Here is a 57,671-nt window from a genome sequence, read left to right on the forward strand (position 1 = left end):
AAATCTAAAGATATAATATAGCATATCAATTCAATGTATTCGTTATTTCATAATATCGTTGTCTCTTGGCTCGTCTTGCCGACTGTCTGCGTCAGTCTCGCGGAAGATCAGATGCCAAAGATTTCTCTCACCACCTCACGGTCGTCAAAATGGTGCTTCACGCCCTTCACCTCCTGGTAGTCCTCATGGCCCTTACCAGCTATCAGGATAACGTCGCCCTTTTCAGCCAGCATCACTGCGGTCTTGATGGCCTCCTTACGATCTACGATGCTCACCACCTTCTTCATCTGCTTCTGGTCAAGACCTGCCAGCATATCGTTGATGATATCCTGTGGTTCCTCAAAACGAGGGTTATCGCTGGTGATAATCACACGGTCGCTCTGCTTCACGGCTTCCTGCGCCATCAAGGGGCGCTTACCCTTGTCGCGGTTGCCACCGGCACCACACACGGTGATGATCTTACCTTCTTTGCCGTCCATCACCTCGTGAATGGCCTTCAGCACGTTCTCCAGGGCATCGGGCGTGTGGGCATAGTCAACCACTGCCGTAAATCCTTCGGGCGAGTGGATGGGCTCCAATCGGCCAGCCACGCTCTTCAGGGTGCTCAGCACCAGCAGGATATCCTCGGGCTTCTGACCCAGCATCACGGCAGCGCCATAGACAGCCAGGAGGTTGCTCACATTAAACTTACCGATGAACTGTACGCCCACCTCACGGCCATCTACCTCCAGGTACATGCCTTCGAAGTGGCATTCGATGATGCGACCACGGAAGTCGGCCATCTGTCGTGTAGAATAGGTCTTCACCTCAGCCTTGGTGTTCTGCACCATGAACATGCCGTTCTTATCGTCGGCATTGGTGATGGCGAAGGCATCCTTGGGCAACATGTCGAAGAACTGCTTCTTGGCGTTACGGTAGTTCTCCACCGTCTTATGATAGTCCAGGTGGTCGCGTGTCAGATTGGTGAACAGACCACCGGCAAACTTCAGTCCACCGATGCGCTGCTGGGCGATGGCATGACTCGAACACTCCATGAACACATACTGACAACCGGCATCCACCATGCGCTTCAGCAGGCGGTTCAGTTCGATGGGATCGGGCGTGGTATGACTGGCAGGCACTGCCTCGTCCTCGATATAGTTGCATACCGTTGACAGCAGACCGCACTTGTAACCCAGCTTGCGGAACATATTATATAATAAGGTGGCGATGGTTGTCTTACCATTGGTACCCGTCACGCCCACCAGTTTCAACTTCGACGTAGGGTCACCCTGAAACGTTGTGGCCACAGGTCCCACGGCAGCCTCGGTCGAAGCCACCTGTACGTAGCACACCTGTGGGTTCAGCTCTGCAGGCATGTCCTCGCAAAGCACAGCCGAAGCGCCCAGCTCAATGGCTTTGGGAATATACTGATGACCATCAGTTTGTGTACCCTTGATAGCCACAAACAGATGACCGGCAGCAGCTTTGCGCGAGTCGATATCGATATCCACGATGTCGATATCGGCATTGCCTTCCACCTTGATTACTGCAATACTCTTGATAATGTCTTTCAGTTTCATATCTTGTTCTTCTTTTTTTTCTTGTTAGTTCAGCTCCAGCGTGCAAATCATGCCATCCTTCAGATGACTGCCTGGCGCAATGCTCTGGCGCACCACGCGTCCCTTGCCTTTCACGCGAGCCTTGATGCCTTGCTTCTCCACGGCATAGACCGCATCGCGGGCACCCATTCCGATGGTGTTTGGCATCTGGTGAGGAGCGGTCTTCGCAGCCTCAAACTTCATCTCGCCCGTATGGATGCCCAAGTGCTCGAGCACATACTTCGCGTTCTTCGTGTTGCCGCCCTTCACGTCGGGGATAAACACCGACAGCGAGTCGCGGGCATCCTCCACTCTCAACTTCAGGCTCTTGGCCATCACGCCCTCAGAGATGTTATGGAACACCGCACCCGACATGGCACCACCCGAAGCAGGTAGTCCCGACTTCTTCAGACAGACGATACAGCTGTACTGAGGATTGTCGGATGGGAAGTAACCGCAGAACGACAACCAGTAGTCCACCACACCGCTCTTGTAGCCGCCAGCCTTAGCCACCTGTGCCGTACCGGTCTTTCCCGATACCTGGAACGAGTGCGAACCGGCTCTTTTGCCCAGTCCCTGACTGACCACATGGCGCAGCACCGTCTGCATCATCTTGACAGCCTGTGGCTTGGCGATGCGCTCCTTGATCACTTCAGGCTTTGTCTCGTAGATCACCTGACCGTCTTTCACGATCTTCTCGACGAAACGTGGGCGCATCATCTTACCATTGTTGGCAATGGCGTTGTAGAAGGTCACGGTGTTGATAGGTGCTATCTGTGTCTCATAACCGATACTCATCCATGGCAGCGTGGTCTTACTCCAGTAGTCCGAGCGCTTCGTGGTCTTGGTATTCGGCATACGTATCTTTGGCGGTGCATAACCCACGATGGGCAGTTTCAGATCCTGACCGATGCCCACGCGGTAGAGTCCCTCCACGTATTTAGTAGGATTCTTGCCGTAGAATTTGTCTATCACATAGCTCACACCGATGTTACTACTTACCTCCAGCGTGCGGGCAGCGTTGATCACACCATAGCCTCCACGGTGCCAGTTGTGGTCTTTCATCTTGGCACCATGCATCTGCATGATACCGCAACCGGTGTCTATCGTATAGGTAGTGTCTATCACACCATCGTCGAAGGCCACCAGGAACGAGGCCACCTTGAACACCGAACCAGGCTCACAGCGATAGCTGATGGCATCGTTGAAGCGCTCGTAATATTCGCCGTCGGCACCGCGACGCATGTTGACAATGGCCTTCACATTACCCGTCTTCACCTCCATCAGAATGACTACACCCATCGAGGCTTCCCATTTCTTCAGCTCTTCGATCAGTGCCTGTTCGGCCAAGTCCTGCATACCCACATCGATGGTTGTCACGATGTCGGCACCAGCCACGGGCGATTTCACGGTGAAAGGCACCATGCGGTTCAGCACCTTCTGCTTACGACGGATGCCCACCTGACCACGCAGGATAGAGTCGTAGGTCAGTTCGATACCGAAGCGGGCCGTATCCTTTCCACCCTCAAAACTGCGGATGTCGCCAATGGTACGTTCAGCCAGCGAACCGAAGGGGCGACGACGCGCCACGAAGGGCTCTGCATGGAAGCCATACTTGTTTTTGGGCAGGTTGAAATAGGGCAACTGCAACACCTCGCAATAGGTGTTATAGCTAATTCGCTTGGGATAGATCTTCCAGTGGCGTGCACCAGCAGTACCATCCTTCAACTGTTTCTTATGTCCTTCCTCCAGACGCTCCTTGAATTTCTCTGCCGTCCAGTCGGGGAAGATATCATGCAGTCCGTTGCACAGACTGTCCAGTTTGCTGTAGTACACCGAGTCGCGCTTATGGGTCCATGCCGTATCCTCGCGGTCGCCCGGCTGGAAGTCCATGAATATCATGTATTCAGGAATACTGCTGGCCAACAGCTGTCCATCGCTGCTCAGGATGTTACCGCGGTCAGGGCGCACACTGTCACTGTCGCTCTTCAGTCGATCGGCCACCACCTCCCAGTAGCTTCTGCCCACAGTCATGGTATAGCCGGCCTTGAAAACCACGGCCAGACCTATCAGCGTCAACACCACCGCAATGGCGAAATAACGCGGCATCACCTTTTCTTTGTTAAACCTGCTCACGACTCTGTCTTATTCTTCTGGGATGTTAATAATATAAGGGGGCTGGTCGCTGATTCTCAGCAGTGAGTCATTGTTCTCACGCAGCACCTTCAGCACATTACTCTGTCGGCACAGCTCAGTCAGATTGCTCGAACTGGCCAGTGCCTTATACTTAGCATCGGTCAGCACCTTCTCCAGGTCGCTGATCTCGATCACGTCTTTCTGACACTGATAGCGGAAACCCACATAGACCGTGGTCAACAGCATAATCAGCAGAATGAGCCACACATGATGACGCACGAAGACCAGCAGATGGTCGCCGCCCAGAATCTGGCGCAGCGTCAGCGTACCGGTCATATCATCATCGTCCTCGGTAGTGCTTTCTTTCAACTGCTCGTAGGCCGACGATGTTTTTTCATTTTCATCAGATGTTTCCTCGGTGGATGTCTCTTCAATGATGAGCTCCATGTCGGATAGTGTGGTTCCGTCGTTGTTAGTCATTCTGCATTATGTTATCTTTAAATTTTCTCGGCTATTCTCAATTTGGCGCTTCGGCTTCGAGGGTTGTTTTCCAGCTCCTCGGCAGAGGGTGTTGTCACTTTATTATTAATAAGGTGTAACGGACTCTTCACCCTTCCGAAGAAGTCTTGTTCCTGTCGCCCTTCGGCATTGCCGCTGCGCATCACGTTTTTCACGATTCTGTCTTCCAGCGAGTGATAGGTGATCACGCTCAGTCGGCCTCCAGGCTTCAGCATGTCGCAGGCGCCGAGCAACATCTCGCGCAGGGCATCCATCTCGTGGTTCACCTCTATGCGCAGGGCCTGAAACAGCTTGGTCATTTCCTTCTTCTCGCGCTCGCGCTGAAACAGTTTTTCGGTGACCTGCATCAGCTGTCCGGTGGTCTCTATGCGCTGCTGCTGGCGGGCCTTGGCCAGCACGGCAGCTATCTTGCGGGCGTTCTTCAGTTCTCCGTAGAGGTAGAACACGTCGGCCAGGCGCTGTTCGTCGTAGTCGTTCACCACGTCGGCAGCCGTCATGCCCGCACGCTTGTTCATACGCATGTCGAGCGGTGCATCGAAGCGGAACGAGAAACCGCGCTCTGCATCATCGAAGTGGTGCGACGACACGCCCAGGTCTGCCAGCAGACCGTCTATCTGTTCTACGCCATAATAGCGCATCCAGTTCTTGAGATATCTGAAATTGCTCCTCACGAAGGTGAATCGCTCGTCGGCCACGATGTTGTTTTCTGCATCGGCATCCTGGTCGAAACTGTACAGATGACCCTCGGCCGACAGGTGCTGCAGGATCTCACGCGAGTGACCGCCACCGCCGAACGTCACGTCCACATAGACGCCGTCAGGACGTATAGCCAACCCCTCTACGCTTTCTTTCAGCAATACAGACACATGATATGTTTCAGCCGTCTTGATCATCCTTCTTTCACCCCGCTATTCATGATTTGCTTCAGTTTCTGAGAGAACTCCTCCTGACTCAGGAATGGCTCGGAGGTCTTCTCGGTGGCCCATATCTCAATGGCATCGTTCATGCCAATGAAGCGCACCGACTGCTCGATCTCTGCCATTTGCAGATAGCGCTTAGGAATCAGAAAACGACCATTACCGTCGAGCGTCAGCACCTCGGCCTCTGAGACATATTGTCTCAACACCTGCTGACCCATGTCGTCCCACTCGCTGATTCGCTCCAGTAGCGCATCCATGCGGCGGTTCCACGTCGATTCCGGGTAAAGCACCAAGCATTTCTGATGCACATCCTTGCGCATCACCAGCACCTCATCGCCTGCTGCCTGCAGCACCTTTCGGAAGGTGGCCGGCAGAAAGACGCGTCCTTTGGCGTCGGTTTTTGCTTCTATGTTACCTAAAAATCGCATGCGAACAATAATTATAGAGTCTCGGATGCAAAAGTAATCATTTTCCTCCACAATCCCCCACATTTCCCCACAAATTTTCATCAAACAACTAAAAAAAATCATTTTTTCTTTTTTTAATACATAGCATTACACACTTGGTCATTTTTGTGCAATGTCACTAAATTATCTTAATTAATGTAAAATTGCACATTTTAAGGCAAAAATGTGCTGAAAATGAAAGTTTTTGAGTACTTTTGCATGCCGTTAAAATAAAGACACGCATGGAGAAGACCATCGATATAGACAAGGTACTGAAAGGCAAAATGGGCAGCAAAGCCCGTTGGGTGCCAAGACCTCTCGTCTGGTGGCTGAAGCACATCGTTCATGAAGACCAGATCAACACCTTCCTTTGGAGTGCACGCAATCTGCAAGGCACACCATGGCTAAAGGCTGCTATCGACTTCCTGAACGTGAAGATCGAGGTAAAAGGACTGGAGAACCTGCCCGCCAAGGACGACCCCAAGCGCTATACATTCGTGAGCAATCACCCACTGGGGGGCATCGACGGCATCGCTATCGGCTCTGTCATCGGCGAGCACTACGACGACAACTTCCGCTATCTGGTCAACGACCTGCTGATGAACCTGCCCGGCTTGGCGCCGCTGTGCATCCCCATCAACAAGACTGGCAAGCAGTCGCGCAACTTCCCCGCCATGATTGAGGCTGGTTTTCAGGCCGACACGCACATACTGATGTTTCCTGCAGGTCTCTGCTCGCGCAAGCGCAACGGCAAGATTTGCGACCTGGAGTGGAAGAAGACGTTCATTGCCAAGAGCATCGAGACCCACCGCGACGTGGTCCCCGTCTATTTCGAGGGACACAACAGCAACTTCTTCTACCGACTTTCGAACATCAGCGACCGCTACGTGAAGAAGGTGAACATTGCGATGCTCTTCCTGGCCGACGAGATGTTTAAGAACACGGGCAACACTTTTACAATCACATTTGGTAAACCCATACCCTGGGAGTCGTTCACCAACGACAAGACACCAGCAGAGTGGGCTAAAACAGTCAAAAAACAAGTTTACGAATTAGCACGATAAAGATACAAGCAAACGAAAACATGGAACAGCCGATTATTGATCCAATACCCGTCGAAGTGCTCAAGAGCGAACTCACACCTGAGCGACAGTTGCGCATGACCAACAAGAGCAACAACCTGATCTATGTTGTCACGGCACATAATGCCCCTAACGTGATGCGCGAAATAGGACGACTGCGCGAGATTGCCTTCCGCGAAGCGGGAGGTGGCACCGGCAAAGAGGTGGACATCGACGAGTTCGACACTTGCGAGAACTGTTACAAGCAACTCATCGTCTGGAACCCAGAGGCCGAGGAGATCATTGGCGGCTACCGCTATCTGGAGGGCAACAAATGGGACATAGACAGTAATGGTCAGCCCCACCTGGCCACCAGCCACATGTTCCACTTCTCGGAAAAGTTCCTCAAGGAGTATATGCCCTACACCATCGAGCTGGGCCGTTCGTTTGTAAGCCTGCCCTATCAGAGTTCGAAGATGGGAGCCAAGAGTTTGTTTGCGCTCGACAATCTGTGGGATGGACTGGGCGCCCTGACGGTCATCATGCCCAACGTGAAATATTTCTTCGGCAAGATGACCATGTATCCCTCATACATCCGTGAGGGACGCGACATGATTCTGTATTTCCTAAAGAAGCACTTCGACGACAAAGAAAAGCTTGTCATCCCGATGAAACCGCTAAAAATCGAGGCTAACGAGGAGGACATGAAACGCCTGTTCTGCGAGGATTCATTCAAAGAAGACTATAAGATACTGAACCGCGAGATTCGCAAGTTGGGCTATAACATTCCACCTTTGGTGAATGCCTACATGAGTCTCTCGCCCACCATGAAACTGTTCGGCACAGCTATCAACTATGGCTTCGGCGACGTGGAAGAGACTGGCATCCTGATTGCCATGGACGAGATACTTGAAGAGAAGCGCGTGCGCCACATCGACTCGTTCATCAAGGATCACCCCGAGGCGCTGAAGATCACGAGCGGTGCCAACAAGGTCATCTACAAGGAAAAGAACTAAATAATGATTGAGGCCAAAACGCATTCTGTTTTGGCCTCAATTGTATCCCCACATCAGCCCTTTTACAAACCAATACAGCCACTATTGTTTTGCAATAGTGCCACTTTTATCATGCAATAGTGCCACTTTTGGTCCTCATCTAGAGTCTAGAACGCATCATTCTAGACTCTAGACGCTGCCATTCTAGACCCTAGATTGACCCATTCTAGACTCTAGAAATGAACTTTCTAGCCCCTAGAACAAAAACGAAACGAAAAGTATAGGAAAACAAAAGGGGCACTAGCAGGTGCTAAAAGGGGCTGAATCAGTTGTTTATTCAGCCACAACAACAGCACCATTCATGTACCTTTTGGCTATGAAAAATCAAGTTTAAATGATAGGCAACGAGATACCACAGATCTTCTGATAGACATCGAGGGCATAGACATCGGTCATGCCACTGATGTAATCGATGACGGCCATGAGGCGAACTTCCAAGTCTTCGTGTTCAATCTCATACTGGCTCGACACACGTCCAATCAGCTGCTGAGAGTAATAGCGGTCGGGATGCTCGATAGCCTCGACCATCAGTTCCATGAGCGTGGCCATGATGCGATAACCCGACAACTCCACATCGAGCACCGGTTTACTGCGATAGATGCGACTCTTCGAGACCTCAGCACAATGGACATAGGCCTGACGCGGCACCTCAGAGATATGATTGATGAGCGAGCCTTGGAAGGTACCCTCCAAAATCTCGTCTTCGTGGGCCATAAATGTCTGGTAGCACTCGTGCTCCAGCAGTCCGATGACGCAGGCACGCAGGTACTGTATCTGCTCGTTGGGGTCGTAGAGCAGCTCCTCATCGATGCGCTGCATGATGTGTTTTTTTCCCATTTCATCGAAGAAAGAGAGCATCAGTTCCTTCGCCTCGGCGAGGTTCAGAATCTTCAACTTGTAGGCATCCTCGAGGTCCATAATCTCATAGCAGATATCGTCGGCAGCCTCCACCAGATAGACCAGCGGATAACGTGCCCAGCGCTCGACACCGTCTTCTGTCTTCAGACGGGGAATGCCCAGCATGTTGGCCACGGTGACATAGTCGTTGTGCTCGGGCGTGAAGAAACCGAACTTGTTTTTCTTGGCAGCATACGAAGGATAGGGATACTTCACGATGGAAGCCAGCGTGCTGTAGGTCATGGCAAAGCCACCCTTTCGACGCCCTTTGAAGCTATGGGTGAGCAGACGGAAGGCGTTGGCATTACCGTCAAAGCGGGTAATGTCCGACCAGAACTCTGGCGACACCTTCTCTTGCAGATAGGCACCTTTACCCTCGGTGAAGAATGTCTGGATGGCCTTCTCGCCGGAATGGCCGAAAGGCGGGTTGCCCAGGTCGTGCGCCAAACAGGCTGTGGCCACAATTTGACCGATTTCACCAACAAAAGGGCCCTTTTCTCCGCGTGCCGACAAGGCCGCAGCCACATCGTTGCCCAGCGACATGCCGACGCTGGCCACCTCGAGCGAGTGCGTCAGTCGGTTGTGCACAAAGATACTGCCAGGCAAGGGGAACACCTGGGTCTTGTTCTGCAACCGACGGAATGGAGCCGAAAAGATCAGTCGGTCGTAGTCGCGTTTAAACTCCGTACGGTCATCATGACGTTCCAGATGACGATGTTCTTGTCCGAGTCGACAATTAGAAATCAGTTTTTCCCAATTCATCTTCATGGCTACAAAAGTACAACATTTTCAGCATAAAAACACAATTTAGCAGAAAATTTATGGCTGATTCAATTGTTTTTACTAATTTTGCACCTTATATAACACACATACATGACGCGTATGAAGATTAAAGTCGTAAACAAAGGACACCAACAACTTCCGGCCTATGCCACCGCATTGAGCGCTGGCATGGACCTGCGTGCAAATATCGACGCTCCTATCGAACTGAAACCCATGGAGCGCAAGCTGATTCCCACGGGCCTGCACATCGCTCTGCCCGCCGGCTATGAGGCACAGGTGAGACCGCGCAGCGGACTGGCCTTGAAGAAGGGCATCACGGTATTGAACTCGCCCGGCACCATCGATGCCGACTATCGCGGCGAGGTGGGCGTGCTGCTCATCAACCTGTCGGCCGAGCCCTTTGTCATCAACGATGGCGAGCGCATTGCCCAAATGGTGATTGCACGTCACGAAACGGCCGAATTCATCGAGGTTGACGTGCTCGACGAGACCGAACGTGGCGAAGGTGGATATGGACATACCGGTGTGAAATGAGAAAGACTTTAGGCATACTGGCAGCTTTTCTGTGCTGTCTGGGCACCACAGCCCAGACCGACTCGCTGCGCAAGTATGATATCTACTTCCACGAAGCGATGCTGCAGCGCCAAAAGGGCCAACACGATGCGGCCTTCGACCTGCTGCAACGCAGTCTGGAACTGAACCCACAGGCTTCTGAGGCCTACTATTTCCTAGCGCAATACTACTCTGAGATCAAGGCGCCCGACAAGGCAATCGAGCACTTCAAGCATGCCACCGAACTGGAACCGGCCAACAAGACCTACATGGAGACGCTGGCACATGCCTACATCGCGAAGCAGAACTATGCCGAGGCCATCGACGTCTTGGAGCGGATGTATGCCACAGACAAGAGCCGACAGGATTTCCTGGAGATGCTGTACCGCCTGTACCTGCAGGAGAAGAACTTCGAGAAGGCCATCGATGTGCTGGACCGCATGGAGGCTATTGATGGCAAGTCGGAACGTATCTCGCTGGCTAAGAGCGGCCTGTACTTCCAGATGAGCGACCACGAGAAGGCGCTGGAGGAAATCAAGGCTTTGTCTGACCAATACCCCAACGACCTGAACTACCGCACCATCTATGCCAACACGCTGTTGGCCAACGGTGACAACGAACTGGCACACGACGTGCTGATGAAGATACTGGAGGAGGAGCCCGACCACGTCAAGGCTCAGCAGACGCTGCGTAACTACTTCATCAGCATGGAGGATGCCGAGGCGGTGGACTCACTGACACGCTGCATCCTGCTGAACCCCAAGGCTAACACCGAGGATAAGGTGATGCAGCTGCGCCAACTGATCAGCGAGAACGAACAGAGCGGCGGCGACAGCACGCAGATACTGACCCTCTTCGACTCGATGCTCAACGTGCCTCAGCCCGATGCTGACATCGCCGAGATGAAAGCGGCCTATATGGACCTGAAGCAGATGCCACGCGAAGACATCGCAAAGGCACTGGAACAGGTGCTGATGCTGGCCCCCGACCGTGCTTCGGCACGTCTGCATCTGGTGCAGTATGCCTGGGACGACGAGGACAAAGACCGCGTCATCAGCCTGTGTCAGGCAGCACGACAGTATAACCCCGAGGAGATGGCCTTCTACTACTATCAGGGCATTGCCTATTATAATAAGGGCGACACCGACCATGCGCTGGAGGCATTCCAGAACGGCATCAGCGTAATCAACGAAGAGAGCTCTACGGAGATCGTGTCAGACTTCTACGCCGTGATGGGCGACCTGCTCTTCCAGAAGATGCGCGAACGCGAGGCTTTCGCTGCCTACGACTCTTGCTTGCAGTGGAAACCCGACAACATTGGCTGTCTGAACAACTATGCCTACTACCTGAGTGTGAAGGGCACCCGACTGGACGAGGCCGAGCAGATGAGCTATAAGACCATCAAGGCCGAACCGAAGAACTCTACCTATCTGGACACCTACGCCTGGATCCTGTTCATGCAACAGCGCTATGCCGAGGCTCGCATCTACATTGACCAGGCCCTGCAGAACGATTCTGTGATTGGCGGTGTGCTGAAAGAGCATGCTGGCGACATCTACATCATGAACGGCGACACGGAGGGTGCGCTGAAAATGTGGAAAGAGGCATTGGAGCTAGACCCCAAGAACAAGATTCTTATTAGAAAAATAAAACGCAAAAAATACATCAAGCAATGAAACTATTCAACTACGCCAAAGCGGTCATCCTGGTAGCACCGCTGCTGCTGACTGCCTGTTTTTCGAAGAAGCAAGTGGTCACCCAGCCAACTCCTCAGGTCACCGAGAGCCTTGCTCAGGCCGAGATTTTGACAAAAGTAGCTGAGAACTCGCAAGCCCCACAGTTTGTCAGTTCTAAAGTGAAGTTCTCTATTGAGATAGGTCCGCAACAGGTGTCGCTGACGGGCAACCTGCGCATTAAGCGCGACGATGTCATCCGCCTGCAACTGATGGCCTTCGGCTTCGTAGAGGCTGGTCGCATCGAGTTCACCAAGGACTATGTGCTAATCATGGACCGCATCAACAAGATGTATATGCGTGCACCTTACAACTACATCGACTTCCTGCGCAACAGCGGCATGAACTACTACACGCTGCAGGCACTGTTCTACAACGAACTGTTCAAGCCCGGAGAGAAGAGCCTCAACCGCAAGAAGATGACGGGATTCCAGACCACGCTGAACGACGATGATGCCATCATCTCGCTGGAGAAAGACAGGATGAGCTACAGCTGGCTGACCAACCCCAACAGCGGTCAGATCAAGATTGCCAACATCATGTATCGCGACAGCTATAAGGGCAACTCGCAACTCACGTGGGAGTATCTGGGCTTCAAGCCTCTGGCACAGACACACTTCCCCAGCGACATGAAGATCACGCTGACAACACCCAGCAAACAGGTGAAGATGGGCATGAAGTTCAACAACCTGGAGACGAATAGCGACTGGGAGACGCGCACCACCATCAGCAATAAATACCGCGAGGTGGATGCCGAGGAGATACTGCGCCGCATCATGGCTCTATAATCAAGACACTATATAATAAGGATAACTGCGATATGAAGAAAATCTGTTTCCTGCTCATGGTACTCATGTGCTTCGGCATGTCTTCTGCCCAACAGCGAAAGACGCAGACACACCGTAAGCCTGCCACCACGCAGACTCAGGCCAAAAAGAAGAAGACAGCTGCCAAAAAGAAGACGACTACCAGGAAGGCTGCACCCAGGAAAAGCGAGAAGGAACAGCTACAGGACAGGAGAAAGAAGATTTCACAGAACATCGCAGCTCAGAAGAAACGTCAGGTGGAACTGGAGCGCAACGTGAAAAAGCGCATGCAGGACGTGCTGGTGCTGAACAATGAGATCAGCGAGAAGCGTCGCACCATCGACAGTATCAACTCTGACATCACCAACCTGAGTGCACACATCGAAGTGCTGGACTCACAACTGGTCATCCTGCACCAGGAACTGGTGGAGCGACAGGAGCGCTACGCCAAGTCGATGCGCTACATGTATCGCAACCGTAAGGTGGAGAACAAGCTGATGTTTGTGTTCAGCGCTAAGAACGTGAACCAGATGTATCGCCGCATGCGCTTCATGAAAGAGTATGCCACATACCAGAGGGCTCAGGGCGAGGCAGTGAAGCAGAAACAGGCGCAGATAGAAAACAAACAGGAGGAGCTGAGAAACACGAAGAGCGAGAAGACCACCCTGCTGAACCGTGGCGAACGCGAGAAGCAGACGCTGGAGAAACAACAGACCGAACAGAAGAAGATGGTGGCCTCGCTACAGAAGGAACAGAAGACGGTGGCTAGCATCATTGCCCAGCAACAGAAGGAGGAGGCAGAGCTGGATGCACGCATCGAACGACTGATACAGGAGGAGATAGCACGCGAGAAGGCACGCATCGAAGCCGAGAAGCGACGCCAGGAGGAACTGGCTCGCAAGAAGAAAGCCGAGGAGGAAGCACGCAAACGACGCATCGCCGAGGCAAAGGCACGCGAGGCGAAGGCACGCGAAGAGGCACGCATAGCCAGAAACGAGGCCGAGAAGAAGGCAGCACACGAACGTGCTAAGCGAGCTGAAGAGGAACGAAAGACTGCTGAGAAGGAGATTGTGGAGGCACGAAAGGCGGCACCAGAGCCTAAGCTGATGGCTGCCGATGCCGACGCGAAGCTGAGTGGCAGCTTTGCCAGCAACAAGGGTAAGCTGCCTATGCCTATCACGGGTCCTTACCAGGTGGTGCGCGGCTTCGGCTCTAACGTGGTAGATGGCATGAGCCATGTGCACCTGAGCAGTAAGGGTCTGCACCTGAAAGGTCAGCCCGGTGCGTCGGCACGCTGTGTGTTCGACGGTGAGGTGACCAAGGTGTATGCCACGGGCAAGGGCTACATCGTGATGGTGCGCCACGGCAAGTACATCTCTGTATATAGCGGTATGGCTAGCGTCAGCGTGGCGGCTGGTCAGAAGGTGAAAACCAACCAGGCATTAGGAAAGCTGGGATCCACCAATATGATGCAGTTCCAACTGCGCAACTGGACCGAGCTACTGAACCCGATGCTGTGGTTAAGAAGATAACGATACTGATTTTCTAAGTTTTTTCATGGAGGTCGATTGATAGTGGAAACACATCAATCGACCTCGTTTATGGTGATATCGAGCAGTTGTAGGTAGGTATTAAATGCCTGCGAGATCTCGTCGATACGAATGAACTCGTTGGCTGAATGAGAGCGTGATGACTGGCCAGGGCCTAACTTAAACGAGGGGAAGGACATCAGGGCCTGGTCTGAGAGTGTGGGCGAACCGAAGGGTTCCATGCCCATCTGCAGGCAGCGCTGGATGAGCGGATGCGTTTCGCTGATGTGCGACGAGTGCAAACGAAACGAGCGAGCCTTGAGTTCGCAGCGCTTCATGTGCTTCTCGAGGAAGGCAAAGACATACTCGTTCTGATAGTATTCGTTGGTACGGATGTCAACAACGAAATGCAACTGGTCAGGGATGACATTATGCTGGGTGCCACTTTCCACCTGTGTCACCGTCATCTTGGTATTGCCCAGCAGCGGACTTTCCTTCGTAAAGCGATAGTCGCGCAACCAGCACAGGTCGTCGAGGGCTTCGTAGATGGCATTCACACCTTCATTGCGGGCGGCATGACCACTCACACCATGGGCATAGCCATCGATCACCATCAGACCTTTCTCGGCAATAGCAGGTTGCATACCTGTGGGTTCGCCAACGATAGCCACGTCGATCCGGGGCAACAGGGGCAGTGCATGCTCCACACCGTTCTTGCCACTGACCTCCTCTTCGGCAGAAGCCAGATAAACCAGGTTATAGTTGCGGGGGCGCTGCGCCATCACACGGAACACCTGCAGCAGCGTCACCAGACCGCCACCGCAGTCATTGGAACCAATGCCATAGAGGCAGCCATCCTCCACGGAGGGCTGATGTGGGTCGCGCGTCCAGGTGGCCACGGGCTTCACCGTGTCGATGTGTGCATTGAGCAGCACCGTGGGGCGCGATTCATCATAATCGTCGGCCACCACCCAGAGGTTGTTGCACGAGCGGTTCACCGCCAGTCCCCACCCTTTCATCACGGCTTCAAGGTGGTTGGCAGCAGCGGTCTCATCGCGACTGACACGCGGTATGGCTATCAGTTGTTTCAACAACTCTACAGCCTCGTCTATATACTTATTCTCGTCCATATCTCATGCAAAAGTATTAAAAAGGAATGGAATAATCAAAGAATAACAAAAAAATTGTTCTAAAAGTACTATAAACGAAAGTTTTTTAGTACTTTTGCACACCTAACTACATAGGATATTAGTAACTAATAGAGATAACAAAAATGAAACAACTACTGCAGAAACTTGCAGTTGCTGCAATGCTGATGTTCGCACCAACTGCTCTACAAGCCGCTGTAAAACCAGGTTCTTTCACAACGGGCGACAAGACCTTCTTGTTGAACGGTGAGCCTTTCGTGGTGAAAGCAGCCGAAGTACACTACCCTCGCATTCCTCGTCCTTACTGGGAACACCGCATTAAGATGTGTAAAGCACTAGGCATGAATGCCGTGTGTATCTATATCTTCTGGAACATCCACGAACAGAAGGAGGGACAGTTTGACTTCACTGGCAACAACGACGTGGCTGCGTTCTGTCGTCTGGCACAGAAGAACGGCATGTACGTCATCGTGCGTCCCGGTCCCTATGTGTGTGCTGAATGGGAGATGGGCGGTCTGCCTTGGTGGTTGTTGAAGAAGAAAGATATCCGTCTGCGCGAGCGTGACCCTTATTTTATGGAGCGTGTGAAAATCTTCGAACAGAAGGTGGGTGAGCAACTGGCACCGCTGACCATCCAGAACGGCGGCCCCATTATCATGATTCAGGTGGAGAACGAGTATGGCTCGTATGGCGAGGACAAGCCTTATGTCAGTGAGATTCGCGACTGTCTGCGTGGCATCTATGGCAAGGAGCTCTCACTGTTTCAGTGCGACTGGAGTTCCAACTTCGAGAAGAACGGTCTTGACGACTTGACATGGACCATGAACTTCGGTACTGGTGCCAACATCGACCAGCAGTTCCGTCGTTTGGGTGAGTTGCGCCCCAATGCACCCAAGATGTGCTCTGAGTTCTGGAGCGGTTGGTTCGACAAGTGGGGCGCCCGCCACGAGACACGTCCTGCCAAGGATATGGTAGAAGGTATGGACGAAATGCTCTCTAAGGGCATCTCGTTCTCACTCTATATGACACACGGAGGAACTTCGTTTGGTCACTGGGCTGGTGCTAACTCGCCCGGTTTTGCGCCTGATGTCACCTCTTACGACTACGATGCGCCCATCAACGAGTATGGTCATGTCACACCTAAGTTCTGGGAACTGCGCAAGATGATGACGAAATACAACGACGGCAAGAAGATGCCCGCTGTGCCTAAGGCTCCGATGCCCATCATCACGATTCCAAAGTTTGAGCTAAAGGAGTTTGCACCTTTCATGACCGCCATGACCAAGCCCGTCAAAGGCGCACCCAAGACCTTCGAGGAGATGGACATGGGCTGGGGCACGATGATGTACTCTACACGCCTGCCCGAGATTACTTCACAGAGCGTGCTCAGCGGTGAGTTCCACGACTTCGCGCAGGTGTTTATTGACAAAAAATATATTGGTAAGATTGACCGCGTGAAGAACGAAAAGTCGCTCACTATACCTGCCGTGAAGAAAGGTGCCGAACTGATTATCATCGTCGAAGGTATGGGCCGCATCAACTTCGGCCGCGCCATCAAGGACTTCAAAGGCATTGTCGGCAACGTCACGCTGACCACTGAGACCGACGATGTAGAGATGGTGCTGACGCCGAAGCAATGGTTAAATGTGGCTATTCCCGATGACTATCAGACGGCTATCAAGGCACTTGACATGGTGAAGGGCGTCAACGACCAGGTTGCTACAGGCAAGGTGAAGGGAAGTATTCCTGCGCTCGCCTTTATACAGGGCTACGAGGGATCTAAGAAGCTCGGCGATATCATGAAGCCTGGCTACCACCGCGGCTACTTCACGCTGAAGAAGGTGGGCGACACGTTCCTGAACTTCGAGACATGGGGCAAGGGACAGGTATATGTGAACGGTCACGCTATGGGCCGCATCTGGAGCATTGGCCCTCAGCAGACGCTCTATGTACCTGGCTGCTGGTTGAAGAAGGGTAAGAACGAGATCATCGTGCTCGATGTGGTTGGTCCAAAGGAGGCCGTGGTTTGGGGACAGGCTGAGCCTGAGCTGAACAAGCTGCAGCTGGAGAAGAGCAACAAGCACAACAACATTGGCGACAAGCCCGACTTGAACAGTGCTACACCGGTGGCTACGGGTGCCTTCAAGGCTGGCAACGGCTGGCAGACCATCAACTTCGGTAAAACCGCCAAGGGCCGCTACCTCGCCATCGAATGTCTCTCTGCACAGAAGGACGGTGACCGTGTGGCCATCGCTGAGCTTTACCTGCAAGGACAAGACGGTAAGCGCATCTCTCGCGAGCCATGGAAGACGAAGTATGCCAACTCTGAGGATGAGAACGGCAACCACCTGGGCGATAAGGTCTTCGACCTGCAAGAGTCCACCTACTGGCAGACGGAGAAAGGCACCTCAGCGCCTCACCTGATCGTCATCGACCTGGGATCGGAGCAGAACGTGAAAGCGCTGGAATACCTGCCACGCGCCGAACAGGGAGCACCAGGGTCTGTAAAGAACTATAAAATATACTTATATTAATGAGAAAAAAACTGTTATGCCTTCTCTCATTAGCAACTGCTGTAGCCTCTGCTCAGCAGTTGCCCATGAGACTGTGGTACAATGAGCCCGCACGCTATTTCGAAGAGTCACTGCCCTTAGGCAACGGAAGATTGGGAGCCCTGATCTATGGCAACCCCAGTGACGACATCATCCAACTCAACGACATCACCCTCTGGAGCGGTAAACCTATCGACCGCCAGGAAGATGCCGGTGCATCGAAGTGGATACCTGAGATCCGTAAGGCTCTCTTCAACGAAGACTATCGCAAAGCCGACTCACTGCAACTGCATGTGCAAGGACATAACTCCAGCTACTATATGCCTCTGGCCACCATGCATATCGTAGATCATCAAAGAGCGGGAGCCGTCACCAACTATCACCGCTCGCTCAGTCTTGACTCTGCCGTGGCTTTTACTACTTATAATAAAGGTGGAGTGACCTATACACGCGAATACCTGACGTCGGCTCCCGACCAGCTCATCGCCATCCGTCTCAGCGCATCAAAGCCTCAACAGATCAATACCGAGATTCAGCTGACATCGCTGCTGAGCCATCAAGTGAAGGCAAAAGGCAACCAGCTGACTCTCACGGGCCATGCTACAGGCAACGAACTGGAGACCGTTCATTTCTGTGCCTTGCTGCAGGTGAACCATAAAGACGGCACGGTGGAAGCCACCGACAGCACCCTGCAACTGACAGGTGTGACTGAGGCCGTGGTTTATTTCGTCAACGCCACCAGCTTCAACGGGTTCGACAAGCACCCTGTCAAAGACGGAGCGCCCTACACCCAGGAAGCGATGGACCGCATATGGCACACCAAGAACGTCACCTTCGAGGAGGTGCGCCAGCGCCATCTGGCCGACTATCAGCAGTTTTACAACCGCCTCGCGCTGTCTCTCTCTGCCGACAAAAAGCCTCTGGCCATTCCCACCGACCTGCTGCTGAAAGGTTATCATCAAGGCAACGACGCTGCCGACCGCTATCTGGAGACCCTTTTCTTCCAGTACGGACGCTATCTGCTCATCAGTTGCTCGCGCACGCCGGCCGTCCCAGCCAACCTGCAGGGACTGTGGAACCCACATCTTCAGGCACCCTGGCGCGGCAACTACACCATCAACATCAACCTGGAGGAGAACTACTGGCCCGTCTTTGCTGCCAACCTTCAAGAGATGGCGATGCCTATCGATGGCTTTGTCAAGGCCTTAGCCGAGAATGGACGCTACACTTCCAAGAACTATTACGGCATAGAACACGGTTGGTCGGCAGGCCACAACAGTGATCTCTGGGCCATGGCTAACCCCGTGGGCGAGAAGAACGAGAAGCCCGAATGGGCCAACTGGCCACTAGGCGGTGCCTGGCTAGTGGAAACACTGTGGGAGAAATACCTCTTCACACAAGACCTGCAGTACCTCAAGACCACGGCCTACCCACTGATGAGAGGCGCTGCCGACTTCTGTAAGGACTGGCTCATCGAGAATCCTCACACCCCACAGGAGCTGATCACCGCTCCCAGCACCTCGCCCGAAAACGAATATGTCACCGACGGTGGCTATCATGGCATGACATGCTATGGCGGTACGGCCGACCTGGCTATCATTCGCGAGCTGTTCATCAACACCATCGCTGCCGGCCGTCTGTGTGGCGATGACATCACAGCGCTTGAAGAGGTGCTGCCTCGTCTGCACCCATACACCATTGGAAAGGATGGCGACCTCAACGAGTGGTACCACGACTGGCGCGACTACGACCCGCACCACCGCCACCAGAGTCACCTCATCGGTCTCTACCCCGGTCATCACATCACACCCACTGCCACACCATCGCAGCTGGGATATGCCGGAACAGCCAGCGACCTGCTGACGGCCTGCGAGCAGACCCTAATACAAAAGGGCGAAAAGACCACCGGTTGGAGCACCGGCTGGCGCATCAACCTGTGGGCACGTCTGCACAAAGGCGAGCAAGCCTTCCATATCTATCAGAAGCTGTTGGAATATGTTCCTGCCGGACCGCGCCGAAAGGGTCAGGGCGGTGGCACCTATCCCAACCTGTTTGATGCCCATCCGCCCTTCCAGATTGACGGCAACTTCGGTGGCACCGCCGGCGTTTGCGAGATGCTGCTGCAGAGCAACGTGCAGTTTGATGCAGAACCACAGACTATCATAGAACTACTTCCTGCCCTGCCCAAGACATGGTCTGAAGGCGAAGTGAAAGGCCTGCGTGCCCGTGGCGGCTACGAGATTGACGCCACATGGAAGCAAGGCAAGATTACCTCGGCCACCATCAAGGCAGACAAGGGTGGCATTATCACCATGAAATACAACGGAAAGAGCAAGACTTTCCGACTAAAACAAAAGCAAATAAAGAAACTGAATGGATAAAAAGATTGCATTATCAGACTTTGAAAAGGTTAAGCAATGGGGCACAAGCGCATCGCTCAATGATGATCTGATCCTGTTGTCGGACGTGACCAATCTGCCACAGATGACAGAGCCACGCCGTCTGAACTTCATCGTGATTGGCCTCTGCCAGAAAGGCAGTGCCCGCTATATGCTCGACACCGAAGAGAAAATCATCAATCAGGGTGACATCATCATTGTCTCCGACCGCCATGTGGTGGATCATGTCACCTCGTCGGACGACTTTGAATGCGTGGGCATGGCGCTCAGCATGAAGTTCTTCTACGAGGTGATTCGCGAGGTGAGCGACATCTCTGCCCTCTTCCTCTATTCCCGCTATCACCCCGTGATGTCGTTGTCGGAACAGGAACAGCAGATGTTCCACGATGACTTCAAGATTCTGAACAAGAAAATCACCGAGACGCAGAACCACTTCCACAAGGAACTGATGCGCACACTCATCCTGGCCATGTTCTATGACCTGAGCAACATCATCTATCGCGCCCAGTCGATCAAGGAAGACCACCAGACACGCAGCGATATCATCTTCACTCGCTTCATCCGTTTGGTAGAGGAGAACTGTCGCCAGCAGCGTCGCGTCAGCTGGTATGCGCAACAGATGAACATCACGCCTAAGTACCTCAGCCAGTCGGTGAGGAACGTCAGCGGACGCACACCCAACACGTGGATAGACAATTATGTGACACTGGAACTGCGCCTGGCGCTGAAGAACAGCACCAAGAGCATCAAGGAGATTACCCTCGACTTTAACTTTCCCAATCAGTCATTCATGGGAAAGTACTTCAAGGAGCATACGGGTATGAGTCCTAGCGACTATAGGAAGAACTGATGATTATTCCTTCTGGTTGTCAGAAGAAAGAAGCATCTGTGCCACGTCACAGAGTTCCTGATACCACTCCTCGCCAAAGCGGCGAACCAGCGGTTCTTTCAGAAACTGATATACGGGAAGGTCAAGAGCCTTCCCTTTTTTGCGTCCGCACTCACAGATATTCCAACGGTGATAGTTCAGGGCCACCGTTCCATCCGAAAAGACCTTCTCGCGAATAGGATACAGTGCACAACTGATGGGCTTACAGTAGCCCGTCAGACCTTTTCGGTAGGCCTTTTCCAGCGCACAGAGACAATTATCGCCATCATAACACGTAAAGACGCAGTCCTTGCCGCCCACAATGCTGGTCACCAGATCGCCCTCCTGGTCGGTGTAGGCCACACCTTGCTGGTCAATCACGCTCTGTGCCGAGGCCGACAAGTCATCCCACACCACATCAGTACTGTTCTCTATCTCCATCACTTCATCGATGGTCACCGGCGCACCGGCATCGCCTTCCACGCAGCAAATGCCCTTGCAGGTTTCGTAGTCGCAACAAAATTTCTCAGTAATGATATCCGAAGAGATGAGGATATCGCCTATTTGTATGATGGGAGGGATGTTCATTTTAATTGATAATTGACAATTGACAATTGATAATTATGAGTGAGGAAAACTAACCTATTCTCCCTACCACTCGATGGGGGTCTCGCCTACTTGTGCCAGATACTGGTTGCAGCGCGAGAACTGATGCTGACCGAACCAGCCACCACGGTTGGCCGATAGTGGTGAGGGGTGAACCGACTCCAGGACGAGGTTGCGAGTGCGGTCGATCATCGCAGCTTTAGAGCGGGCAAAGCCACCCCACAGCATATATACTATATGTTCGCGCGACGAAGCCAGCGCCTTGATAGCTGCATCGGTGAAGTGCTGCCATCCCAACGAAGCATGGCTGTTGGCCTGGTGTGCCCGCACGGTCAGTGTGGCATTGAGCAGCAACACGCCTTGACGGGCCCAGCGACTCAGGTCGCCCGACGTCGGCATGGGTGTGCCCAGGTCATCGTGTATCTCCTTGAAGATGTTCTGCAACGAAGGGGGAAAGGCCACCCCGTCCTGCACCGAGAAGCTCAGTCCATGGGCCTGACCCGGCTCATGATAGGGATCCTGACCGATGATGACCACCTTCACCTGGTCAAACGGACACAGGTTGAAGGCATTGAAGATCAACTTGCCCGGAGGATAGCACGCCCCTGCGGCATACTCACGCCTCACACCGTCGGTCAACTGTCCGAAGTAGGGCTTTTCAAACTCACCTTGCAGGTGCTGTTTCCACGTTTCCTCTATCTGTACGTTCATCGTCTTGTCATGTCTGTTTTGCCCACAAAGTTACAAACTTTTTCCCAATAAACATGGCCTATTCAACAAAAAGTAGTATATTTGCATCACTGATAGGCCGCAACCTAACACCACACTGAACGTCAAACTTAAAACCAAATGAATATGGATTTCCTTAACAACATTACCAACTATCTCGACACGTTCATCTTTCATCACGACTGGGAATGGCCCGTATGGGGCATCTTCTTCGTGGGCCTGCTGCTCATCGCCGTGGGACAGTTGAACCGTGAGGACAGAGAGCGCAGCAGCAAGAACACCGTCTATGCACAGGTGGCACTCTTCATCGTGCTCAGCCTGCTCGAACTGACGCAGTTTCTGTTTGCCGAAAGGCGCATCTGGTTTGTACGCCCCAGCGAGGTGGGCTGGCTGTGGACCATCATCAACGGTGCACTCATCATCACCATCTTCTTCTATCAGGTGAAACTGTTTAAGCGCACCCTCGACCTGGCCAACGAGCATGCCCAGCGCGAGTGCTCATGGCTGTGGGGGCTCATCGGCCTGCCCATCAGTGCGCTACTGGCCTTCTTGCTCTACTCGCACGGCCATCCTTGGTGGGCCATCACCATCATCGCCATTCCCCAACTGGCGCAGGTGGGACTAGCCGTCTATGCCACCATCAAGGGCGGTAAAGACTGGACCAACTTCAGTCTGACGCTGGCCGTCTATTTCATTGGCGGACTGGCCGTCACCATCGCCCTCTACGTCATTATCTGGGCCACCATCATCGCCATTGCAGGCTACGTGGCACTACTGTTGGCCAGCAAGTCGCTGTCAAAGCCCGTCGATAAGTCACAACTACAAACAGACGAAGAGGCAACACCCGTTCTCGAAGACGAATCAATAGCACAATAGCTCCCAGAATTTCTCCTCTTAGAGGAGGTTAGGAGAGGTCATAAGAAAAACGTGAGTCCCCTGTTTGGAGACTCACGTTTTTCTATTTATCATACTGGTTCTTTCAGCTTAGTCCTGAATCAGGTTCTCGCCAGTCATGTCGGCAGGCTTCTCCAGTCCCATGATGTGGAGGATAGAAGGAGCCACGTCGGCCAGACGACCGTCCTTCACCGTAGCCGAGTTGTTGTTGGTCACATAGATGAAAGGAACAGGGTTCAGCGAGTGAGCCGTGTTAGGTGTTCCGTCGGGGTTGATAGCGTTGTCGGCATTTCCGTGGTCGGCAATGATGATAGCCTCGTAGTCGTTGGCCTTAGCAGCCTCGATCACGTCTTTCACGCAGTTGTCAACAGCCCATACAGCCTTAGCGATAGCGTTGTAAACACCCGTGTGGCCCACCATATCACCGTTGGCGAAGTTCACCACAATGAAGTCATACTTAGCCTCGTTGATAGCTGCCACCAGCTTATCCTTCACCTCGAAGGCGCTCATCTCAGGCTTCAGGTCGTAGGTAGCCACCTTTGGAGAAGGAACCAGGATGCGGTCCTCACCCTCGTAGGGCTGCTCACGACCACCGTTGAAGAAGAATGTTACGTGTGCATACTTCTCGGTCTCGGCGGTGTGCAGCTGTTTCTTACCCTGCTGAGACAGGTATTCGCCCAGTGTGTTCTCTACGTTCTCCTTGGGGAAGAGGATGTTCACACCAGTGAAGCTTGCATCGTATGGCGTCATGCAGTAGTACTGCAGTCCGGGGATGGTCTTCATGCCCTGCTCAGGCATATCCTGCTGAGTCAGTACCACGGTGAGCTCCTTAGCACGGTCGTTACGGAAGTTGATGAAGATCACTACGTCGCCCTCTTCGATGCATCCGTTCACGGCGCTGTTGTGGATAGGCTTGATAAACTCGTCGGTTACGCCGTCGGCATAGCTCTCCTCTACGGCCTTCACCATATCGGTAGCCTGCTTACCAGTGCCATTCACGATGAGGTCATAACCCTCCTTCACGCGCTCCCAGCGCTTGTCGCGGTCCATGGCGTAGAAACGGCCAATGATGCTAGCGATGGCAGCGTCGTTGTCGGCACACACCTTAGTTACCTGCTCAATAAAGCCCTTACCGCTCTTGGGGTCGGTGTCACGACCATCCATGAAGCAGTGTACGAAGGTCTGGTTCTTCAGTCCATAGTGCTTACCCACCTCGATGAGCTTGAAGAGGTGATCAAGGCTTGAGTGCACACCACCGTCAGAGCAGAGGCCCATCAGGTGTAACTTCTTACCGTTCTCCTTAGCATAGGTATAAGCAGCCTTCACCTGGGGGTTCTCAACGATAGAACCATCCTTGCAGGCACGGTTAATCTTTACCAGGTCCTGATAAACGATGCGACCAGCACCGATGTTCAGGTGACCAACCTCCGAGTTACCCATTTGTCCGTCGGGCAGACCAACATCTTCGCCCGAAGCCATGAGCTGTGAGTGAGCCGAAGTAGCAGTCAACAAATCGAGGTAAGGTGTGGGAGTGTTGAAGATCACATCGCCCTTACCATGCTTACCGATTCCCCATCCATCGAGAATCATCAATAGCGCTTTCTTTGCCATAATAATTTCCTTTGCGTTTATATTATTTAATTAAGTATCAATATGTTCAAGGGTGCAAAATTAATCATTTTGCGCCACATAGCAAAACTTCTATGGCAACGAAATCGCTTTTTCTACAGTTAATTGATGCAATTCGCATCTTCTACCGCAACAATAGCTGCCGTATTGCATTGTCAAAGTGGCACTTCTAGCATACAATAGTGCCACCTTCAGCCAGTCAAAGCGACACTTTAACGGGCCAAAGGCGGCACTATCGTGGAATGATTGCTTCAATTACTTGAAGTCGAAGCCCATGCGCAGACCATCGTAGTTCTTAGACAGGTCGCTGATGGTGTTCATGGTCTTGTTGCCACTCAGTGCAGACATGGTCTGGAAGAGTGTGAGTAGCTTGGTTGACTCGAAGAGCAGACCGATACCATCGGCATTCTTCTTGGCATAGCAGGTCACATTGAGCAGCAGTGTTGACAGCACCACCTTGCCCGTAGAAGGTTCAAAGGTGTAAGTACCGCTCAGCTTCTTGCCAGCAATCTGTGCAGCAAAGGTCTTGTCTGCGTTGAAAGTGATGGTGGTGTTAGAAGCCTTCACACCCAGTTTGGTGAACGTGGGCAGCATCTTCTCCTTGATCTGCTGGGCAGCAATCTCGCCACCAGCCTGAGCCAACAGCTGCTGAGAGGTGAAGGCGCAACCAGGAGAGCTGTACTTCCAAGTGCCAACGATGCTCTTCTCGGTCATCTTGTCGAGGCCCAGCACGCTCTGGAACATATTGCTCAGAGCCTGTCCGTTGGTTGCAGCCTGCATCACGCTGCCCAGCACGTTGGTAGCAGCCGTTGTGGCATTGTTAGTTACTGTCGATGTTGCATCTTGGTTCAGTGCAATCGAACCGCAGCTGGCCATCATCATGGCGGCAGCTGCCCAAATCATCATGTTCTTTTTCATTGTTGTTTATAAATATAAAGAGTTAAAATACTTCCAACATATAGATAGCATCGAGCGACCACAATGCGGCATCGTTGGTAGAGATGCCCTTGGCGGGTGCCAACAGCGACTGCCACACGTGTGCACGGCGCTCCACATCGCGGTCTTTCCATGCCGCATAGGCATCGAGACGGCGCACTGGGAACTTGTTGCCACTGACCTTCAGAGCCATCTCACGGTAACGACGGGCGTGGTCAAGCCAAACACTCTCGAACTGAGGTGAGGGCAGCATCGGCATCAGCTCGTTCATCAGTTCAAAGCCTCCCATAATGGTACACAGGTGGTTGGTGTTAAGCAGACTGTCTGGTCCTTCGTAGGTGATTCGTCCTGTAGCAGGGTCATAGCCCAACGCCTTATTGCCCGTGAAGAGCCCATGCTTCAGGGCAGCCATCGACTGCAGCCCCACTTTGATCTTGTCGGCATAACGACGATTGCCCGTACGTTCCCACTCTGTCATCCAGTTGCCGGCATAAGCCAGCCAGTCGGGACCGATACGCAGTCGAGCCGGGGCCTGACAGGGATAGAGCGAACGAGGTTCGGCCAGACGCATGGGGTCTAGATGATAGAGCAGCGTGTCGCAGTCGGTCTGTGCATGCATCAGATCGCCCGTACGCTCATCGGCAGTGAGGTAGTAGAAAAAGCGCAAGAAGGCCGACTGCGAGATGCGCGCCTCCTTGGCGCCACAGCCCCAGTGGCTCACGTTATGTCGGCTGCCCAGCGGGGCAAAGGGACCGATGTGATAGGTGTCCACCTCACTGTTGTGGCGGGTCATGGCCGTGGCCATGCGCCAGATGTCGGCACGTCCGCTGCGCAGGAAACTATACCACAACCACATGGGCGACGCCAACTCTGTATTGTCCCAGGCAAAGCCACCCACATCGTAGCGCCACTCATGACGTTCCTCATCGTAGGCATGCATCACATCGCCATAGTTCCAGAAGCCATACCACTTGCAGCGCTCCGTCTCGCGCTGGAAGATGGTGATATAGTCGTCCAGTCGCTCCTCCACCTCGCGGTTGGCCGTGGGCAGCGACCAGATGCCGAAGGCGCGCTTGCTATGTAGGTATTCGGGGGTAGGCAATAGTTGATAGTTGCCCATCTGAGTATCATATTGAGGTTTCCCGGTGTAGGGCTGCAACCACAGTTCACTGGTACGACCGATGCCATAGGGCGTGCTCATGCCTTCCTGCACATCTTCGTAGCTAGACAACAGGCCGTGAGCAATGGTGTCGTAGTGGCACAGGTTCATCGCTTCTGCCTCGGGCGACCACAGGTACATGGTGAGTTGGGCCTCATTACTGCGGGCACGGTCCACCTGGATGGTGGAAGGATAACTCTGCCAGAAGTCGGTCAGGCGCAGACTGATACCACCTTCGGTGTCGCCCACGAACGCTTGTCCTGTGGCACGACAGCCCGTCAGCGTACCTATCCACGGACTACGGTCGGTGGCTCGCTTACGGATAGACCAGGCATTATCGGTGAGCTGCGACAGACGGAAGCCGTCCCACTGTGCCCACTCGCTGAGCAGCGTCTGCCCCTGCTCGTCGAAGGTTTCTGGTGCAGGAATGCGCTCTTGCTGCATCTGCAGCGCCTGCCAGTTGGTATCTCTCGATAGTGTGCGGCGACCGTCGAGCGGTTGTACAGGTTCGTGCCACAGCGAGTCGCCATCCACGGCAAAGGCTATATGACGGTTGTAGGCCTCGGTACGCATGGGCACGCCAAAGCGGACACCTAACGAGGTGATGAAGTCGCGCGACTGCTCACCATCATATATAAAAGAGTGAACAAGCTTCACTTGGTCGGTGCCTTGCCAGAAGTAGAGACGCAGGGTGAAAGGTAGCCAGCGGCGACCGTCTTTTCCTCCGTGACGCCCGGTCACTTTCACCACGGCAGAGGCCTTTCCCTGTCGTTCTATCGTAGCATGCTCGACCTTGGCCGTGTAACGACCCTTTGTGGTGGTGGCCACCAAGGTAGCACCGCTGCCAACCTTCAGTCCATCCACCAGCATACTATCGAGGAAGTTGTCGCCTTGCTTAGGAATAAACACCTGCAGGTGCTGGTTGGCGATATACAACTGGCGCCCCAGGTCCTTCACCGTGAGTGTGCCCTCTTTCTGAGCTGGGAAGACACCAGACACGCCCATCCACTTGACAGACCCATCGGGCCAGTAGGCCAAAGGCCAACAGTCGGCCGCAGCAAACTGACGGGCATCGGTCACCTTCTTCAGTTCGCCCTGAGCAAAAGGCACACCAAAGGTTGACGGCTGGGGCGTGGCAGGGGTAGCACCAATCCAATGCAGAGGTACCTCAGACTGCACTGGCAGTTGCTCCATGCGGAAATTCGTGATACGGATGCGCGAGAGCGTGGTGCGGAAACCAAACCAGCCACTGGTCAGCGGCGTCGGGTCGAGGTAGTCTACCAGCAGTTCGCCATCGACAAAGATGCGGGTGCGACCCTCGCGGGTGCTCTCCACACGCCAGTGATACCAATGGCCTGAGCGCAACAGGTGGGCGGCATCGGTATATTCCTTCCACACTGGTGGCACCTCGCCACCGCCCATATAACGGCGGAAACGCGTGGTAGAATTGTAGTTGCCACCATAGCCCAGGTAATACATCTGCAGCTGATAGCAGTTTTTGAACACACCCTGGCGCTGGTTCATGCGCTTAAAGACTGATGCAGTAGCCGGGTCACTGGCCATCCAGAAGAGGTTCATATCGCTCAGGCGGTCGTCGGTGACCAGCACATCGTAGTCCACTGCCATGCCTTGCTTCACAGCCTGTTTGCGCCATAGCGTCAGTCCTTTGGGCGCTACCACCTCACAGGTGTCGCCCGAGAACGACAAGCGATAGTCGGGAGCCTCGGATTCCACCGTCCAGTATTTCCTGAACGAACGAGCATCCAGCCCCGACTGTGCATGAACCATCAGCGCACAGACGACAGATAGCAGAAGACTAAAAATCCGTTTTTCCATCGACGCTGAAGATTGGTTCATTGGTGTTTATCTCTTGATCGTAGAAATGCACCGCACTATCGTTCATCTTGGGATGCTGAGCCTTGAGCAGACTCAGTATTTCGGCACCTGCCCAGACGACGGGACCATAGCCGTGGGCGGCCATCACATGAACAGGACGATAGGCGTAGAAGGCGGCATCAAATCCCATGCCGGTGCCCACGCAGACGCCAGTCACCTGACCACGATCGTTGACAGCTTTTTCTACAGCATGCCAACCGAGCATAACAACAGGTCCGTAGGCCTTAGCATCGAGCCACCCCTTGTTGATGGCGTGAGCCATGCAATAGGTAAAGATGGCGGTGCATGACGTTTCCTCATAGGTTTCTGGACGGTCTAGCAACTGGTGCCAGTAGCCATCGATGCCCTGCAGTCGGGCCAATCCCTCGGCATGTTGCTGCAACAGCTTGACGATGGCCTGACGCTGCGGATGCTGCTGGGGCAGCACATCGAGAACCTCACAGAGGGTGAGGATGGCCCAGCCGTTGGCACGCCCCCAGTGATAGGCAGGATGCGGGTTCATACCCTCCACCCATCCATGGCGGAACAACTGTTTCTCGGGCACAAACATACGCTGAGCGAATTGCTGCACCTGCGTGGCAGCCTGATCGAAGTACTTTGTATTGCCTGTATAAAGTCCCATGTGGGCCACGGTGGGGATACCCATAAACATGTCGTCTAGCCACAGTGTGTTGTGCTGAGGGCGCAGACGGGCAAAGGTACCATCGGCCAGTCGGTACTCCTTATTTAATATATAAGCGCTGTAGTTATTGATGAGGGCTTCCAACTGCAGCGACTTGTCGGCCACACTGGCCTTGATCATCGACGAACAGACAGCGCCTGCATCGTCGAGCGCTTGCGGGTCAACAACCTTGCGCATCAAGGGGTCAATCTTCTTGCCCTGCTTGCTGAGTCGTGTGAAATAGGGGGCGGCAGCAGCCAGAAGACGATAGCGCTCGTAAACATAGTCACGATAGGCCACATCGCCCGTGGTCTTATAGGCAGCCATCATGGCCGAGTAGGTGACGCCCCACTCGTAGCTGGTCAGTCGGAAGTCGCCGCGGCGCAACTGGCTGTTCTCGTTGATGGTCTTGTAATCGGTGATGACGCGATGCGTCTTGCTGTCCTCAATCACGGCGGGGGTGGACTGCTGCAGATAGTGCAGCACGCGGTCCATGGTTTGCTTCACGGCTCCAGCCTCAGGCACACCGTAGCCACACTTGTAGGCCGGCTTCATGAGGTGCAGCGGCGTGTTCGAGTCGTTGACTTGCTGTGCTTTCGTCGTGGTGCAACAGATCAACGCCAAAAGAATAAGATTTGTTTTCAATTTGTTCATAGTCGTTGTTTCATAGTTTGTATTTTCTGTCGTAGATAGTCCTTGAAATCGTCGTTCTCCAGCACGTCGATGTCTTCCATGAGTCCCAGCACGAAACGACCGATGCCCTTAAACGAGCTGACGGGTAGCTCCACCAGCCAGTGGTCATTGCCGTCGGGCTCAATATAGCGCTCGCTCTGGGGGTATTCCTCGCGTAGCAGACTGGCCGACAGTCGGCCCAGTCGCAGTTTGACCAGCTGCTGACTCTCGCTACTGAACATAAAGATGTCGGTCAACATCTCGCGGTGATACTTCTCGTATTGCCAGAAGAGGTCCAGTATCTTCACGTCTTGCACACGCGACAGCTTAAACGTCTTGTTCATCTTGGACGCTATCTCGAAGCAGCGCACCTTCTGATTGCCGTTCAAGAACAGGAACGGCTCTACGAGGCGGTTGCTCAGCGTATTGCTGTTGGCCGAGGAGTAGCCCTCGAGCACCACGGTGCGTTTCTGCTTGATGGCATCATAGATAGACGACACGTTGCGCCCCACCTGCTCGCGCAGCTCCACATTGTCGAGGATGTCCAGGTCGTAGAGCTTGTCCAGCTTCTGCTTCAGGCGTTGCATCTGCTGACTGTCATCGCCAGTCTTGTCCAGGATATGGCGCATCATGATGGCCTCATCCTCGGTGAAGTGGACGGCGGCATCGAGCTTCTTGAACCACGGCGAGTCCTTGCGTATGCGGTAGTAGGGCTTATTGTTCTCTACGTGGAAGCCCATAAACTTGAACGACTCTAAATAATAATACAGATTGCGGCGCGAAATGTCTATCTTATTGCAGATATCCGCCACCGTATAGTGATGGTTCTCGATGAGCAGCAGTAGCAGTCGCAGCTCTCTTTCCAGTTTATCGTGTCGCATATTTTTTAATTGACAATTGATAATTGACAATTGATAATTGTTAGTCTTCGAAGGGAAGGCTTAATTGTCCGTCGCCAAGCAGGTTGTAGCTCATGCGGTGATAGGGCGTGGTACCATATTGGCGAATGGCCTCGCGGTGTTTCTTGGTGGGATAGCCCTTGTTCGACTTCCAGTCGTACTGCGGATACGCCTCGGCCAACTGATTCATATAGTCATCGCGGTAAGTCTTGGCCAGGATAGAGGCCGCCGCAATGGCCAAATACTTGCCGTCGCCCTTCACAATGGTGGTATGGGGAAGCGGCTCAGCGGTGGCGGGATCCTTGTAGGGCTTGAAGCGGTTGCCATCCACGATGACGGCCTGTGGGCGCACCTTTAATTGGTCGAGGGCACGGTGCATGGCCAGGATAGAGGCATTCAATATATTAATACGGTCTATCTCCTCGGGCGTCACGATGCCCACGGCCCATGCCACGGCATCGCGCTCAATCTGCTTGCGCAACTCGTAACGCCGCTTCTCGGTGAGTTGCTTAGAGTCGTTCAACAGTTCATTCTGGTAGTCGGGCGGCAGGATAACTGCAGCAGCATAAACGCTGCCAGCCAGACAACCACGGCCAGCCTCATCGCAACCAGCCTCTACCAATCCTTCGTAGTAATGGTTAAGCAACATCGTTTTCTTCATTTTAGGCTACAAAAATACTAAAAATAATTAAAAACCTGCATTTTTAACACAAAAAGTTTCTTTTGTGAACTTATATTGCACTCTTACTCCTTTATTTTGCACCCAGAAAAGAAAACAAAAAGCTTAGCATTATGAATACAGAACTATTAATCCGCGAAGAGAAAATGAACACAGTGATGAATCTCAGCGCTGCCATCATGCAGCCAATAGAGAAGCTGGCGCATTACTACGGCAGCGTGCTGGGTCGCAAAATCAACATCAACCAGACGCTGCACCTGCTCAATGCGCAGGTGGCCTTCCTGGCCACAGTATTCCCCGATTGTTCCATGGCCATCAAGGCTGTATGCCTGGCGTGGTTTGTGGCTGCTGTCCTGAAGTGTCGCGAGAAGCTGGCATAGCCGACCGTCTGCATAGAAATAAAAAGGCCTCCCCGAACTGGGGAGGCCAGCACTATCCTCCAGATAAGGGAGGTTAGGTAGGAGTTAGAACATTTTAGATACACGGTGGATGCCTTCGACGAGGGTGTCCACCTCTTTTTTTGTGTTATACAGGGCAAACGAAGCGCGAACGGTGCCGCTGATGCCAAGGCGATCCATCAGAGGCTGGGCGCAGTGGTGACCGGTGCGGACAGCAATGCCCAGACGATCAAGCAGTGTTCCCATGTCCAGATGGTGGATGTCGCCAACATTGAAGCTGACCACGGCGTCTTTTTTAACTGAGAGGTGAGAGGTGAGAGATGAGAGGGTCTCGTCTGGGCCGTAGATCTTTATGCCGTCTATTGTCTTTAGCTGCTGCATGCAGTAGAGGGTGAGCTCGCGCTCGTGCTGCTGGATGGCATCGAAACCTACGGAATCAATATACTCAATAGCCTTGGCCAAACCATGAGTAGCCACATAGTCGGGGGTACCGGCCTCAAACTTGAACGGCAGGCGCTCGAAGGTGGTCTTTGCCCACGTCACCTTGTCGATCATCTCGCCACCACCCTGATAGGGAGGCAACTTCTCGAGCCACGCTTCCTTGCCATAGAGCACGCCAATGCCCGTAGGACCATACATTTTATGACCACTAAAGGCAAAGAAGTCGCAGTCAATCTTCTGTACATCTATCGCCATGTGGGGAGCACTCTGGGCACCATCCACCAGCACGGGAATGCCATGAGCATGCGCCACGCTGATGATTTGCTCAACGGGGTTTACCGTGCCTAGCACGTTGCTGACATGCGCCACGCTGACAATCTTGGTCTTCTCGGTGATGAGCGATTCCAACTGATCTAGACAGAGGAGACCATCGTCGGTGATGGGGATATGCTTCACCACGATGCCGCGCTTCATGGCCTGCAGTTGCCACGACACGATGTTAGAGTGGTGCTCCATCTCGGTGACCAGCACCTCATCGCCAGCCTGCATCTGCGACTCGCAGAACGACGAAGCCACCAGGTTGATGGCCTCGGTGGTGCCGCGGGTGAAGATAATCTCTTCGGTCTTGCGGGCGTTGACAAAGCGGCGCACCGTCTCGCGGGCAGCTTCGTGCAGGTCGGTAGCCTGCTGCGAAAGGTAGTGCACACCACGATGCACGTTGGCATTCACGTTGAGATACTCGTCGCGCATGGCATCGAGCACGCACAGGGGCTTCTGCGTGGTAGCCGCATTATCCAGATAGACCAGGGGTTTTCCATATACTTCCCGCTGCAGGATGGGGAAGTCTTCGCGTATCTTATCAAGTTCAAACATTGCTCTTCTCTTAAATATGTGGCAAAGTTACAAATATTTAGCCAAATAACTATGCGTTTTAAAAACATTTTCGCTTCGCAACCCAAAATGGCCGTTTTATACCGCAAGAGCGGTAGGATGATGCAGCAAGAGTGGCAGTATAACGATGCAAAAGTGGCTGTTTTAACTCGCAATAGTGGCACTTTTGAGTTGAATCTAGACCCTAGATCGTCCTATTCTAGACTCTAGATCGACCCATCCTAGACTCTAGATCGACCCATTCTAGACTCTAGAATCATTCTTTCTAGCCCCTAGAACTGAAACAATACTTTTACTATTACAAAACAAGAGTGGCACTTTAGCACAGGAAGACCTTAGGTTTGCCGTAATGAAAGTGCCACTTTAGTTACGGCAAACAAAGACTTTCCCGTAACGAAAGTGGGACTTTCATTACGGGAAAGCTATCTAGTCTATTTAGTATCAAAGGGGGACGGCTCTTATTTGCAAAGTTTGCAGCCTTCACACTTGTTCAGTTCGCCACGGAAGCGCTTCTCTACCAAGTGGTGGAGACGGTCGCGGAGGGGTTCGAGCTCCATCTTGTCGATGACCTCATTGATGAAGGCATTCTGCAACAGCAGCTTGGCTTCCTGCAGCGAGATGCCGCGCTGGCGCATGTAGAAGAGGGCGGCATCGTTGAGCTGACCTACGGTAGAGCCGTGAGCACACTTCACATCGTCGGCATAGATCTCGAGCATGGGCTGGGTGTACATGCGGGCCTCCTTGGTGGCCGTCAGGTTCTGATTGGTCATCTGCGAAGAGGTCTTCTGCGCACCATGTTCCACCAGCACTCTGCCAGCAAAGGCACCTACGGCCTTGTCGTCGAGCACATATTTGTAAAGTTCGTTAGAGGTGCAGTGGGGCACGCGGTGAACGATCAGGGTGTTGTTGTCCACATGCTGCTGCTTGTCGGCTATCACGCATCCATAGCACTGGCACTCGGCACCCTCGCCATTGAAGACCAGGTCGAGACGGTTGCGCGTGATGCCGTTGTGCAGGGTGATGACATTGTGGTTCACACGGCTGTTGGCCTGTTGCGAGATATAGACATTGCTCAGGCGCACATTCTTGTGATGCGTCTCCTCCATGCAGTAGAGGTCGAGCGAGGCGTTCTCGCCGACGCATGCCTCGATGACCTGTGTGGCCAGGAAGTGGCGGTCGTCGGCAGCATGATCGCAAAACAGCATCTTGACCTCGGCACCCTCTTCGACCACAATCAGCACGCGGCGATTGACCATCAGGTCGGGCACCTGGCGCTGGGCGTTCTGGGGGGTGGCTTTCAGGATGTTGATGACCTGAATGGTGCGGTCCACCTTGACATTGCGTGGCACATAGACCAGCAGGCCGTCTTGCGCCAACATGGTGTTGAGCGCCGTGATGCCATCGTCAGAGGTCTTGGCCAACTTGCCATAATACTGAGCCACCACCTCGGGATAGTCGCGCATGGAACCCACGATGACGCCTTCAGGCAGATGCGCCTTGGGCTTGTCGTCGTGGTAGAACATGTCGTTGACCACAAAGTAGAGGCTGGTGCTGAGGTTGGGCACGTCGCAGCGGAAGGCCTCATAGGGATCTACCGGAATCTGCAGGCGACTCAGGTTCACACCATAGTCGGGCTCAAAGAGCTTCTGCACGTCGGTGTATTTATAGCGCTCCACCTTCTTGCTGGGAAATCCAGCAGACACGAAGTCGCTGAAAGCCTCATCACGCACGGCGTTCATGGGCTCTGGGGCATGCGAGAAAATCAGCTCGCGCGCCTCTTTGTATAATTCTATGTATTGCTGTTCTGACTGCATATCAAGTGTGGTAGCAAAATTCTTCACTCTTCACTTTTCACTCATCACTGGCGTACGAGCTACTCTTCTCCGATCTCTTCCTTAATCCAGTCGTAGCCGTGCTCCTGAATCTGCTTGGCAAGTTCAGGACCGCCAGTCTTCACGATGCGGCCCTTGTAGAGCACATGTACAAACTGCGGACGAATCATTTCGAGTAGACGGTCGTAGTGGGTAATCACGATGCACGACGTCTCGGGCGTCTGCAACTTGTTGACACCCTCGGCCACGATACGCATGGCATCGACATCAAGACCTGAGTCGGTCTCGTCGAGGATAGAGAGTTTGGGCTCGAGCATGGCCATCTGGAAAATCTCGTTGCGCTTCTTCTCACCACCGCTGAAGCCCTCGTTCACCGAACGGTTGGCCAACTTTGAGTCGAGCTCCACGATCTTGCGCTTCTCGCGCTGCAGCTTCAGGAACTCGGCAGCATTCAGCGGTTCCAAGCCGTGGTACTTGCGCTTCTCGTTGATGGCGGCCTTCATGAAGTTGGTCATCGAAACGCCGGGAATCTCTACAGGATACTGGAACGAGAGGAACAGACCCTCGTGGGCTCTGTCTTCGGGTTTCATCTCCAGCAGGTTCTTACCATTGAAGAAGGCCTCGCCCTCGGTCACCTCATAGAGGGGATTGCCCACCAGCACAGCGCTCAGCGTGCTTTTTCCCGAGCCGTTAGGACCCATAATGGCATGCGTCTCGCCATCATTGATTACCAGGTCGATGCCTTTCAATATCTCCTTCTCACCAATCTTGGCATGCAGATTCTTTACTTCTAACATCTTTTTCTTTCTTTTTGCCTGCAAAGTTACAATTAAGTAGGCACACTACAAAAGAAAAAATCATAAAATAAGAAAAATAATTAGCTTTGTTTTATGCTCGTCTAACCTTTTTATTGTATCTTTGCAATCATAAAGACAACAAGACTATGAAGCTACTACGAATAACAAAACACTCCATATATGCACTGACCATCATGGCTGCCGTGTTGGTGCTACTGACAGCATGCAACAGCACGCAGGCTGAGCAGACCAGCATCGTGAAGGCCGACTCGCTGATGAACGAAGCCTACCTGAGGCACGACTACGACTCGGTCTTGTTGCTGGCAGACCGCTTTGAGGCGAATCATGAGATGACACCCATGAAGGTGTACTACTGGCGCGGCTATGCCTACTCCAGACAGAAGAAGGTGAGACTGGCCGAGAAACAGTGGCGCAAGGCGTTCGAGATCAGCATCGACACCGACGAGGACATGGACTACTATGCCAAGTGCGCCAACCGCCTGTCGGGACTGCTGCTGGTGAAAGGCGACCACGATGCCATCATGAAAGACATCGTGCCAGCCATGCAGCGACTGAAAGAAGTCAAGAAAGACAATAGCACAGACTTTGCCTTTATGCAGGTGGCGGTGGGCAGTTGCCAGCTACAGCTGGGCAACCCAAAGGATGCTGCCGATGATTTTGAAGACGCCTATACCAAATACCTCGACATTATCAGGAAAGATCCAAGCATCAGCAACTTTACCAGTGCCATCGTTGGCGTCATCAACATGACCGAACAGAACCTAGCGGTCAGAGACTACCTGGAAGCACGCGACTGGACCGAGCACTTCGCTGAACTACTGAAACAATACATGCAGCTGCCTTCACCCGACAAGGTGTTCCTTGACAAGCAACTGGGCCGACTCAACCTTTACCGCGCCACTGCACTACAAGGACTAGGACACGAAGCTGAAGCCAAAGCTGCTTACAACAGAGCCTTAAAAACCAACTATGCCAAGACTGCCGAAGGACAGTATGAGGCCATCAGCTATCTGATGACGGCTCAGCGATGGCAAGAGGCTACACGTTGTTTCGAACGTCTTGACGAACTGAACCAACGCTATGAAAGAACGTTGTCGTTGGAATACCTTCACAACTTCCTAATACCAAAATACCAAGCCAACATCAATGCTGGCAAGACAGACTCGGCACTGGCCGTAGGTACTAAGATCTACGTGGAACTGGACTCGGCCATCGTGCGAATGCAGCGCGATGATGCGGCAGAGCTAGCTACGCTCTACAACACACAACAGAAGGAGACGGAACTGGCAGAACAGAAGGCACAGATGGAGCGTCATCGCTTCTGGAACCTGGTGGTGGTGTTTGCCATCTTCAACATTGGTTTCTTCCTGATTCACTACCTACGCATGCAGTCGTCCAAACGACTGAAGAAAGCCTACCTGCAACTGGAGGAAGCTAACGAGCGAACCAAGGAGGCATCGCGCATGAAGACGTCGTTCATTCAGCAGATCTCACATGAGATCAGAACGCCTCTGAACATCCTGTCGGGCTTTACACAGGTGATCACAACGCCTGGCATGGAACTTGACGAGGAAACACGAAAAGATGTCAATCAGAAAATCATTGAGAATACCAACCGCATCACGGGATTGGTGAACAAGATGCTGGAACTGAGCGATGCTAACAGCAAAACGGTGTTGGACCGCAACGACCATATCCCTGCCCTACAGGTGGTGGCCCTGGCCATGGATAGTTTCTCGAACACGGAGAAATACAAGATTCCCATCGACCTGGAACTGGGCGAAGGCACCGACAACCTGATGATCACCACCAACGAGCAGGCTGCCAGACGTGCGCTGACGCTGCTCCTCGACAATGCTGAGAAATTTACGAAAGAAGGAAAAATCACGTTGAAGACGGAAGTTGACGACAAGCAGGTTCGCTTCATCGTGGAAGATACAGGTATCGGCATACCTGCTGACAAGGCCGAGGTGATCTTCGAAGAGTTCGTGCAATTGGACGACTACTACGAAGGTACCGGCATCGGTCTGACCGTGGCACGCAGTCTTTGTCGCCGTCTGGAAGGCGAAATCGTGCTCGACACCAGCTATACCGGCGGAGCACGATTTATCATGACGCTGCCCTTAGACAGCCTACAGTCGCAAAATTAAGTTTGATTTATCCCACAGTGCCTTCTAGCGATACGCTGAGCAGCTTCTGGGCCTCAACGGCAAACTCCATGGGAAGTTTCTGAATGACTTCCTTGGCATAGCCGTTGACAATGAGTCCCACAGCCTGTTCGGTGGGGATGCCACGCTGATTGCAGTAGAGCAACTGGTCCTCGGAAATCTTAGACGTGGTGGCTTCATGCTCGAAGATGGCGGTATCGTTGTGCACATCCATGTAGGGGAAGGTGTGGGCACCGCAGTCTGAGCCCAGCAGCAGCGAGTCGCAGCTGGAGTAGTTGCGGGCATTGTCGGCCGTTGCAGCCGCACGCACCAGTCCGCGGTAGGAGTTCTGCGAATGACCAGCAGAGATACCCTTAGAGATGATGGTTGACTTGGTGTTCTTACCAATATGTATCATCTTGGTACCGGTGTCGGCCTCCTGGTAGTTGTTGGTCACAGCGACACTGTAGAACTCTGCCACGCTATTATCTCCACGCAGGATACATGAGGGATATTTCCACGTAATGGCCGAACCGGTCTCTACCTGTGTCCACGACAACTTAGAGTCAACGCCGCGCAGGTCGCCACGCTTGGTCACCAGGTTCAGCACACCACCCTTACCATTCTCATCGCCCGGATACCAGTTCTGCACCGTAGAGTATTTCACCTCGGCACGGTTCATCACGATAATCTCGACGATGGCAGCATGAAGCTGGTTCTCGTCGCGCATCGGAGCAGTACAGCCTTCGAGATAGCTGACGTAGCTATCGTCGTCGGCAATGATCAGTGTGCGTTCAAACTGACCGGTGTTACGGGCGTTGATGCGGAAATACGAGCTGAGCTCCATGGGACAACGGACGCCCTTGGGGATATATACAAACGAACCATCGCTGAACACGGCCGAGTTGAGCGCAGCAAAGAAGTTGTCCTTATAGGGCACCACGGTGCCTAAGTACTGGCGCACCAGGTCGCCATGCTCCTTGATAGCCTCACCAATAGAGCAGAAGATGACGCCCTTTTCGCGCAGTTTCTCCTTGAAGGTGGTCTTCACGCTGACCGAGTCCATAATAGCATCAACAGCCGTATTGCCAGAAAGAGCGAGACGTTCTTCCAAGGGGATGCCCAGCTTGTCGAAGGTTTTCTCCAGCTCTGGGTCTATCTTGCCGTCGCCCTCGGGCTTCTTGGCCATGGGATCGGCATAGTATGAGATGGCCTGATAGTCAATCTCGGGCACATGCACATGTCCCCACTTGGGTTCCTGTTGCTCCTGCCAGTAGCGGAAAGCCTTCAGGCGAAACTCCAGCATCCACTCGGGTTCTCCTTTCTTCTGCGAGATGAGGCGCACGATGTCCTCGTTCAGTCCCACAGGAATAATTTCTGTATGTACATCGGTGGTGAAACCAAACTCGTACTTCTGTTCGGCTACCTGTCGTACAAATTGATTCTTTTCTTCCATCACATTTTCCTTTCGCCTGCAAAATTACAATAAAAGTGCGAAATCCTTGTCTCTTTACCCTTGTTTTATTTCAAATAGTCCTTCAACAGGTTGAGGGCATCGTCGGTGAGAAACGGCTTGATCTTGCTGTAGGGCACCACAAACGACGGCATGCCATCGGCATAGCACGCTATCTCGTACTGGCCATAGCAGAACAGCAGTCCCTCGCTGGTGGGACAAGGTTGCCACAGGGGCAGGGGTATCTGACGCTTCTGACCGTCGAAAGGCAGTTGCAAGCGCTCAAACAGTTCGTCGGTGGTCATCGGCTGCTCGCCTGCCTCGCTGTAGTATTGCTTCAGTCCTTCCACAAGCAGTGGCTGCATAGCCACCACACGGGTGGTATCAACAAACTGGCTGACGGCATGACCGTCGGTCTTGTCGAAGGTGATATAGCCGTCGCCACCCATGCCTCCATGAGCACCACCCATAAAGATATAGTCTTGCGACAGGAAGACAACGTAGTTCAGCGTGTCAGCCGTCTTCTGAAGCTTATAGTCATAGCTCCAATGTGGCATCTCGCTCAGCGCATCAGCCTTCTGCTCGGAGGTGAGCGTCGTGTCCTCTTCGAGATAGCGCTTACGCTCACCGATGTCGTTGGCTGAAAGCGTGTCGAGCAGCAGCATCGTCTCCTTGAAATAGTACTTCAGCTGTGTGGCAGCATCGTCGCTGTCTCCATGATAGAGCGGATAGGCGCGTCTGCCCTCGTAAGAAACCGCATAGCTGAGGCGGTCGCCAACAAGCTGGAGCAGGTAGCTACGCATCTTTGTCGTCACCTCATCGGCTGCCTCAGGCAACTCGATGTTGATGGTGAGGTAAGCATAGTCGGCTGAATCAGCATAGTCAAAGTGCTCGGAAACCACAACCGCACTATCAGCGTCGGCCGAAGCGCCCTCGCCACCCTTCTGCTGCGAACAAGCACACATCAGGGTCAGCCATACCACTGTCAAGACAAAAAGACAACTCTTCTTCATTTGCAGTCTGTCAGATACTAAATTTGCAGTCAATCGAATACTGAATTTACATCAGTCAGATTCTAAAAGCGATTAAAATCCCGAACAGACGGAACCATTCGGGATTTTAGTATAGTGTTGCTGGTTTTACAGCTTCTGCTCCACCTCAATCTCGGTGAAGGTCTCGATCATATCACCAGCCTGGATATCGTTGAAGTTGACGAGCGAGATACCACACTCCAGTCCGGTGGCTACCTCCTTAGCGTCGTCCTTATAGCGCTTCAGCGCATCGATATTGGCGGTATGGATCACGATACCATCACGGATGACGCGGGCCTTATCCTTGTTGTGTACCTTACCCTCGACAACCAAGCCACCGGCAACAGTACCAACCTTCGAGATCTTGAATACCTGCTTCACCTCGATCATACCGCTGATCACTTCCTTCTTCACCTTGTCAAGCATACCCTGCATGGTTGACTTCACCTCGTCAATAGCATCATAGATGATTGAATAGGTGTTGATCTCCACGCCCTCGCGCTCGGCCAGTCGGCGTGCCTCACTAGAAGGACGCACCTGGAAGCCTACGATGATAGCATCTGATGCAGAAGCCAGCATGACGTCGTTCTCTGAGATCTGACCCACTGCCTTGTTGATCACGTTCACCTGTACCTTCTCAGTAGAAAGCTTGATGAACGAGTCAGACAATGCCTCGATAGAACCGTCGGTGTCACCCTTAACGATAATATTAAGCTCGTGGAACTCACCCAAAGCAATACGGTGTGAGATCTCGTCCAGACCCACGGTCTTGGTGGTGCGCAACGACTGTTCGCGCTGCAGCTGAGTACGCTTGTTGGCAATATCGCGAGCCTCCTGTTCGCTGTCCATCACGTGGAAAGAGTCACCGGCAGTAGGAGCGCCGTTGAGACCCAGGATGATGGCAGGCTCGGCAGGACCGGCCTGGTTGATGCGCTGGTTACGCTCGTTGAACATGGCCTTCACCTTACCCCAGGCAGTACCTGCGATCACAACGTCGCCGACCTTCAGCGTACCGTTGGATACCAGCACCGTAGAAACATAGCCACGACCCTTGTCAAGTGAGCTCTCAATGATAGAACCTGTGGCCTTACGGTTAGGATTAGCCTTCAGGTCGAGCATCTCTGCCTCGAGCAATACTTTCTCCAGCAGCTCATCGACACCGATACCCTTCTTGGCACTGATCTCCTGACACTGGTACTTACCGCCCCACTCCTCTACGAGCAGGTTCATGTTGGCCAGGTCCTCGCGAATCTTATCGGGGTTAGCACCGGGCTTATCAATCTTGTTGATGGCGAACACCATAGGCACGTTGGCAGCCTGAGCATGGGCGATAGCCTCCTTGGTGGTAGGCATCACCGAGTCATCGGCAGCCACAATGATGATGGCGATATCCGTTACCTGAGCACCACGGGCACGCATGGCGGTGAAGGCCTCGTGACCTGGCGTATCAAGGAACGTGATCTGACGTCCGTCCTTCAACTTCACATTGTAGGCACCAATATGCTGTGTGATACCACCGGCCTCACCAGCAATCACGTTGGTATTGCGGATATGGTCGAGCAGCGAGGTCTTACCATGGTCAACGTGTCCCATCACTGTAACGATAGGAGCACGAGAGATCAGGTCGTTTTCGTCGTCCTGTTCCTCGGTGATAGCTTCCTGTACCTCAGCACTAACATATTCTGTGGTGAATCCGAACTCCTCGGCCACCAGGTTGATGGTCTCGGCATTCAGACGCTGGTTGATACTTACCATGATACCTACAGACATACAGGTACCGATGACCTTAACCACGGGCACGTCCATCATCGTAGCCAGCTCAGAGACGGTCACGAACTCAGTCAGCTTCAGCACCTTGCTCTCTGCTGCCTGTGACTCCATCTCCTCCTGCATACGCTCGGCCACTGCATCGCGCTTCTCCTTACGGTACTTAGCGCCTTTCTTGTTCATGGTGGTCTTCGAGGTCAGACGAGCCAGCGTCTCTTTTACCTGACGTGCTACATCCTCTTCGTTGGCCTCCAGTGGCTTGGTAGCCATGCGGTTCTTGTTCTTCTTGTTCTTACCGCCCTGCTGACCGTTGTCCTGGTAGTTCTGGTTGCCGCCCTTGTTCTTCTTCTTGGCGTTGCCCTGCTGATTCTGCTGCTGTTGCTTAGCAGCCTCCTCGATATCTACCTTACCGGTACGGATGCGCTCGCGCTTGCGCTTCTCGCCATTCTGCTGGGCGTTGCCGCCGTGCATCTGGGCAGACTTCTCTTCGCGCTGCTTGCGCTTTTCCTCCTTGGTCTTCTTCTTAGGACGAGTGCTCTGGTTCAGTGCAGACAAGTCAATCTTGCCCAGCACGTTCACCTTTGGAGCCAGTTTGGCCTCGCTCTTCAGCGTGAAGATACCAGAGTCTTTATTGGTCTCGGATTCCTTTTCAGCCTTCACCTCTACAGTCTTTTCCTCAGCCTGCTCCACCTCGTTAGTCTCTTCTACGACCTTAACGGGCTCGGGCTTCTTCTCTACGACCTTTACTGGTTCGGGCTTCACCTCCTCCTTGACGGGAGCAGGAGTTTCCTCCTTCACGGGCGTCTCCTCTACCTGGCTTTCGGCAGCAGCCTTTGGTTCGGGTTCGCTCACTGGTTTTGCAACAGGTGCGGGCTTCGGTTTGTTCAAGCTATCCAGATCAATCTTGCCCAGCGGTTTGAACTGCTGGCGATGCTCTGAATGCTCCTCAGTCTGTTCCCTTGCAGGTTTCTCAGCCTTCTCTGACTTCTTCTCCTTTTTCTTGGGGAAGAGCATGTCGGCCTGCGTCTTCACGGCTTTATCGGTGCTAAACTCTCGCACCAGGGCTTCATACTGTTCGTCTGAAATCTTGGTGTTGAAAGTAGCGTCGTCGCGAATCTCGCCCAGACTCTTTTTATTCTTTAGGAAATCAACTGCCGTCTGAAGTCCTATGTTCAGTTCTGTTAAAACTTTATTTAATCTAACTCCCATAATCTAAGGTAAAAGTGAATAGTGAGAAAGTGAAAGATAAGCTTTCGTTCTTCACAATCACTTGATTTCTTTTTTCTTTTTTATTGTTTAATTGTCACCGTAGCCTTCTTATTCGAATTCCGAACGAAGTACTTCAAGCATCTGATCGACGGTCTCTTCCTCGAGGTCGGCCTTCTCAATGAGCAACTCACGGGGAGCGTTCAGTACCTCCTTGGCGGTGTCGTAACCCAGTGCCTTGATGGCATCGATAACCCACTGGTCGATCTCGTCGCTGAACTCGTCGAGGTAGATATCCTCGTCGCTCTCGCCTTCGTTAACCACACGGAATACGTCGATGGTATGCTCGGTCAGCATAGAGGCCAACTTGATGTTCATACCGCCCTTACCGATGGCGAGTGAAACTTCCTCAGGCTGCAGGTAAACCTCGGCCTTGCTGTTCTCCTCGTCCAGGTTGATGCTGGTAACCTTGGCAGGTGCCAGTGCGCGCTGAATAAACAGCTGTACGTTGCTGGTGTAGTTGATCACGTCGATATTCTCGTTGCAGAGCTCGCGAACGATGCCATGCACACGACTACCCTTCACACCTACGCAAGCGCCTACTGGGTCGATACGATCATCGAAGCTCTCTACGGCCACCTTGGCACGCTCTCCCGGCATGCGGGCCACCTTGCGGATAGCAATCAGTCCGTCGGCAATCTCGGGAACCTCGGCTTCCAACAGGCGCTTCAGGAACTCAGGACTGGTGCGGCTCAGCATGATGCGGGGGTTGTTGTTGTCGTTGTTCACCTCCTTCACCACGGCACGCACGGTCTCACCCTTGCGGTAGCTGTCTGCAGGAATCTGCTCGGCCTTCAGCAGGTGAAGCTCGTTGCCCTCGTCGTCCATCAGCAGCACTTCGCGCTTCCAGATCTGATAAACCTCGCCGCTAACGATGGTGCCCACCTTGTCCTTGTACTTCTGGTAGAGGGCATCGTGGTCAAGCTCCAGAATCTTTGAAGCCAGTGTCTGACGCAGGTTCAGGATGGCACGGCGACCAAACTTAGTGAAGTCCACTTCCTCGCTCACTTCCTCGCCTACCTCATAGTCGGGCTCAATCTTCAAGGCCTCAGACAGTGCGATCTCCTTGTTCTCGTCCTTCACCTCACCGTCTTCTACAACGATACGGTGACGATGAATCTCGAAGTCACCCTTGTCGGGGTTCACGATTACGTCGAAGTTCTCGTCAGAACCAAACATCTTTGCTAGTACGTTACGGAAGCTTTCCTCCAGTACGCTCACCAGTGTGGTGCGATCTATGTTCTTGGTCTCTTTAAATTCCTGGAAGGTCTCAAACATGCTGGGACCCTTCTCTTCTTTCTTAACTGCCATTATTCTTTTGTTTTTATTTGAATGCTAACACATATTTCGTTGACTTCACCTCGTCCATTGAGAACTGCTTGTCAACTTCCACTTTCACAGGGCGCTTCTTGCCCTCTGGCACTTGCTTCTCAAGCACCGTCACCGTGAACTGACGACCCTCAACGGCCTTCAGCACACCCGTCAGCTTCTTGCCATCGGCGGTCAACACCTCTACCTCGTCACCGACGTGGTTCAGGTATTGCTGCTCCACCTTGAAGGGCTGGCCGATACCAGCCGAACCTACTTCCATCTCATACTCGCCCAGCTCTTCGCCCAGCTTGTCCTGCAGAAAGCGGCTCAGCTCTGCACAATCTTCAATCCAGACACCGTCTGCATGGTCAATCTCAATAGCAATACGATCGCCATCCATCTGGATGTCCACCAGGAAGTAGTTGCCTTTCTCCGTCAGCCACTCTTCCACTAATGTCTTTACTGTCTCTTTCGTTATCATTTAACGTCAATTTATAAAGAAATGAGAGACCCTTTCGAGTCTCTCATTCCACTGAACGGGTGCAAAGATAATACTTTTTCCCGAATCAAACAAATTTTTACTATCTTTTTTATGCTAACTGCCTAAAAAACTTATAGTTTCACTTCTTCTGAGGTTCAAGAATCTTCTTCATTTCATCCTCCGACTTCAGGATGCGAACAGCCTCTTTCAACTGTTTGTCGTAGGCCAGTCCGGCCTCGATGCTACCCTTCTGATAGTAGAAGGCCGAGATAATGTCCAGCTCTATCATCTGCTGAATGGTGGCGCGATGCTTATCCAACTGGCTGGCCACGTCGTGCTGCAGCTTCTTCTCCAGCACGTCGAAGGCATCCTTTGCTTCGTCATAGTAGCCCTCGAACTTGGCAGCTTTGACCAGCTCGTCAAACTGCTTTTTGCTCATGGCATCGTAGGTAAAACCACTCTTCACCACGCGCTCTTTAAATTCCTGCCAGTCTTGTTCCGTGAGGTGGAACGCTCGTGGAGCAGCTATCTGCGGGTGCTTGGCGATGTAGTCCACCACATAGTCGAACATCACCTCGGTGGAATCCAGTCCGCCCACCGACAGGTAGTACACGATATTAGGCATCGTGTCGTTCTTCACCTCTACGTCGGGCTTGATGCCACCGCCATCGCGCACCTCTCGACCATTGCGGGTATAAAACACGTGCGTCAGCGAGTCGGCGATGCGCTCCTTATAGCCCCCACCTTCACCACGCTTGTAGTTGATGGCCTGAATGCAACGGCCCGATGGGATATAGTATTTCGACGTGGTAATCTTCACATTCGTATTATAGGGCAGATCCATCGGCACCTGCACCAATCCTTTACCGTACGTACGCGTACCTATAATGATTGCACGGTCTAAATCCTGCAGCGAGCCACTCGTAATCTCCGATGCCGAAGCCGTCTCGCCATTCACCAGCACCACCAGAGGCATCACCGTGTCCACGGGCTCCAGTCGCGTCTTGTATACGCGGTTGGCCTGGCGCACCTTACCGCGGTTCTCCACCACGGTCTGTTCCTGGGGCACCCACAGATTGACAATGTCCACGGCCTCCATCTCGCTGCCGCCACCATTGCTGCGCAAGTCAAACACCAGCGCCTCGGCGCCCTGCTTCTTCAGTTCCACGAAGGCACGGCGCACACCCTTGGCACACCCCTCCGTAAACTGGTTCAGGTTGATATAGCCTATCTTCTTTTCCTCATCAGCCAGCATGCCGTAGTAGGGCAGCTCGGGCAGTTTGATGTTTTTACGCGTGATCTTAAACTTCATCACCTTTCCTGTCGAGGGGCGCTTCACCTTTAATATAAAGCTCGTGCCGGCATCGCCACGCAGATGCGAACTGACGTAGCTCACCTGCTTGTCGGTCATCACCGAGTCGTCTATCGCCAGGATGATATCACCCTTCTTCACGCCGGCCTCAGCAGCAGGCATCCCCTCATAGGGCTCGTCTATCACCACGCGTTTCAGTCCCATGTGGTACTTGATCATCGCACCAATACCCGCATACTTACCCGTCAGCATCATCTGCAGGTTCTTGGTCTCGGTCTCAGGATAGTATTCGGTATAGGGGTCCAGCGAGCGCAGCATGCCGTCAATGGCAGCCGTCATCGTCTGCTGGGGGTTCAGTGTGTCCACATAGAACAAGTCCAGATTGCTGTACAGGGCATTAAAGATATCCATGCTTTTGCCCACCTCAAGGTTATGGTTTGCTTGCGCCAAACCTATCGTTTGCTGACAGCAAAGCACCACTATGCTCAGCAACAAGCGTTTTATCAGCTTCGTCATCATACTCTTTTTTTTATTTCTTTTTCGGCTGCAAATTTACACCTTTACCACCAAAAACGGGCGAAAAGCAGTAACTTTTTGCAAAAAATTCGCTTTTCTCGCAAATTTTTCTCGAAAAAGTTTGCGTAATTAAAAAAAACGTCTTACCTTTGCACCCGCAAACAAGCAAACACTGCTTCAGTAGCTCAGTTGGTTAGAGCACCTGACTGTTAATCAGGGGGTCGTTGGTTCAAGCCCATCCTGAAGCGCAAAATCCTCAACTTCGGTTGAGGATTTTTTGTTTGTAGCAATATTGAAATGAACAAGCAAACACTAAACCATTGAAAGTTGATCTTTAAGCATTGACCCAATAAAAGTAGCCGTTTTGTGTAGCAAAAGCTGCTGTTTCTGCGTCTAATAGTTATGGTATTGCATCGCAATTCGGTAAGTATTGCAAAGCAGCCAGAGTCTGGAGACAGAGCGACAGCCGAACTATTGGCACCCGAAAGCCATCCACCAGGCCGGCAAAACGCCGAGAATTGGCAGTCCATTCGGCTCAAATTGGAATCAAGAAGATATAACATGAACGATATACTAAAACTATATTTCACACTGAGAGTGAAACGCCTTTGGCGAATGATCAAGGAACTGGGATTCGTGGCCATCCCAGCCATACTACTTCTTCTGTTCCTGTCTGCATACATGATTTCAGGACTCATCGCCTCCCCCATCTACTACAGTGTGGCACTTTATACCCTCTTGTTGCCTGGGCTTCATTTCGTGCGTGGCGATGCTGCATTCCTCTATGCCCTTTTCGGCGTGAAGCAGACGCAGCTATTGTTTACCATAGAATACGCGCTTCTATCAATCCCCTTTCTATGCTTCTTCCTCTTCCGCGGCGAGCTTTGGGCCACAGCAATCCTACTGCTACCTCTGCCGATGGTGTACGCGATACCGAGCGGAGGCTTCTCTTTGCGTCTTCCCACATTCCCTTGCCTGACCTCCGGCAGCTACGAGTACCATCGGGCCGGGCGCCTGTCCCTACCTCTATTCTTATTGCTCATGGCTGGCGGAGCGATTGGTGCATACATCGGGAATCGGAATCTGGTAGTGGCAGTCAGTCTGATTGCAGCTACAGTCATGAGCATGCTGTTGATGCGCGAATGGCACGTAGAGTATCTGTTTCACTACAAGAGCGCCTCAAGGTTTCTCCAGCTAAAACTCCTTTTCGCTCTGAGAAACACGTGCATCATCTTCCTTCCATTTATAATAAGCCTACTATTTGTCGATTCCCGTTTTGGAGCATTATATTATCTTGGCACCATCCTACTGTTGTTTCAAGTGGAGATGCTATGCTTGTTGAGCGACAGAGCCAACGGCGGCAATGACATCATATTAGCGTTTGCGTTTATGGTCCTGAATGCCATATTCTTCGCCTCACTGATTGTGCCACTCGTTATGCCGTTCTCCATCGTCACATCGGTAGTCCTGGCTTATTATGCCTATTCAGCAATAAAGAAATTCAAATGATGATAGAAGTTAACAACTTGACAAAGAAATATGGCAAGTCAACCATCGTTGACGACTTTAGCCATTCCTTCTGCGAAGGCAAGGTATATGGAATCATGGGCGAGAACGGAGCTGGCAAAAGCACTCTGTTCAGATGTATTGCCGGCATCGAATCATACGATGGCACCGTCGTCATCGGCGAGAACTGCCAGGTAGGCTACATGAACGACACGCCCTTCTTCTATTCATACGTCACCGGCATGGAGCACATTGAGTTCTGTCTTCGCGCCAAAGGAAAGACCGTCAGTCGAGAGGCCATCAACAAGCTAAACGAGAAATTTGCCCTGCCCCTCGACAAATACGCCAGCCGATACTCCTTAGGCATGAAGAAGCGCCTGATGCTCATGGCGCTCATGCTTCAGGACAACGATGTCGTCATCATGGACGAGCCATTCAACGGCATCGACCTTGCCGGCACCATCGTTCTCCGTCAGTGGCTAAAGGAGTTGAAGACCAAGGGAAAGTGCGTCATCCTATCCTCGCACATCATCTCCGCCATCTCTGACATCTGCGACGAGATCACATATATTCACAAAGGCAAAGTCGTCGCCGACTTCTCCGGCATGTCTGCCGACTCCATCGAGCACCACATCCTCGAAGAATACCTTTCGGCTGGCGACTAGGGCATGGACCTTATGTTGGTTAGATCTGTCACTTAATTCTTTTAATGATTCGGGCGGGGTTGCCGCCTACTACGACGTTGTCGGGCACATCTTTGGTTACAACCGCGCCAGCGGCAACAACGGCATTTTTTCCAATGGTAACACCCGGACAGATGATGGCGCCGATGCAAATCCAGGCATTCTCTTTGATGGTCACTTGTCCAAAATGGAACAAGTTGTGCCGGTCGTACAGATCATGATCTACCGTAGCAATCTTAACCTCGGGACCTATCAGCACATGGTCTTCTATCACCACCCTGCCTGGCGAGAGAATCGTGGCACCCTTGTTGATGGTTATATGCTTTCCTATAGTCATCCTGCAGCCGCAATCACAATAGAACGGTGAAACGATAGCTACGCTATCATCAATCTCACACCGAAACAGTTCTTCCAATAAGCTCTTATAATCGGGATCAGTTGGTTTCTTGGAGGAAATTTTCAGGCATAGTTCATGACTACGTATCATTTCAGCTTCCACTTCTCGCATCCGAGGGTCATCGTGGTAGCCAGATCCTGTGGCATCAATTACGTCAAACATACCATTTATTATTTAAAAAAGATTATGATTCATTCTCTTACGCTATTCATCAATTCTGCTGCAAATATAAACAATATTTCCAAATAAATCAGACAGATGAGACAAAAAAACGAAAAAACTGAAGTAAGCCCAAGAAGCTACGTTCTACTTCTTGGGTTTACTTCAAACCTATCCCTATAATCTTCGCTTATTCCTCCACAATATTCTTAAAACGGTACCAATAACTTTCTTTATAAGCATTGAGGCAACCTGTCGGAACATACAAGGTGGCGGAAAAGCATGTTTGTGTATCAAAGGGATCATAGATTGTAGGAGGAGTCGCACCCTGGCAATGGATGGACGTCAAGCGCGTGCAGCCATAGAAGGCAGAGTTGCCGATGCTAGTCACGCTATTGGGAATAGTGATGGACGTCAAGCGCGTGCAGCCATAGAAGGCAGAGTTGCCGATGCTAGTCACGCTATTGGGAATAGTGATGGACGTCAAGCGCGTGCAGCCATAGAAGGCAGAGTTGCCGATGCTAGTCACGCTATTGGGAATAGTGATGGACGTCAAGCCAGTGCAGCCAGAGAAGGCATAGTCGTCAATGCTGGTCACGCTATTAGGAATAGTGATGGACGTCAAGCCCTTGCAGTTCATGAAGGTAGCGTAGTCGATGCTGGTTACATTATTCGGAATAGTGATGGACGTCAAGCCTGTGCAGCCAGAGAAGGCATAGCTACCAATGCTGGTCACGCTGTTGGGAATAGTGATGGACGTCAAGCCTGTGCAGCCAGAGAAGGTAGCGTAGCCGATGCTGGTCACGTTGTTGGGAATAATAATGGACGTCAAGCCCTTGCAGCCAGAGAAGGCACAGCTACCAATGCTGGTCACACTTTTGGGAATTATTGTATTTTTACACCCTCGTATAACCGTATTTGATTCTGTTTCGATAATGGCATTGCATTTGTCTCTTGAATCATAAACAGTATTCCCCTGCTCAACAATTATTTGTTCAAGAGCACTGCAATCTTCGAAGGCTTCGTTGCCAATGCTGGTCACGCTTTTGGGAATAGTGACGGACATCATGCCAGTGCAACCTCTGAAGGCATCGTAACCGATGCTGGTCACGCCGTTAGGAATAGTGATGGACGTCAAGCCTGTGCACTCACTAAAGGCATGGCCACCGATGCTGGTCACACTTCTGGGAATAGTGAGGGACTTCAAGCCTGTGCATCCTGCGAAGGCAGCGTAGCCGATGCTAGTCACACTATTGGGAATAGTAATGGATGTCAAGCCAGTACAATTCTTGAAGGTTTCGCTGTCTATGCTGGTCACGCTATTGGGAATAGTAATGGACGTCAAGCCAGTACAGTAAGCGAAGGCAGCGTAGCCGGTGCTGGCCATGCCATTGGGAATAGTGATGGACGTCAAGCCAGTGCAGCCAGAGAAGGCATTGCCTTTGATGCTGGTCACGCTTCTGGGAATAGTGAGGGACGTCAAGCCCGTGCAGCCAGAGAAGGCATAGCTACCAATGCTGGTCACGCTGTTGGGAATAATGATGGACGTCAAGCCCGTGCAGAGTTCGAAGACTTCTCGGTCAATCTCTAAGACTTTGTAGGTATTTCCCTTGTACGTGACACTCGAAACAATTATTGCCTCTCCTTTAAATCTTGTCTTATCATAGCCAGTGACAACCAGATGGCCTTCTTTGACAGAATACTTAATGTAGTCAACGTAAAAGTTCTTATCGTCAATGGCAGAGAAAATACTACCATTTGAGGTAGTGCCGTCATCCTTCACCACCACATTTACATTGTAACCTTCATTTTCTAGGTCATCATCCTTGCTGCATGAAATCATCAAGGGTAAAACCAATACTGTAAGCAAAAGGGCGCTCCAAAATCTTTTGTTCTCCATAATTATGTCTATATTTATATTATGTTAGTAATTTGCACAAAAAAACGTGGACAATCGCTTCGTCTATGTTCTCTAGGTATCGGCAAACACCTTACAGCTTAAACGAGCAAATGCCCACGCCAAACGGCGTGAACCATCTACTTCAGTTCTTGCTGTTCTTGAATTTTGCCGATTTCAGAGAACAAGAATCAAAAGTGGATATTCATCCTATATGTCCCTTTGTAGTAATGTCTATATCATAGGCAGCTACACATTTGGGGTTATTCTACTTTCTGTAATTCAATTGCAAATGTATAAACTATTTTTGTAATCCCCAAATTATCACAACTTTTTTTATCAGACCATGATGTCACCCTGGACCCATAATCTCTTAAAAGCTATAGAATTGCATCGCTATTTGGGTACAATTGCAGTGCAATGGTGTAGCTTTTGCAATGCAATAGTTTAAGTTTTGATTTCAATCTAGACTCTAGAATCACTATTTCTAGACTCTAGAATGTAGCTTTCTAGACTTTAGAATCACCTTTTCTAGACTTTAGAATCATCATTTCTAGACTCTAGAACGAGAATAAAAGTGGCACTATTGCCACTCAAAAGCAATGATATCATAGGTCAATAGTGGCACTTTTGCAGATCAATAGCGCCACTCTTGCGTGGTGATAGGGGCACTTTGGGGGAGTAAGAGCGGCACTACTACGTGTGGGAAGTAGAGCTTTGCGGGGGCATTGCAGGCGCAAAACTTTCACATCGGGCTTTCTATTTGGGGTCTAACTTTCAATTTGCAAGAAAAAGGGGTACGAATATAACAGATTGTTATTTTTGATAAAAAAGAAGATTAAATGTGTTTCACTGCGAAGTGATTTACTTTCTTATTGTCGTACCTTTGCAGCGAATTCATTGCAAAGTGTAATTTAATGTGTAACAAGCATCTGATATAAAATTATTATGGAAGCATTAAGATTTCAGGTTGTCGGCGAGGCATTCAAGAAAAAGCCCCTCGACGTAAAAGCCCCTAGTGAGAGACCTTACGAGTACTTTGGCAAGAAGGTCTTCAATCGTGAGAAGATGTACAAGTATCTGCCCAAGGACGTGTACGAGAAGATGGTGGATGTCATCGACAATGGTGCCCGTCTGGATCGTGCTGTGGCCGACGCAGTGGCTATCGGCATGAAGCAGTGGGCCACAGAGAATGGCGTCACTCACTATACTCACTGGTTCCAGCCCCTGACTGAGGGTACTGCCGAGAAGCACGACTCATTCATTGAGCACGATGGCAAGGGCGGTATGGTAGAGGAGTTTTCTGGAAAACTGCTCGTTCAGCAGGAGCCTGATGCTTCTTCGTTCCCCTCTGGTGGTATCCGCTCTACATTCGAGGCTCGTGGTTATTCTGCTTGGGATCCCACATCGCCCGTATTCATTATAGACGACACGCTGTGTATCCCCACTGTGTTTATCAGTTATAGCGGTGAGGCGCTCGACTACAAGGCTCCACTGCTGCGCGCCCTGCATGCTGTCAACGTGGCCGCTACTGATGTTTGCCATTATTTTGATCCTACGGTGAAGAAGGTAACCTCGAATCTCGGATGGGAGCAGGAGTACTTCCTCGTGGACGAGGGCCTCTATGCCGCACGCCCCGACCTGCTGCTGACGGGCCGCACCCTGATGGGTCACGACTCAGCCAAGAACCAGCAGATGGACGACCACTACTTCGGTGCTATCCCCGAGCGTGTGCAGGCCTTCATGAAGAACCTCGAGTTTGAGGCACTGGAGCTGGGCATCCCCGTGAAGACACGTCACAACGAGGTGGCTCCCAACCAGTTTGAGCTGGCTCCTATCTTCGAAGAGACCAACCTGGCCGTGGACCACAACATGCTGCTTATGTCGGTGATGAAGCGTATCGCCCGTAAGCATGGTTTCCGCGTGCTGCTGCACGAAAAGCCCTTTGCTGGCATCAACGGTAGCGGTAAGCACAACAACTGGAGCTTGAGCACCGACAACGGCATCCTGCTGCATGCACCCGGCAAGACCCCCGAGGCCAACCTGCGCTTTGCTACCTTCATTGTAGAGACACTGATGGGTGTATATCGCCACAACGGTCTGCTGAAGGCTTCTATCATGAGTGCCACCAATGCACACCGTCTGGGTGCCAACGAGGCTCCCCCAGCCATCGTATCAAGCTTCCTGGGCAAGCAGGTGAGCGAGCTGCTGGATCACATCGAGAAGGCCGACGTAGATGATATTCTGGCCATGGCCGGCAAGCAGGGCTTGAAGATGGACATCCCCGTGATTCCCGAGCTGTTTATCGACAATACCGACCGCAACCGTACGTCGCCATTCGCCTTCACCGGCAACCGCTTTGAGTTCCGCGCCGTGGGTAGCGAGGCCAACTGCGCCAGTGCTATGATCGCTCTGAACAGTGCCGTAGCCGAGGCTCTGACCGACTTCAAGAAACGCGTAGATGCCCGCATCCCCGAGTTCACCGAGAAACTGAAGGGCACCGACCACAGCGCCACCTTCCACGCCATCATCGCCGTACTGCGCGAGGATATTAAGACCTGTAAGCCCATCCGCTTCGACGGCAACGGCTACAGCGACGAGTGGGTAGCCGAGGCAGAGAAGCGCGGTCTGGACGTAGAGAAGAGCTGTCCGAAGATCTTCGAGCGCTATCTCGACGACGCCAGCATCAAGATGTTCGAGAGCCTGGGTGTGATGACCAAGAAGGAGCTGGAGGCACGCAACGAGGTGAAATGGGAGACCTACACCAAGAAGATCCAGATTGAGGCACGCGTGCTGGGCGACATCTCGATGAACCACATCATCCCCGTGGCCACACGCTATCAGAGCGAGCTGCTGAAGAACCTGAACAACATGGCAGTGGTGTTCCCCATCGATACTGCCGACAAGCTCTCTGCTCGCAACAAGAAGATTATTCAGGAGATAGCCGAGCGCACCTTCGCCATTGAGAAGGGCGTGGAAGAGCTGGTAGATGCTCGCAAGAAGGCCAACAAGATAGAGAGTGAGCACGAGAAGGCCATCGCCTATCACGACGAGGTAGAGCCTAAGCTCGACGAAATTCGTTATCAGATCGACAAGTTGGAACTGATCGTTGACGATGCTCTCTGGCCACTGCCTAAATATCGCGAACTATTATTTATCAGATAACCTTTTTAATTCGTCCAAGGTCATTCCTTGTTATTGAACGCATTTGCCCGAAGCTGAGACAGTTTCGGGCAAATTTCATTTATAACTAGACCTCCAGACTCACTCCTAACCTCCAGACCCCCTCCTAACCTCCCCCTGTATGGGGAGGAATGGATAGTTTTTGGCTTTTGGTGCTATATTCTTTTGTTCCTTGCGGGATATCCAAATTGGTTTTTAGGACCGAAGGTCCGCGGTTTTTCCTTTTTGAGACAGACAGCCCCAGAATGGGGTAACGGTATTGGTGGAAGACGGGCCGTGAACTTGTTCACGAGCTAGTCATCCACCAACACCGTTAAAGACTCGATAGAGGCTTCTGTCTCAAAAAGGGGTTTTATATGGTTTTTGTTATATCACAAGGGAAATAGCCCAATCATTTCATGCATCAAAAAAAAAGCTGTTGATGAATTCACATTCACCAACAACTTCTGCAAAAAAACTAGAATAAGGGGCGGTTTTTAGTCTTTCATTTACTGCTAATCGTTTCTTTTTTTGCTGTCTATCATCTTCCATTTAAAAGTCTAACCATTCCTCCCCCTTGGGGAGGTTAGGAGGGGGGCCGGAGGTTAGGAGGGGGGCCGGGGTCTTATCCTGGCTTATTTACCAGCACTCCATTTCTGAATTCTCTCCAGAGCCTCATCGGTGGACTCGTGGGTACCGAAGGCTGTGAAGCGCACATAGCCCTCGCCACTGGGACCAAAGCCTACGCCTGGCGTGCAGACCACATTGGCACCGTAGAGCAACTCCTCGAAGAACTGCCACGAAGTGGTGCCCTCGGGCGTGCGCATCCATATATAAGGTGCGTTCTCGCCTCCGTAGCACTCGAAGCCGGCAGCACGCAGTGTGCAGAGCATCTTGGAGGCGTTCTGCATGTAGTAGTCGATGGTCTGCTTCACCTGCTGCTTGCCCTCGGGGGTGTAGATAGCCTCGGCAGCGCGCTGCGAGATGTAGCTGGTGCCGTTGAACTTGGTGCACTGACGGCGGTTCCACAAGGGGTTCAGGGCAATGCGTCGGCCGTCGATGGTGGCTGCCGTGAGGTCCTTGGGCACGATGGTGTAGCCACAGCGCACGCCAGTGAAACCAGCGGTCTTGGAATAGGAGTGGAACTCGATGGCGCACTTGCGGGCACCACGAATCTCGTAGATGCTGTGGGGCACGTCGGGGTCGGTGATGAAGGCCTGATAGGCAGCATCGTAGAAAATCAGTGTGTCGTTCTTCAGGGCGTAGTTCACCCACTTGCGCAACTCCTGTTTTGAGATGACCGTACCCGTGGGGTTGTTGGGATAGCAGAGGTAGATCACGTCAACACGCTGCTTGGGCAACTGTGGCGTAAAACCATTCTCGGCATTACAGGGCATATAAACCACGTTAGACCACAGGCCGTTCTGCACCGTTCCGGCGCGACCTATCATCACGTTGGAGTCGATATACACGGGATAGATGGGGTCGGTGACACCGATGGAGTTGTCCCAGCGGATAAGCTCCTGGATGTTGCCGGTGTCGCTCTTGGCGCCATCATTGATAAAGACCTCGTCGATGTCCAGATGGATGCCACGAGGCAGGAAGTCATTCTTTAGGATGGCCTCGCGCAGGAAGTCGTAGCCCTGCTCAGGACCGTAACCGCGGAAACCCTGATGCGTAGCCATCTCGTCGGTGGCCTTGTGCATGGCCTCGATCACAGCGGGGCAGAGGGGTTGGGTGACGTCGCCAATGCCCATCGAGATGACGTTGGCATTGGGATGTGTTACTTTGAAGGCGTTGACCTTCTTGGCTATATCTGCAAACAAATAGTTGTTGGGCAGTTTCAGAAAATGTTCGTTGACTAGTGCCATATATCTAAGCCCCCTAAGTTAGGGGGATGGGGGTCTGAACGCGAGCCCCCTAAGTTAGGGGGTTGGGGGTCTGAACGCCCCTCGTGTCTTTCCCGTTAATTGTTAATATTATGTGTAAGAGAGCCTGTTCAGACCCCTAAATCCCCTTATGAAGGGGACTTTGGCCTGTTCAAACCCCTGTTGCCCCCTCGCTCGGCTTTGCCGCTTGGCTCGTCCAAGAACTTAGGGGGCCGTAATCTCGCCATCGAAGACGAAGGCTGCGGGGCCCGTCATATAGACATGGTTATCACTCTCGCGCCACTCAATGCTGAGGGTGCCTCCATCCATCACAATCTGCGAGGTGCGACCAGCCTTGCCAGTCAGAGCTGCTGCCACGGCTGTGGCGCAAGCACCCGTGCCACAGGCCTGGGTGATGCCGCTGCCACGCTCCCACACACGGGTGCGGATGGAAGCCTCCCCCTGCCCCTCCGAAGGGAGGGGAGATGCAAACTCGATGTTGCAGCGCTGGGGGAAGGCGGGATGAACCTCCAGGGCGCGACCTTTGGTCTCTACCTGATCGACGTCGTCGGTGAAGATGACGTAGTGGGG

General features: G+C 52.4%; 45 protein-coding genes and 1 tRNA gene (2 of these 46 running past the window's edge). 16 read left to right on the forward strand and 30 right to left on the reverse strand.

The genetic code is table 11. The features are described 5' to 3' along the window. From T496_RS0110270 to mraZ, 6 genes are all read right to left on the reverse strand, one after another. A protein-coding gene (locus T496_RS0110270; protein WP_027450674.1) for a phospho-N-acetylmuramoyl-pentapeptide-transferase crosses the window boundary here: on the reverse strand, positions 1-24 show its beginning. The gene continues 1,248 nt to the left of window position 1, outside the view; 24 of the gene's 1,272 nt are visible here — the first part of the coding sequence; its start codon is at positions 22-24; the stop codon falls past the left edge of the window. 83 nt (positions 25-107) lie between these two features. Then, complete coding sequence (locus T496_RS0110275) at positions 108-1,562, reverse strand: UDP-N-acetylmuramoyl-L-alanyl-D-glutamate--2,6-diaminopimelate ligase (RefSeq protein WP_027450675.1); 1,455 nt, start codon at positions 1,560-1,562, stop codon at positions 108-110. Positions 1,563-1,586: 24 nt separating this feature from the next. Continuing rightward, on the reverse strand, positions 1,587-3,716 hold the full coding sequence (locus T496_RS0110280; protein ID WP_027450676.1) for a penicillin-binding protein: 2,130 nt from the start codon (positions 3,714-3,716) through the stop codon (positions 1,587-1,589). 9 nt (positions 3,717-3,725) lie between these two features. After that, the gene (locus T496_RS0110285) at positions 3,726-4,196 is read right to left on the reverse strand and encodes an FtsL-like putative cell division protein (RefSeq protein WP_052342181.1); all 471 of its coding nucleotides are present in this window, start codon (positions 4,194-4,196) and stop codon (positions 3,726-3,728) included. Between the two features lie 17 nt (positions 4,197-4,213). Next, entirely contained in the window at positions 4,214-5,128 is a 915-nt protein-coding gene (gene rsmH, locus T496_RS0110290) for a 16S rRNA (cytosine(1402)-N(4))-methyltransferase RsmH (protein ID WP_027450678.1), read from the reverse strand. Further along, entirely contained in the window at positions 5,125-5,583 is a 459-nt protein-coding gene (gene mraZ / locus T496_RS0110295; protein ID WP_027450679.1) for a division/cell wall cluster transcriptional repressor MraZ, read from the reverse strand. Before mraZ ends, rsmH begins: the two co-directional genes overlap by 4 nt. A gap of 260 nt (positions 5,584-5,843) precedes the next feature. Here mraZ and T496_RS0110300 point away from each other — a divergent pair, with 260 nt between their 5' ends. Further along, positions 5,844-6,665 (forward strand): 1-acyl-sn-glycerol-3-phosphate acyltransferase, encoded by an 822-nt coding sequence (locus T496_RS0110300; protein WP_027450680.1) that lies wholly within the window; start codon positions 5,844-5,846, stop codon positions 6,663-6,665. Between the two features lie 20 nt (positions 6,666-6,685). Then, positions 6,686-7,678 carry a GNAT family N-acetyltransferase gene (locus tag T496_RS0110305; RefSeq protein WP_027450681.1) on the forward strand — a complete coding sequence of 331 codons (993 nt, stop codon included), beginning with the start codon at positions 6,686-6,688 and terminating at the stop codon, positions 7,676-7,678. Between the two features lie 369 nt (positions 7,679-8,047). Here T496_RS0110305 and dgt read toward each other — a convergent pair whose 3' ends face one another. After that, positions 8,048-9,376, reverse strand: coding sequence for a dGTP triphosphohydrolase (dgt, locus tag T496_RS0110310; protein ID WP_027450682.1), 1,329 nt, complete (start codon positions 9,374-9,376; stop codon positions 8,048-8,050). A gap of 120 nt (positions 9,377-9,496) precedes the next feature. On the opposite strand from dgt, the gene dut reads away from it, so the two are divergent. From dut to T496_RS0110330, 4 genes are read left to right on the forward strand one after another with little or no spacing between them, the layout of a single operon-like run. After that, a complete protein-coding gene (gene dut / locus T496_RS0110315) occupies positions 9,497-9,931 on the forward strand; it encodes a dUTP diphosphatase (protein ID WP_044108919.1) in 435 nt (144 codons plus the stop codon). Beyond that, a complete protein-coding gene (locus tag T496_RS0110320; protein ID WP_027450684.1) occupies positions 9,928-11,625 on the forward strand; it encodes a tetratricopeptide repeat protein in 1,698 nt (565 codons plus the stop codon). The genes dut and T496_RS0110320 overlap by 4 nt, the downstream gene beginning before the upstream one ends. Further along, positions 11,622-12,470 (forward strand): DUF4292 domain-containing protein, encoded by an 849-nt coding sequence (locus T496_RS0110325; RefSeq protein ID WP_027450685.1) that lies wholly within the window; start codon positions 11,622-11,624, stop codon positions 12,468-12,470. The genes T496_RS0110320 and T496_RS0110325 overlap by 4 nt, the downstream gene beginning before the upstream one ends. A 32-nt stretch (positions 12,471-12,502) precedes the next feature. Beyond that, positions 12,503-14,020: a peptidoglycan DD-metalloendopeptidase family protein gene (locus T496_RS0110330; RefSeq protein ID WP_027450686.1), complete on the forward strand. Its 1,518-nt coding sequence runs from the start codon at positions 12,503-12,505 to the stop codon at positions 14,018-14,020. A gap of 53 nt (positions 14,021-14,073) precedes the next feature. On the opposite strand, the gene T496_RS0110335 is transcribed toward T496_RS0110330, so the two are convergent. Next, positions 14,074-15,147 carry a M20 family metallo-hydrolase gene (locus T496_RS0110335; RefSeq protein ID WP_027450687.1) on the reverse strand — a complete coding sequence of 358 codons (1,074 nt, stop codon included), beginning with the start codon at positions 15,145-15,147 and terminating at the stop codon, positions 14,074-14,076. Between the two features lie 143 nt (positions 15,148-15,290). Between T496_RS0110335 and T496_RS0110340 the strand changes: the two genes are divergently transcribed. Genes T496_RS0110340 through T496_RS0110350 form a run of 3 tightly spaced genes read left to right on the forward strand, consistent with a single transcriptional unit; the run spans position 15,291 to position 20,966 of the window. Next, positions 15,291-17,699, forward strand: a complete 2,409-nt coding sequence (locus T496_RS0110340) for a beta-galactosidase (protein WP_027450688.1) — start codon at positions 15,291-15,293, stop codon at positions 17,697-17,699. Continuing rightward, positions 17,699-20,098 (forward strand): glycoside hydrolase family 95 protein, encoded by a 2,400-nt coding sequence (locus T496_RS0110345; RefSeq protein WP_027450689.1) that lies wholly within the window; start codon positions 17,699-17,701, stop codon positions 20,096-20,098. The genes T496_RS0110340 and T496_RS0110345 overlap by 1 nt, the downstream gene beginning before the upstream one ends. Next, positions 20,091-20,966 carry a helix-turn-helix domain-containing protein gene (locus tag T496_RS0110350; RefSeq protein WP_027450690.1) on the forward strand — a complete coding sequence of 292 codons (876 nt, stop codon included), beginning with the start codon at positions 20,091-20,093 and terminating at the stop codon, positions 20,964-20,966. The genes T496_RS0110345 and T496_RS0110350 overlap by 8 nt, the downstream gene beginning before the upstream one ends. Positions 20,967-20,969: 3 nt before the next feature. On the opposite strand, the gene T496_RS0110355 is transcribed toward T496_RS0110350, so the two are convergent. Next, positions 20,970-21,572 (reverse strand): DUF3109 family protein, encoded by a 603-nt coding sequence (locus T496_RS0110355; protein ID WP_027450691.1) that lies wholly within the window; start codon positions 21,570-21,572, stop codon positions 20,970-20,972. 63 nt (positions 21,573-21,635) lie between these two features. Continuing rightward, positions 21,636-22,301, reverse strand: coding sequence for a uracil-DNA glycosylase (gene ung, locus T496_RS0110360; protein ID WP_027450692.1), 666 nt, complete (start codon positions 22,299-22,301; stop codon positions 21,636-21,638). 144 nt (positions 22,302-22,445) lie between these two features. Here ung and T496_RS0110365 point away from each other — a divergent pair, with 144 nt between their 5' ends. Then, positions 22,446-23,195: a hypothetical protein gene (locus T496_RS0110365; protein WP_155808192.1), complete on the forward strand. Its 750-nt coding sequence runs from the start codon at positions 22,446-22,448 to the stop codon at positions 23,193-23,195. Positions 23,196-23,303: 108 nt separating this feature from the next. On the opposite strand, the gene gpmI is transcribed toward T496_RS0110365, so the two are convergent. The 6 genes from gpmI to T496_RS0110395 all read right to left on the reverse strand — a co-directional run bounded on the left by gpmI (position 23,304) and on the right by T496_RS0110395 (position 31,714). Further along, positions 23,304-24,824 carry a 2,3-bisphosphoglycerate-independent phosphoglycerate mutase gene (gene gpmI / locus T496_RS0110370; RefSeq protein WP_027450694.1) on the reverse strand — a complete coding sequence of 507 codons (1,521 nt, stop codon included), beginning with the start codon at positions 24,822-24,824 and terminating at the stop codon, positions 23,304-23,306. Between the two features lie 273 nt (positions 24,825-25,097). Further along, the gene (locus T496_RS0110375; RefSeq protein WP_027450695.1) at positions 25,098-25,760 is read right to left on the reverse strand and encodes a DUF4923 family protein; all 663 of its coding nucleotides are present in this window, start codon (positions 25,758-25,760) and stop codon (positions 25,098-25,100) included. 22 nt (positions 25,761-25,782) lie between these two features. Further along, positions 25,783-28,773: an exo-rhamnogalacturonan lyase family protein gene (locus T496_RS0110380; RefSeq protein ID WP_052342182.1), complete on the reverse strand. Its 2,991-nt coding sequence runs from the start codon at positions 28,771-28,773 to the stop codon at positions 25,783-25,785. Continuing rightward, positions 28,754-30,148, reverse strand: a complete 1,395-nt coding sequence (locus T496_RS0110385; RefSeq protein ID WP_027450697.1) for a glycoside hydrolase family 88/105 protein — start codon at positions 30,146-30,148, stop codon at positions 28,754-28,756. Before T496_RS0110385 ends, T496_RS0110380 begins: the two co-directional genes overlap by 20 nt. Then, positions 30,145-31,047: a WYL domain-containing protein gene (locus T496_RS0110390; protein WP_027450698.1), complete on the reverse strand. Its 903-nt coding sequence runs from the start codon at positions 31,045-31,047 to the stop codon at positions 30,145-30,147. Before T496_RS0110390 ends, T496_RS0110385 begins: the two co-directional genes overlap by 4 nt. Before the next feature lie 40 nt (positions 31,048-31,087). Next, a complete protein-coding gene (locus T496_RS0110395) occupies positions 31,088-31,714 on the reverse strand; it encodes a ribonuclease HII (RefSeq protein ID WP_027450699.1) in 627 nt (208 codons plus the stop codon). A 143-nt stretch (positions 31,715-31,857) separates the two neighbouring features. Between T496_RS0110395 and T496_RS0110400 the strand changes: the two genes are divergently transcribed. Beyond that, positions 31,858-32,124, forward strand: a complete 267-nt coding sequence (locus tag T496_RS0110400; protein WP_027450700.1) for a hypothetical protein — start codon at positions 31,858-31,860, stop codon at positions 32,122-32,124. An 84-nt stretch (positions 32,125-32,208) separates the two neighbouring features. Here the strand turns inward: T496_RS0110400 and T496_RS0110405 are convergent, their stop codons facing one another. The 3 genes from T496_RS0110405 to sufC all read right to left on the reverse strand — a co-directional run bounded on the left by T496_RS0110405 (position 32,209) and on the right by sufC (position 36,103). After that, entirely contained in the window at positions 32,209-33,456 is a 1,248-nt protein-coding gene (locus T496_RS0110405; RefSeq protein ID WP_027450701.1) for an aminotransferase class V-fold PLP-dependent enzyme, read from the reverse strand. Positions 33,457-33,932: 476 nt separating this feature from the next. Continuing rightward, entirely contained in the window at positions 33,933-35,288 is a 1,356-nt protein-coding gene (gene sufD / locus T496_RS0110415) for a Fe-S cluster assembly protein SufD (protein WP_027450703.1), read from the reverse strand. A 59-nt stretch (positions 35,289-35,347) separates the two neighbouring features. Then, positions 35,348-36,103 carry a Fe-S cluster assembly ATPase SufC gene (gene sufC, locus T496_RS0110420; protein WP_027450704.1) on the reverse strand — a complete coding sequence of 252 codons (756 nt, stop codon included), beginning with the start codon at positions 36,101-36,103 and terminating at the stop codon, positions 35,348-35,350. Between the two features lie 146 nt (positions 36,104-36,249). Here sufC and T496_RS0110425 point away from each other — a divergent pair, with 146 nt between their 5' ends. Continuing rightward, entirely contained in the window at positions 36,250-38,274 is a 2,025-nt protein-coding gene (locus T496_RS0110425) for an ATP-binding protein (protein ID WP_027450705.1), read from the forward strand. Between the two features lie 7 nt (positions 38,275-38,281). On the opposite strand, the gene sufB is transcribed toward T496_RS0110425, so the two are convergent. The 6 genes from sufB to T496_RS0110455 all read right to left on the reverse strand — a co-directional run bounded on the left by sufB (position 38,282) and on the right by T496_RS0110455 (position 47,411). After that, on the reverse strand, positions 38,282-39,727 hold the full coding sequence (gene sufB / locus T496_RS0110430) for a Fe-S cluster assembly protein SufB (RefSeq protein WP_027450706.1): 1,446 nt from the start codon (positions 39,725-39,727) through the stop codon (positions 38,282-38,284). A 65-nt stretch (positions 39,728-39,792) separates the two neighbouring features. Then, positions 39,793-40,737: an RsiV family protein gene (locus T496_RS14485; RefSeq protein ID WP_081783620.1), complete on the reverse strand. Its 945-nt coding sequence runs from the start codon at positions 40,735-40,737 to the stop codon at positions 39,793-39,795. Between the two features lie 126 nt (positions 40,738-40,863). After that, positions 40,864-43,731, reverse strand: a complete 2,868-nt coding sequence (gene infB, locus T496_RS0110440; RefSeq protein WP_027450707.1) for a translation initiation factor IF-2 — start codon at positions 43,729-43,731, stop codon at positions 40,864-40,866. A gap of 108 nt (positions 43,732-43,839) precedes the next feature. Beyond that, positions 43,840-45,099, reverse strand: a complete 1,260-nt coding sequence (nusA, locus tag T496_RS0110445) for a transcription termination factor NusA (protein ID WP_027450708.1) — start codon at positions 45,097-45,099, stop codon at positions 43,840-43,842. Positions 45,100-45,112: 13 nt separating this feature from the next. Continuing rightward, positions 45,113-45,580 carry a ribosome assembly cofactor RimP gene (gene rimP, locus T496_RS0110450; RefSeq protein WP_027450709.1) on the reverse strand — a complete coding sequence of 156 codons (468 nt, stop codon included), beginning with the start codon at positions 45,578-45,580 and terminating at the stop codon, positions 45,113-45,115. A 139-nt stretch (positions 45,581-45,719) separates the two neighbouring features. Then, positions 45,720-47,411: a S41 family peptidase gene (locus tag T496_RS0110455; RefSeq protein ID WP_081783621.1), complete on the reverse strand. Its 1,692-nt coding sequence runs from the start codon at positions 47,409-47,411 to the stop codon at positions 45,720-45,722. A 171-nt stretch (positions 47,412-47,582) separates the two neighbouring features. On the opposite strand from T496_RS0110455, the gene T496_RS0110460 reads away from it, so the two are divergent. The 3 genes from T496_RS0110460 (at position 47,583) to T496_RS0110470 (ending at position 49,579) form a co-directional block, all read left to right on the forward strand. Then, positions 47,583-47,656 (forward strand) — tRNA-Asn (locus tag T496_RS0110460). Between the two features lie 313 nt (positions 47,657-47,969). Beyond that, positions 47,970-48,917, forward strand: a complete 948-nt coding sequence (locus T496_RS0110465) for a hypothetical protein (protein ID WP_155808863.1) — start codon at positions 47,970-47,972, stop codon at positions 48,915-48,917. Beyond that, on the forward strand, positions 48,914-49,579 hold the full coding sequence (locus T496_RS0110470; RefSeq protein WP_155808864.1) for an ABC transporter ATP-binding protein: 666 nt from the start codon (positions 48,914-48,916) through the stop codon (positions 49,577-49,579). The genes T496_RS0110465 and T496_RS0110470 overlap by 4 nt, the downstream gene beginning before the upstream one ends. A gap of 28 nt (positions 49,580-49,607) precedes the next feature. Here T496_RS0110470 and T496_RS15355 read toward each other — a convergent pair whose 3' ends face one another. Continuing rightward, a complete protein-coding gene (locus T496_RS15355) occupies positions 49,608-50,156 on the reverse strand; it encodes a DapH/DapD/GlmU-related protein (protein WP_044111099.1) in 549 nt (182 codons plus the stop codon). Positions 50,157-50,343: 187 nt separating this feature from the next. Continuing rightward, positions 50,344-52,053, reverse strand: coding sequence for a leucine-rich repeat domain-containing protein (locus T496_RS13970; RefSeq protein ID WP_155808865.1), 1,710 nt, complete (start codon positions 52,051-52,053; stop codon positions 50,344-50,346). Between the two features lie 945 nt (positions 52,054-52,998). On the opposite strand from T496_RS13970, the gene T496_RS0110485 reads away from it, so the two are divergent. Next, a complete protein-coding gene (locus T496_RS0110485; RefSeq protein WP_027450714.1) occupies positions 52,999-55,215 on the forward strand; it encodes a glutamine synthetase III family protein in 2,217 nt (738 codons plus the stop codon). Positions 55,216-55,629: 414 nt separating this feature from the next. Here the strand turns inward: T496_RS0110485 and T496_RS15325 are convergent, their stop codons facing one another. From T496_RS15325 to dapF, 3 genes are all read right to left on the reverse strand, one after another. Beyond that, positions 55,630-55,764, reverse strand: a complete 135-nt coding sequence (locus T496_RS15325; protein WP_262499108.1) for a hypothetical protein — start codon at positions 55,762-55,764, stop codon at positions 55,630-55,632. Positions 55,765-55,847: 83 nt separating this feature from the next. Beyond that, positions 55,848-57,083, reverse strand: a complete 1,236-nt coding sequence (locus T496_RS0110490; RefSeq protein ID WP_027450715.1) for an LL-diaminopimelate aminotransferase — start codon at positions 57,081-57,083, stop codon at positions 55,848-55,850. A 222-nt stretch (positions 57,084-57,305) separates the two neighbouring features. Further along, positions 57,306-57,671 carry the end of a diaminopimelate epimerase gene (dapF, locus tag T496_RS0110495; RefSeq protein ID WP_027450716.1) on the reverse strand. The gene runs 513 nt beyond the window's last position, so the window shows 366 of its 879 coding nt (coding positions 514-879); the start codon falls outside the window, past its right edge; its stop codon occupies positions 57,306-57,308.

The sequence above is a fragment of the Xylanibacter brevis P6B11 genome (assembly GCF_000621825.1).
In the GTDB taxonomy this organism is placed as follows: domain Bacteria; phylum Bacteroidota; class Bacteroidia; order Bacteroidales; family Bacteroidaceae; genus Prevotella; species Prevotella brevis.

What these genes read in the sequence shown, in the direction of transcription:
- T496_RS0110365 (WP_155808192.1), top strand. Translation starts at nt 22,446, where the DNA reads ATGGATTTCCTTAACAACATTACCAACTATCTCGACACGTTCATCTTT.
- sufD (WP_027450703.1), bottom strand. Translation starts at nt 35,288, where the DNA reads ATGCAGTCAGAACAGCAATACATAGAATTATACAAAGAGGCGCGCGAG.
- T496_RS0110395 (WP_027450699.1), bottom strand. Translation starts at nt 31,714, where the DNA reads ATGTTGCTTAACCATTACTACGAAGGATTGGTAGAGGCTGGTTGCGAT.
- sufB (WP_027450706.1), bottom strand. Translation starts at nt 39,727, where the DNA reads ATGGAAGAAAAGAATCAATTTGTACGACAGGTAGCCGAACAGAAGTAC.
- T496_RS0110375 (WP_027450695.1), bottom strand. Translation starts at nt 25,760, where the DNA reads ATGAAAAAGAACATGATGATTTGGGCAGCTGCCGCCATGATGATGGCC.
- T496_RS15355 (WP_044111099.1), bottom strand. Translation starts at nt 50,156, where the DNA reads ATGTTTGACGTAATTGATGCCACAGGATCTGGCTACCACGATGACCCT.
- infB (WP_027450707.1), bottom strand. Translation starts at nt 43,731, where the DNA reads ATGGGAGTTAGATTAAATAAAGTTTTAACAGAACTGAACATAGGACTT.
- T496_RS0110470 (WP_155808864.1), top strand. Translation starts at nt 48,914, where the DNA reads ATGATGATAGAAGTTAACAACTTGACAAAGAAATATGGCAAGTCAACC.
- T496_RS0110305 (WP_027450681.1), top strand. Translation starts at nt 6,686, where the DNA reads ATGGAACAGCCGATTATTGATCCAATACCCGTCGAAGTGCTCAAGAGC.
- sufC (WP_027450704.1), bottom strand. Translation starts at nt 36,103, where the DNA reads ATGTTAGAAGTAAAGAATCTGCATGCCAAGATTGGTGAGAAGGAGATA.
- T496_RS0110490 (WP_027450715.1), bottom strand. Translation starts at nt 57,083, where the DNA reads ATGGCACTAGTCAACGAACATTTTCTGAAACTGCCCAACAACTATTTG.
- T496_RS0110275 (WP_027450675.1), bottom strand. Translation starts at nt 1,562, where the DNA reads ATGAAACTGAAAGACATTATCAAGAGTATTGCAGTAATCAAGGTGGAA.
- nusA (WP_027450708.1), bottom strand. Translation starts at nt 45,099, where the DNA reads ATGGCAGTTAAGAAAGAAGAGAAGGGTCCCAGCATGTTTGAGACCTTC.
- T496_RS0110465 (WP_155808863.1), top strand. Translation starts at nt 47,970, where the DNA reads ATGAACGATATACTAAAACTATATTTCACACTGAGAGTGAAACGCCTT.
- T496_RS0110350 (WP_027450690.1), top strand. Translation starts at nt 20,091, where the DNA reads ATGGATAAAAAGATTGCATTATCAGACTTTGAAAAGGTTAAGCAATGG.
- T496_RS0110400 (WP_027450700.1), top strand. Translation starts at nt 31,858, where the DNA reads ATGAATACAGAACTATTAATCCGCGAAGAGAAAATGAACACAGTGATG.
- rimP (WP_027450709.1), bottom strand. Translation starts at nt 45,580, where the DNA reads ATGATAACGAAAGAGACAGTAAAGACATTAGTGGAAGAGTGGCTGACG.
- gpmI (WP_027450694.1), bottom strand. Translation starts at nt 24,824, where the DNA reads ATGGCAAAGAAAGCGCTATTGATGATTCTCGATGGATGGGGAATCGGT.
- T496_RS0110385 (WP_027450697.1), bottom strand. Translation starts at nt 30,148, where the DNA reads ATGAACAAATTGAAAACAAATCTTATTCTTTTGGCGTTGATCTGTTGC.
- T496_RS0110340 (WP_027450688.1), top strand. Translation starts at nt 15,291, where the DNA reads ATGAAACAACTACTGCAGAAACTTGCAGTTGCTGCAATGCTGATGTTC.
- T496_RS0110405 (WP_027450701.1), bottom strand. Translation starts at nt 33,456, where the DNA reads ATGTTTGAACTTGATAAGATACGCGAAGACTTCCCCATCCTGCAGCGG.
- T496_RS0110335 (WP_027450687.1), bottom strand. Translation starts at nt 15,147, where the DNA reads ATGGACGAGAATAAGTATATAGACGAGGCTGTAGAGTTGTTGAAACAA.
- T496_RS0110455 (WP_081783621.1), bottom strand. Translation starts at nt 47,411, where the DNA reads ATGATGACGAAGCTGATAAAACGCTTGTTGCTGAGCATAGTGGTGCTT.
- T496_RS0110345 (WP_027450689.1), top strand. Translation starts at nt 17,699, where the DNA reads ATGAGAAAAAAACTGTTATGCCTTCTCTCATTAGCAACTGCTGTAGCC.
- rsmH (WP_027450678.1), bottom strand. Translation starts at nt 5,128, where the DNA reads ATGATCAAGACGGCTGAAACATATCATGTGTCTGTATTGCTGAAAGAA.
- T496_RS0110320 (WP_027450684.1), top strand. Translation starts at nt 9,928, where the DNA reads ATGAGAAAGACTTTAGGCATACTGGCAGCTTTTCTGTGCTGTCTGGGC.
- ung (WP_027450692.1), bottom strand. Translation starts at nt 22,301, where the DNA reads ATGAACGTACAGATAGAGGAAACGTGGAAACAGCACCTGCAAGGTGAG.
- T496_RS14485 (WP_081783620.1), bottom strand. Translation starts at nt 40,737, where the DNA reads ATGAAGAAGAGTTGTCTTTTTGTCTTGACAGTGGTATGGCTGACCCTG.
- T496_RS0110380 (WP_052342182.1), bottom strand. Translation starts at nt 28,773, where the DNA reads ATGGAAAAACGGATTTTTAGTCTTCTGCTATCTGTCGTCTGTGCGCTG.
- T496_RS0110300 (WP_027450680.1), top strand. Translation starts at nt 5,844, where the DNA reads ATGGAGAAGACCATCGATATAGACAAGGTACTGAAAGGCAAAATGGGC.
- T496_RS15325 (WP_262499108.1), bottom strand. Translation starts at nt 55,764, where the DNA reads ATGGAAGATGATAGACAGCAAAAAAAGAAACGATTAGCAGTAAATGAA.
- T496_RS0110425 (WP_027450705.1), top strand. Translation starts at nt 36,250, where the DNA reads ATGAAGCTACTACGAATAACAAAACACTCCATATATGCACTGACCATC.
- dut (WP_044108919.1), top strand. Translation starts at nt 9,497, where the DNA reads ATGAAGATTAAAGTCGTAAACAAAGGACACCAACAACTTCCGGCCTAT.
- dgt (WP_027450682.1), bottom strand. Translation starts at nt 9,376, where the DNA reads ATGAATTGGGAAAAACTGATTTCTAATTGTCGACTCGGACAAGAACAT.
- T496_RS0110390 (WP_027450698.1), bottom strand. Translation starts at nt 31,047, where the DNA reads ATGCGACACGATAAACTGGAAAGAGAGCTGCGACTGCTACTGCTGCTC.
- T496_RS0110355 (WP_027450691.1), bottom strand. Translation starts at nt 21,572, where the DNA reads ATGAACATCCCTCCCATCATACAAATAGGCGATATCCTCATCTCTTCG.
- T496_RS0110485 (WP_027450714.1), top strand. Translation starts at nt 52,999, where the DNA reads ATGGAAGCATTAAGATTTCAGGTTGTCGGCGAGGCATTCAAGAAAAAG.
- T496_RS0110330 (WP_027450686.1), top strand. Translation starts at nt 12,503, where the DNA reads ATGAAGAAAATCTGTTTCCTGCTCATGGTACTCATGTGCTTCGGCATG.
- T496_RS0110285 (WP_052342181.1), bottom strand. Translation starts at nt 4,196, where the DNA reads ATGACTAACAACGACGGAACCACACTATCCGACATGGAGCTCATCATT.
- mraZ (WP_027450679.1), bottom strand. Translation starts at nt 5,583, where the DNA reads ATGCGATTTTTAGGTAACATAGAAGCAAAAACCGACGCCAAAGGACGC.
- T496_RS0110325 (WP_027450685.1), top strand. Translation starts at nt 11,622, where the DNA reads ATGAAACTATTCAACTACGCCAAAGCGGTCATCCTGGTAGCACCGCTG.
- T496_RS13970 (WP_155808865.1), bottom strand. Translation starts at nt 52,053, where the DNA reads ATGGAGAACAAAAGATTTTGGAGCGCCCTTTTGCTTACAGTATTGGTT.